Genomic DNA, 56764 nt, shown 5'->3' with positions numbered 1-56764 from the left:
ACTTCTTGGGGAAACGCCTAGAAGAAGGTCAAGAGCTCAAAGTGTTTGTCGAACATAACAATAACTTCCGTTTACCACAAAACCCAGAAACACCGGTGATCATGGTTGGTCCAGGCACAGGAATCGCTCCGTTTAGAGCTTTCATGCAACAGCGTGCAGAAGATGATGCCGAAGGTAAAAACTGGTTGTTCTTTGGAAATCCAAGTTTTACTCAAGACTTCCTATATCAAACGGAATGGCAACGTTTTGTTAAAGATGGCGTGGTAGACAAAGTAAGTTTGGCATTCTCCCGTGACCAAGAGCAAAAGATTTATGTACAGCACCGCATTTTAGAAAATGGTGCTGAATTATTTGATTGGCTAGAACAAGGCGCGCATTTTTACGTATGTGGTGACGCGACCCACATGGCTAAAGATGTTCATGATGCACTTTTGACTGTTGTTCAAGAACATGGTGGTAAAAGTGAAGAAGATGCTGAGGCGTATTTAACCGAAATGCGTCGTAGTAAGCGTTATCAGAAGGATGTGTACTAATGGTTTCCGATAAAAAGTTTATAGTTGAAGGTAAATTGGCAGAAAACGAGCGTATTAAAGGCGATAGTAACTTTTTGCGCGGGACGATTGCCCAAGACCTTAAAGACGATTTGACCGGTGGCTTTACCGCTGACAATTTTCAGTTAATTCGATTCCACGGTATGTATCAGCAAGATGACCGTGATATTCGTGCTGAACGAGCGAAACAAAAACTAGAGCCATTACAAAATGTGATGTTGCGCGCACGTTTACCTGGAGGAATTATTTCTCCAAAACAATGGTTAGCAATCGACAAGTTTGCAGAAGAGCATAGCCTTTACGGCAGTATTCGTTTAACTACTCGTCAAACGTTTCAGTTCCATGGTGTATTAAAGCCACACATTAAAATGATGCACCAAATGCTTGATAAAGTGGGGATTGATTCAATCGCCACCGCTGGCGATGTAAATCGGAACGTGCTGTGCACGTCAAATCCAGTGGAGTCTGCAGTACATCAAGAGGCGTACGAATGGGCTAAGAAAATTAGTGAACATTTGCTGCCTAAAACGCGCGCTTATGCTGAAATTTGGTTGGATGGAGAAAAGGTCGAAACGACTGAAAATGAGCCCATTCTAGGAAATAACTATCTACCGCGTAAATTTAAAACGACAGTGGTTATTCCACCGCATAACGATATTGACGTGCATGCAAATGACCTTAACTTTGTGGCCATTGCTGAAAACGGCAAACTAGTTGGTTTTAACGTATTAGTGGGCGGCGGCTTAGCCATGACCCATGGTGATCACTCTACTTATCCTCGTAAGGCTGATGACTTCGGTTATATCCCATTGGATAAAACCTTGGATGTCGCAGCTGCTGTTGTTGGTACTCAGCGGGACTGGGGGAATCGTGTAAACCGTAAAAACGCGAAAACCAAATACACTCTTGAACGTGTTGGGGTTGAGAACTTTAAAGCTGAAGTTGAAGCTAGAGCGGGCATTGAGTTTGCGCAAAGCCGTCCGTATGAGTTTACTTCTCGTGGAGATCGTTTCGGTTGGGTTGAAGGCGTTGATGGCAAATACCATTTAACCGTTTTCATTGAAAACGGCCGTATTCTAGATTACCCAGGGAAAACCTTAAAAACAGGCTGTGCTGAAATTGCTAAAATTCACACTGGTGATTTTCGTTTAACCGCGAATCAAAATCTGGTTATTGCTGGCGTGCCTGCTGAGCAAAAACAGGAAATTGAATCTTTAGCCAGAACTCATGGCTTGATTTCAGATGACGTGAGTAATCAACGATTAGATTCCATGGCTTGTGTTTCATTGCCGACTTGTCCTTTGGCAATGGCGGAAGCAGAACGCTATTTACCTGATGCGGTAACGGATATCGAAGGTTTGCTGGCTAAACATAATGTCGCTGACCGCAGCATAATATTCCGTGTTACTGGTTGTCCTAATGGATGTGGTCGAGCCATGCTTGCAGAAGTTGGTTTGGTTGGAAAAGGCCCTGGTAAATACAATTTCCACCTCGGTGGCGATCGTCAGGGTACGCGTATCCCCAAAATGTACAAAGAAAATATTAGCGAGCAAGAGATTTTAGCTCACCTCGACGAACTTATAGGTCGTTGGGCTAAAGAAGGTAACCAAGACGAAGGTTTTGGTGACTTTTTGATTCGCGCTAAAGTCATCGCTCCGGTTGTTAATTCAGCCAAGGATTTTTATGCCTAACGCAGTATTCCAAAATTCAGCCGAAAATGCTCATGCAGCAGATTGGATTAACAGTCTAGACACTGAGCAATTCGCTGAGCTTAATGCAGATCTTGAAAAACAAACACCTCAACAACGGGTGGTTTGGGCGCTCAAGCATCTGCCAGGTGAGCACATCGTTTCGTCTAGTTTTGGTGCTCAATCAGCGGTAATGTTACATTTATTATCTCAAGAATATGCCGATATTCCTGTTGTCTTAACTGATACCGGTTATCTTTTTCCTGAAACCTACAAATTCATTGATGAGTTAACGGAGCGATTAAAGCTTAACTTGAAAGTGTATCGGGCTCCAGAGTCCGCTGCATGGCAAGAAGCTCGTCACGGGTTATTATGGGAACAAGGTATCGAAGGTATTGAGAAATACAACAAGATGAACAAGGTTCTACCTATGCAGCAGGCTTTGAAAGAGCTGAAGGTTGGAACTTGGTTTGCTGGTTTAAGACGTTCTCAGTCAGACTCTCGTGAAAACTTAAATGTGCTGCAAAGATTAAACGGACAAACCAAAGTTTATCCAATTATTGATCAGTCAAACAAAGCACTGCATCAGTACTTAAAAGCACATGATCTGCCTTACCATCCACTTTGGGAGAAAGGTTTTGTGTCTATTGGTGACTGGCATACTTCGAAAGCTTTGGAAGCTGGTATGAGTGAGCAAGATACGCGTTTCTTTGGATTGAAGCGCGAATGTGGGTTGCATGAGTTTGGTGACGGCATTTAGCGGGGATAAATCCCCGCCTACAATGTAGCATGGGCTTTAGCCCATGATTAATTTAAGAAACAGCCGGCACTTTATCCAATTTTGTCTTGGGTTTTGGTATCAAAATCACTGGCATCATGACGCTCATGCAACTGTGATTCTGGTTCTCCCCAAGTTTTATTTACCATGCGACCACGCTGTACTGCTGGACGCTCAGCAATCTGATCTGCCCAGCGGATAACATTTTTGTATGTATGGGCTTCAATAAATTCAGCTGCATCGTAAGCTAACCCTTTGACTAAAGCGCCATACCAAGGCCAAGTTGCAATATCCGCAATCGTATATTCATCACCACACATGTACTCGTTGTCAGCCAGTAGCTTGTCGAGCACATCAAGTTGACGTTTTATTTCCATGGTGTAGCGATCTATAGGGTATTCAAGTTTTTCAGGTGCATACGCGTAAAAATGACCAAAACCGCCGCCTAACAAAGGCGCACTAGCCATTTGCCAGAATAACCATGATAGACATTCTGTGCGTTGAGTGGGGTCTTGAGGTATGAATTCGTTAAACTTTTCAGCCAAATACAACAGTATTGAACCTGATTCAAACACGCGAGTAGGTGGTGATGTGCTGTGATCAACAAGGGCTGGAATTTTAGAGTTTGGATTAGCGGCCACAAAACCACTGCTAAACTGATCGCCTTCTAAAATATCGACCAAAAACGCGTCGTATTCCGCTCCTTTGTGCCCTTTTTCTAACAGTTCTTCTAGCAATACAGTCACTTTAACGCCGTTTGGTGTCGCTAAAGAATAAAGTTGCAAGGGATGTTTGCCCACTGCTAACTCTTTGTCGTGAGTTGCACCGGATATTGGCCTGTTAATATTTGCAAATTTCCCACCGCTTTCTTTATTCCAAGTCCATATTTTAGGTGGGGTATAAGAGTCACTCATTTTAGCTCCTGATAAAATTAGATAAGCGTATAGGATCGCATAGAATATTTAGATTGGGGTCAATTGAAAAACTTAAAGTAATGAACTTCAATTTAATTCAAACTCACCTGAAAGTAATACTAACAGGTCATCAATATAGTGTTTATTGGCAGTGCTATTTATCAAGCGCGCTAGTTCAGAGCCAATTGAGGTAAATTTATAATATTGTAGGCTTAATCCTCTTTTTTTCGGGGCTAAATGAAAGCTTTCGCTGGCACAGCGATATTGAAATCTACTCTGTATTTCAAGCTCACTAGTCTCTATTTCACTATTATAAATTAACCCTAGATCCATTAACGATAATAGGTCAGGGTAGGCTAAACCATATGCGGCTAAATTTATTTGTTCGTTTTTAATCAGTCTAAACACTGACAAAATATTAGGTTTTCGATGATAACCGTAGATGATTTTTAAACCGTGTTCACCTTTTCGTCTACTTGCCATTCCTACCGCTAACTTGAGGATTTTGGCATCTCTATGGGTTAAGTTTTTTAAAGTATGTAAGGTTTTAAGTGAAAAAGAGCCGGGAACGCTTATCTCTACTGTGAAAATTTTAGCCCATAATTCTTGCATTGCTGGTGAATTGATATTTTCTGCCATTTCGCTAAAACTGAAGAACCAATCGGGATCCAGTTCATCTTGAACTGCTTGCTCTTGGCTGAAATCTGTCGCTAAAGTAAGTATACGTTCTAAATTTTTTAATTTTCGTTGTGCTTTTACAAACTGATGGCGACTCACCTTTTTATGCAGGTCTTGTTCAATAGCGCTCTTTTGCCCTATTGCAATGCCCGCCCTACTAAACCATTGCAGCATTTTGGTTTTCACCTGTTTAGCGTGCTCGGTGCTGGCTTTTTGTGTCGATGACACCTGCCCTTGCGCAGTGCTTTTGGCAACGGAATCTTTCCCCTGTAAGAGGTTGGGAGGTGGGATATTGGAATCTATTTTCATATAAGTGAAATTGACCTAGATAATAGGAGAATGATTATACCCGAAATCCACAACAATTGACGAATTCGACTGACATTATGAAATTGTGACAAAAACAAGCGGTTTTGCTGAATTTTGCTACAATTATTATTCCTCTTTGCTGCATATTGAGATATGTTTAAGCTGTAAACAATAGTATTCACCAATTATGGTGTTCGTATAGTGGAAGGATGAATGTCTCCAACGGATTATGAAAATGATGAATTGATTTTCTTGGAAGAAGACGAATCACAGGAACAAGAGACTAATTTCGGTCGCTGGAATGTGTTAGTAGTTGACGATGACGAAGAAATTCATTCAGTAACCAGATTAGCTTTGTCTGATTTACAGCTCAATGACAAAAAGCTACATTTTCATCATGCTTACTCAGGAGAGCAAGCACTCACTATCATTGAAAAGTTAGGCAGTAAACTAGCCATTATTCTTCTCGATGTCGTAATGGAAACCGATGATGCTGGGTTAGTGGTCGCGCGCAAAATGCGCGAAGAACTTAAATTAATGGAACCCAGAATAATCCTGCGAACAGGTCAGCCTGGTTATGCACCAGAAGAAAGTGTCATTAAAGAATACGATATTAATGATTACAAAACAAAAACCGAACTTACTCGCAGTAAACTGGTTACTACAATAATCGCCTCTCTTCGTTCGTATCAGCAAATACTCACCATAAATCAAAGTCGCCAAGGCTTGGAAAAAATTATTCACTCCTCAGCTAACCTATTAGAAGAGCACTCAGTGAAGGGGTACTGCGAAGGCATAGTAACCCAAATTAGCTCATTAATTGGTCTAGATGCTGGCGGTGTTGTCTGCGCGCGGGCTGGTGCTATTTTAGATAAAGAAGATAACAGCGTGTATGTGTTAGGGGCCGCTGGTGAATTTGCCAAGTACATCAATGAAAGTTTAGATAACCTGCACGATAAAAAAATCGTTGATTCAGTAAGTCGCTGTTTAAGCAAAAAACAACACTTATATGAAGACAATTACTCGGTCTTGTATTTAAACAGTTCCGGTTACGATGCCGCGGTTTTTCTCAATGCAAAAAAGCAGATCAATTCACTAGACCGAAAACTGCTAGAGGTGTTTTTACACAGTATTTCCATCGGCTATGAAAATGTAAATCTGTTCCACCAATTGCGCACAGCAGCATTTAAAGACTGGTTGACCAAACTGCCCAATCGTAATGAATTCATCAATATGCTTGATGAAACTGCAGTAATGACAAGTACCGGTTACAACGTAGTCGCGTTGCTTGATATTAAGCATTTTTCCGATGTAAATGATGGATTAGGACAAGATGCAGGGAATAACCTGCTAAAAGCTGTATCTAAGCGAGTTCAGGACAGTTTAGGGGCAAATGTCAGAATGGGCCGTATCGGTGCTGATGTTTTTGGTTTGATTGGTTCTGAAGAAGTGGTGAATCCTGAACGAGTTAACGCATTGTTTGCGTTCCCGTTCAAGGCTGGAGATCACACCTTACCTATTAATATAACCATGGGCTTTTGTAAGTTAGTAGATGATGAATGCTCTGGTATTAATTTATTAAAACAAACTAATATTGCCCTAAATCGAGCGAAAAAAGATCTCAACACCAATTTTGGTTATTACGAACCGGAAATGGAAGAAAAGACGACTTGGCGATTAGGTTTGATTCGCCAGCTACGAACTGATTTTTCTGCACGCAAGTTAGAAGTTTGGTATCAACCGCAAGTAGATTTAGTCACTGAACGTGTTGTTGGTATGGAAGCGTTGTTGCGCTGGCCAACTGAAAATGAGGGCTTTATTTCCCCTGCGGTATTTGTTCCGTTGGCAGAGTATTCGGGTCTGATTATTGAAATTGGTGCTTGGGTTTTAGAGGAGTCATGCTGTCATCTCAAAGAGCTTATAAACAAAGGTTACACCGATTTGCGCATGGCTGTGAACATTTCCATGCCGCAATTCAGAGACCCAGACTTCATTCAAACGGTTAAAACGTCAGTAAACGACAATTCAATAGTGCCGGCGCAATTGGAATTGGAAATTACTGAAAGTGTTGTGATGGACGAACCGCAAATTGTTGTAGAGTCACTCAAGGAACTTAAAGAGTTTGGAGTGAAAATCGCCATTGATGATTTTGGTACTGGATTTTCATCAATGAGTTACTTGCAGCAACTGCCATTAGATCGCTTGAAGGTAGACAGGTCATTTATTAACGAGATAAAGCCCAATAAATCTGCATTCATTGCCGAAACTATTGTAACTTTGGGTAATCGTCTTGGTTTACAGACAATTGCTGAGGGTGTAGAAAAACGAGAGCAAGCTAGCTATATGTTAAAGTTAGGCTGTGATGAAGCGCAAGGTTATTTATATGCAAAGCCGATGGCATTTGATGAACTTGTCAAATTTTTAGATAGCTATCAATAATATATCAAACTCTTTTTGCTAAGTTATCCAAAAGGAAATTGCTCATTCGCTCTAGGTATTATCCTGAATGATTGTTTTAACTTCAGGTAAAACAGATTCTTCAAACCAAGAGTTCTTTTTTAACCAAATATTATTCCGTGGTGAAGGGTGGGGTAACACTATGTATTCTGGCAAATAGTCTTGCCAGTTCCTTACTCTGTTAGTGACACCTAACTTGTCGTTTAAGTAGTAATTTTGTGCATATTGACCAATCAAAAGGGTTATTTTGGGTGTAAATGAAGATAGCAATCTTTGATGCCAAATCTCTGCACACTTTTTTATGGGGGGAAGATCTCCAGAAGATGACTTTCCAGGATAACAAAACCCCATGGGTAAAATAGCGACGATATTTTCGTCGTAGAAAGTTGCTTTATTCATACCTAACCATGTCCTTAATCTATCTCCCGAAGCATCGTTCCATGCTAAGCTAGAATTATGGGCGGCGAGACCAGGTGCTTGACCAATTATACAAATTTGGCTATTCGCACTTCCTTGAATGATTGGGTTAGGTTGCAACGGCAGAATATTCACACATTCTCGGCAGTTTCTTGCTAAATAAAAGTCATTTTTTTTCAATAAATTACACTCTGTCATAATACTGTCATAAAACTATGGTCCGTATTTCTTGGTACCATCCATAGTCTGTGTTATATTCTTTTCATCGGAAAACCGATAAATTAATAGGAGTAACACAATGCGTAAATTATTTTCTCTTCTTGCCGTCTTATCTTTAGGAACGGTTGCGCATGCTCAAGCCGATCAGTTAAAAACCTTTGATTGTGTAGACAAGCAATCGTTTGAAGTGAATAGTCAATGCATGGCAAATAAGATTAGCCAAAATATGACTTATCGAAACGTGCAAATGGACATTGCTGAAAAAGCAAATATTCAAAGTGATGCAATTATGGCCACTATAAAATATTATCCAAAAGACGCGTTAATCGAAGTTGTCGCTCACAGAGATGCGTTAGCGGACCAATCGCTAACAGCAGCAGTGCAACGCTAAGTTATTAAGCTTTTAAAAAAACCTGACAATCGTCAGGTTTTTTTTGTTTCGTATTTTAGCTTTCGACATTCGCGGGGCTAAAGCACCCGCCTACATATAGCAATCAAACCCAACATCAAATCTAAATGTAGCATGGGCATTAGCCCATGAAATCTACCTAAACCGCAGGTCGTGCCATAAACATCACTAGCAAAAAACTTTGTTCAGTTTAGGGTTTATTAAAGCCAACGCTAAGCCATTTGATAAAGTTCGTAGAACTTTTGCTTCTGCTGCAACATACTTAATTTCAGTTCTTTGTATTTGTTTGCCAATTCAAAATTGTCGTAACTCTTTTTGATCCGCGCTTGATTAAATTCCAACAACTTTTTCTTAGTCGCATAATAATCACTCATTTTGGCAACTAGCACATCGTACTCATGTTGTAGTTTAACCATAATTTCTTCAGCGTCTGGTAAATTAGAGATTTTCTTCTGCGTACGTTTCATCATCATTTCAAAACGGGCTTTTTCAATTCTTTCTTCAGGGCAACGACGAAGGTTTTTCGCCAGTTTTAGCGCACAAAGTCCACGAATCAACCACTTAGTTGGATCAAATTGCCACCAATGGATGCCGTTTCGGTAATCGTACTCAAAAATATGATGATAATTGTGATAGCCCTCACCAAAGGTGAAAAAGGCTAAGATACCATTGTCTCGAGCAGTGTTTTTATCTGTGTAAGGCTGTTTACCCCAAATGTGCGCAAGGGAGTTGATAAAGAAAGTCACGTGGTGAACAACAACTAATCTAAAAACGCCAGCTAGCAGCAGCATGCCTAATACGTCGCCATTTAAAAATCCTAATGCGATTGGAATTCCAAAGTTAGTCGCTAACACTATGGGTAAATAGTATTTATGTTGCCACATGACAATAGCGTCTTTTTGCAAATCTCTACAGTTTTTATAATCATCAAAGCGGTGTGACTCATAATCTCTGAGCATCCAGCCTATGTGAGAAAATAGAAATCCACGTTTAGCGGAATAGGGGTCTTTGCCATTTTGGTCCACAAATTTGTGGTGAACTCTATGATCCGAACTCCAGTGTAAAATACTATTTTGCAGTGCCATAGCACCGCCAACCGCTAATATGAATCGAACAACAGAATTGGTTTCATAAGCTTTATGGGACCATAATCTATGGTAGCCGGCCGTTATTGACATGCCTGAAAAGTAGATCAAGAAAACACATGTAATCACTTCAAACATGTCGAAACCATTGAAATAGGCTTCTAATGGTACGCCAATAACAGCGATTACACCGGTAATAAGAAAGACCAAAATGTTGGTCAGTAGCAGAGGAGGTTTATTCATTTAATATACTTTTGAGCTTACAACTGTACGCTAATTTATCCTGAGCTAGGTATTTTATCAAGTAAATAAATTGAAAAGACTGTTAACCTGAGGTGTAATTCAAGCTGATAACTTTATCATTAGTGTAAAACACCTGAGGGCAGTAAGTGATTCAAACTCGACAGCAACAAAAGTTAAAAACCCGTCGTGCAATCATAGATGCAGCTTTTGGTCTGTTAGATGAACAACATAGTTTTTCAAGTATGAGTCTCAGGGAAGTGGCAAGGGCCGCTGGTATCGCGCCTACGTCCTTTTATCGTCACTTCAAAGATATCGATGAGTTAGGGTTAACGCTAGTGGATGAAGCTGGGTTAACTTTGCGTCAATTAATGCGTCAAGCTAGAGTAAGAATAGCGTCAGGAGGCGGAGTTATTAGTACTTCAATAGATACGTTTATGGAATTTATCTCGGCTAACAGCAATATTTTTAGATTGTTATTAAGAGAACACACTGGGACCTCAAACGCCTTCAGAGCTGCTGTGTTCAGAGAGATTCAGCACTTTACCGAAGAACTGACCGACTATACTGTGGCAACAACTGGTTTAAATAGAAAACTAGCGAATTTACAAGCTGAAGCAATGGTTAAACTGGTGTTTAGCACTGGTGCTGAGGCGCTGGATTTAGATCCTATTCAAAGAGAACAATTGGCGATTCGATTAAAAATTCAGTTAAGGTTCATTACAAATGGCTCGTTAGAGTTCGCTAAAAGCAATGAACCTATTTAAATCTTGTTAGTTTTTTCGCACTAAATATACACCGGCTTCAACGTGGTGGGTATAGGGGAACTGGTCAAATAGAGCAAAACGATGGACTTCATGAGTTTTGCTTAATAGGTCCAAATTATTTTGCAAGGTTTCTGGGTTACATGAAATATACACGATATTGTTATATTTACTGATCATTGAAACTGTTTCATCATCTAAACCTGCTCTTGGCGGATCGACTAACACTGTGCGGCAATCGTATTGGGCTAAATCCACCCCTTCTAGTCGATTGAATTTTCTTATCCCTGCTTGGGCTTGTACAAACTCTTCGCTAGACATACGAAGAATTGTCACATTGTCAGCCTGATTGGCGCTGATATTATATTGTGCTGCAGCAACTGAGGTTTTTGAAATTTCGGTGGCTAAAACCCGTTTGAAGTTTTGCGCCAAGGGAATGCTAAAGTTGCCTAAGCCGCAGTATAATTCGAGTAAATCACCTCCGCTATTTGCGGTAACATCAAGTGCCCATTCAAGCATTTTTTGATTAACCAACGCATTTGGTTGAGTAAAGCTATTTTCAACCTGCTTAAATTCATAGGTTCTTTGTCCTATAGGTAAACGCTCGATGACAAAATCTTTATCCACTATGACTTTTTGTTTACGGGCTCGACCCACTATATCTATTGGATAGTGCTGTCTTAGCTGTTTTAAAATTTTACTTATCTGTGCATGCCAGCTTTCATCTAATGGCTTGTGGTAAAGCAGGGAAACGACAATTTCACCACTTAAAGTACTTAAATAGTCGATTTGAAATAGTTTGCGTCGCGCTATTTCATTGTCTTTTAATAGCACCACCAAATCGGCCATTACTTGATTGATCAGTTTACTCGCGGGAGGAAATTGATCGACGCGGTATTTCTCTTTGCTTTGTTGGTCGAACATGATGTGAAACAGCTCATCACCTTCATGCCAAACACGAAACTCCGCACGCATTCGGTAATTCAGAGTTTGCGAAGCGAACACTTCTAATTTGGGCATTTTAAATTGGCTAAACTGAGCGCTTAAAGCTGTCACTTTTTCATCGAGTTGAGCTTGGTAAAATTGGGGATCTATTTCTGTTGGACGCATCAAAAACTCGATTAGGTTGGCATTGAAAGAAGATTCGCGAATTTTAAAGATTTCCTGCGCGCTTGCAAATGCAATTTGGTTTTTGTTTTATCGTACATAGGGTAAAGCACTAATTTGACTGATTATTTCCCATATTAGCGGAGTTATTTAATTTAATTTCTCAATAAAGTGAATTTATAGCCGATACTATTACATGAGGATAGTGAGGTATTGCACATGAATTTCGGTGAAATTAAAGCGTTTATGGGAGATAAAACTCAGGTTAATCCCAATGACGCTGTGAAAAATCAATTGCGCGAAGCGGGTTTAAGACAAGCTGAAGCGGGTATAAGTGCGCCTGCAGAATCTACGGTTAGCAAACTCAGCTCGCAAACCACAGTCGGGTTAAGAATTTACAATAACTCGCTCAATCAAACATTACAAATTGATGAGAAGCGTGCCAATCTTAAAAACCCAGAAGAAACTAACAAGAGTCTGTTTGACTTCGAGGAAGTGGCCAAGAATGTGCTCCAATTTGTTGGTGGAGTGATATCTGGCGCTGCTCGTAATGGGGCAGATGAAGAAACATTAGTTAGTTTATTCGAACAAGCACGTTCCGGTGTTTCTAAAGGTATTAAGCTGGCTGAAAAAGATTTATCTGGTTTTATGAACGAAGAAATTTCCGACGGAATAGGCCGAAGTGCCGATTTGATTGAACAGGGAATTCAGCGTTTACAAGATAAACTCTTCGGTAGTCAGAGTGATCCAGAAGATAGGGAATTGCAATCAGATACTTCGTTAATAACAGAGAGTCTTTCTGCCTCCAGCCAACAAAATGGCGAATTACAGATCCGCACTCGAGACGGTGATGAAGTGGTTATTCGTTTCGAAGATTTAAAACAATTCGAATTAAATCGACAGGTTTTATTGCAACAAGAAAAACAGATTAAGCAAGAACCAAACATTGAGCACAATGATGTATTGCCACGGGCTGGTATTGACAGTGCTGGAAATGAAACAGTAGAAACTGCCAACAACGAAGCTGAAGAAGTATCAGCTCAATCTAATACTCAATCTGAAACGTCTCAAGCCGCCACTAAACAAACAGAAGTGCAGCAGTCGGTGTTTATTGCACAGAATAATTACAGCTTTTCTGTATCTGGAGAGTTAGACGAAAGTGAGTTGCAGTCCATTGGCCAGTTAGTTTCTGATGCTAATGATTTGGCTACGACGTTTTTTGATGGTGATATCGAACGGGCCTTCGAACAGGCCTTAGAAATTGGTTTTGATGAACAGGAGCTAACCGGCTTCGCTTTACAGTTAACTCGACAAGAGCAAGTGGAAGTAGTTAAAACTTACGAGTCAGTCTCACATTACAGCGATGAGCAAGGTAGTCAAGAACAGTCATCAAAGCCGGTGGAGAGAGTAAGTGATTACTTACAAAAAATGTTGAATGTGTTTGAGCAATCACAGCAAAAGTTAGCCGATGGTGATCAGTACGAAACTTTGATTAATAGCATTATTAATGAAGTGCAGGATTTAGGTACAAATGATTTGGTGTCGGCAATCAATGATTTTCATGCATTCAATAAACAGTTATTGAATAATTTGCCCACTGCAAATCAATCATCTGAATCTGAACAATAGTTTAGAGACTAGTGCCACAGTTTATTAACAGGCTGTGGCACTAGTGCATAAACTGAAGTGCCTTTGGATTAATCAGCCCCACTGATGATCTGAATTTGCGCGATATCAGTGTCACCCTTTAAGACTTTCAAAATACCGTCTTGGGTAAGAGTACGCATACCGTCTCGCATTGCCTGGGCTTTCATTTCTGTTACCGATGCTTCTTTGTAGACAAGCGAGCGAAGATCTGGAGTCATGGTGAGAAGTTCATGTACACCGGTTCTTCCTTTATAACCAGTGTCACCGCAATCATCACAACCTTTTCCTCGGTGCAACCTCAATGGCTCTTGAAGATCCAGTTCTTGAAGATATTCTTCACCGTATTGACGGCGGATAAATGCCATGTCTGTTTCGGAAGCTTCATATTCTTCTTTGCAGTTAGAGCATAATGTACGAATCAAACGTTGCGCCATAATACCAACACAGGCATCAGAAAAGTTAACCGGATCTAATCCTAAATCTAATAATCGGGTTATTGTTTCTGGCGCTGAATTTGTGTGCAGAGTCGAAAGCACCAAGTGACCGGTTAAGGATGCTTCAATACCGGCATGAGCGGTTTCTTTATCCCGCATTTCACCAATCAGGATGATATCCGGATCGGCCCGCAAGAAAGCCCGCAATGCATTAGCAAAGGTAAAACCTATTTTGGGACTGACCTGAACTTGTTGTAAACCAGGTTGGGTTATTTCCACCGGATCTTCGGCAGTCCAAATTTTCTTATCTGGTGTGTTTAAATATCCCAATATTGCATGCAAAGTGGTAGTTTTACCTGAACCAGTTGGACCTACAACTAGCAATATTCCATGGGGCTTTTTGATCATTACCCGCAACATGCTCATATTTTTTGGTGAGATGTTCATTTTTTCAATAGGCAAGGCGCCACCTGAGGCCAATATCCGCATGACCACGCCTTCGCCGGCTACTGTGGGTATTGTCGCGACCCGAACTTCAACCAATTGGCCAGACATTTTAAATGCCAACTTGCCATCTTGAGGGACACGCTTTTCTGCGATGTTCAAGTTTGACATGATTTTTATACGGGCAATGACCGCACTATGGTGGGACGCTGGAACTTGTGTAATATCTCGACAAACACCGTCGATACGCATTCGTACCCGAGTTGGACCGTTCTTTTCTGGATCCACATGAATATCTGACGCATTTAGTCGTTTTGCGTCGTGCAGAACACGACTAACCAAACGTACCACTGCAGGAGCATCATCCGACATCTCCTCACTGGTATCATCTAATTCTTCACTACTGGTACCAATTTCGTCCAGTATTTCATCCATCTCGCCTGGCGTACCACCACCACCGCCTGCCCCTAAATATTGTAAAACTTGATTGGGCAAGCCTACGGAGATTTCATAACTGTCTATCCCTAATGCGCTTTCAATTTCCATCAAAAGTGCAGCATTGTTAGGTTCTGCCATTAAAACTATCGGGTTTTCAGAGGCGTCTGCTAACACCACAACGTAGTTTCGTTTTAAATAAGACAGGTTTAATTTATTGCCACTTTGTAATACGTGATATTTCTCAGGAAGATAACTAATATAAGGAACTTGATAGTGAACTGATAATGCATTACCCAATTCATCTTCAGGGATACGGGCTTCTGATACCATGCGTTGGATTAACTGGCGGATATCTTTACTGGATTCAGTAAATTGTTTGAGATCTTTTTCAGACATCAATTTGCGATGAACAAGATAATCAAACGGATTAGTGGTGCCACCTAACTCATAACGAAATTTATTGCCTAATATTTCTGACAACGAATTCGCTAAGCGCAGGTCGGCATCACCAAAGGAACCTACTTTTTTATTAATAATCTGCATTACGCCCATCAACACGCCGGCGTTCAAAATCGGCACACAAATGATATTTTCAGTTTTAAAGGAACTGTTTTTATCAAATTTGTCGGCAAACTTTAGGCGAGGATGTATTTCCGCGAGCTCTTGCGCATTATAAGGATCACTAATCAATAATGGTTTTTGACTCAGTGCAACATACCCAGCTATGGACTGGGGACTGATAGGAACTTTAATTTGAAGTGTCTCTTTACCCGTTTTAAAACGGGCAACCAAGTCTTGATGTTGACGCCTGCGTTGAAAAATACTCATACGCTGCGCTTCAAACAAATTCAGAATAATCGGTTCCAATTGCTGATAAGCATCCATCAATGAAGGATGTGCTTCTAACAATCTGTCTATTTTTTGAAGAGTCTCTTCAATCACAAGTTCTGTTGCCATCTACTACGGTCAGTGTCATTACTTATTCCCTAACTATAACTGAGTGTAATCATTAACAAAACCTAAGATTTAGATTGCTTCTTATCGGACTCGCTTGGTTTCACATTTTGGTTGAATAAAAAGCCCATAATGCTTAACAGCATTGCGCCATGCATAATAGGATTTGCGAGTATATCAGTTCCTTGTCCATACCAGTCACCGATTGCCTGTATGAAGGCGAATCCAATCGCTATATAAAATATCCAATTTATAAAGGTGATTAATTTAGGTGGCATATTATTAGCCTTCATTGCTATCTGTTTTTGAGGATTTTTCTGTTGTGTACTCATTGAACAAAAAACCGCAGATGATATAGAGCAAAGCGGTTTGTAAATTGGGATTAGTTGACATATCAATATCATTCACAATCCAACTATAAGTCGCACTCCAGAGATTAGTAGCTATCATAAAAAATAAAATAGCATTGGCGAATATTATAAATTTACGGTCCATAACACTTCCTTAAAAATTTTTGTTTTATAAAAAATAAAAGGGGAGGCATATCCCCTTCTATCATTGAGCTAAATCAGTGGAATAAGTTATATATGGAGATCCCAAGTTGGTAACCAGCTTTTCCTCCGAACACATACCCAACACCGTAGCCGATAGCGTAACCTGTGACTTCGTTGTCGGGCATTCCTCCTGAAACTTCTACTAATTCAATTTTATTTAATTCGATCATAAAAGCTCCTTTTAATTAATGAGTAGCATCATACCAACCGAAACCAAGCCCTCTGCCAAATGCCATGAGCCCCGGTAGGCTGTTAATATAGCCTACCGCTGACATGCCGGCGCCAAAAGCCACAACTAAAGGGGCTACACCACCATTCACTTCTTCTAATTGCATTACATTCAATTCTCGCATTTGCGAATTCCTTTTGATTAATTAAAATTCGTCGTATGGCTAAACATCGCCTACGAACTCTTTATTGCGCTAATGTGGTTGTTAATACTTTCCTACATCAATGCAATAACAAAAGGTTAGTGAAATGGTAACTAAAATACACCTGTCCCTTGGTACAGTTTTTTATCGCTATTATTTCTCTTAATTGTTGTACTTATAAAAAAACCTTCTAAACTCGACTTTTATTAGTAATAGGCGTTGCAATAAATCTTCATACATGTATAATTCGCGCCCACTCGCCCTGATGGGTAGTGATTTCAGCCCTATCAATAATTAACCATGTAAGTGGAGAGTTTGAGAAAAAGCTGAAATATTATGAACAAGACCCCAATTGTGGGTCATCGGTTTACATGCATCCTCCCACCTAATGAAAGGTTGGTGTGGATGGTTTTTTTTGTTCTTTCGATTGGAGCTTAATCGATGCCAAATCAAAGAATTCGTATTCGTTTGAAAGCGTTTGATCACAAGTTGATCGATCAGTCTACGGCTGAAATCGTTGAAACTGCGAAACGTACAGGTGCTCAGGTTAGCGGTCCTATTCCACTACCTACTCGCAAGGAACGCTATACAATATTGGTTTCACCTCACGTGAATAAAGACGCACGTGATCAGTATGAAATCCGTACACATAAGCGTTTGGTAGATATCATTGAACCAACTGATAAAACAGTTGATGCATTGATGAGATTGGACTTGGCTGCCGGTGTTGATGTTCAAATCAGCCTGGGCTAACAAGAGAGGGTTTTAACAATGGCGATTGGTCTTATCGGTCGTAAAGTAGGAATGACGCGTATCTTCACTGAAGATGGTGTTTCAATTCCTGTGACTGTTATAGAAGCGACCCCAAACCGTGTGACTCAGTTACGTACTGAAGAAACAGATGGGTATCGCGCGCTACAAGTAACCGCTGGTGATAAAAAAGCAAACCGCGTTAATAAAGCTTCAGCAGGTCATTTTGCTAAAGCTGGCGTGGAAGCGGGCCGTGGTTTATGGGAGTTTCGTTTAGACAGCAACGAAGGCGAAGGTATTGAAGTAGGCAGTGAAATTACTGTTGAAATCTTTGCTGAAGCTACAAAAGTTGATGTTGCAGGAACTTCTAAAGGTAAAGGTTTTGCCGGTGCTATCAAACGTTGGAACTTTAGTCACCAACGTATGACACATGGTAACTCTTTGTCTCACCGTGCTCCTGGTTCGATTGGCCAAAACCAATCTCCAGGTAAAGTTTTCAAAGGGAAGAAAATGGCTGGCCAATTAGGCAATAAAGCTGTGACTACTCAATCTTTGGAATTAGTACGTGTTGACGCAGAGAACAACCTTCTTCTAATCAAAGGTGCAGTACCTGGTGCTCCAGGCAGTGACGTTATCGTCAAGCCTGCAGTTAAAGCGTAACGTCTGGGAGTTAAGTGATGGAATTAGTATTGAAAGACGCGAATAGCGCTCTTGAAGTCTCCGAAGCAACCTTTGGACGTGATTTTAACGAAGCGCTAGTACACCAAGTAGTAGTGGCTTACGGTGCAGGTGCCCGTCAGGGTTCTAAAGCACAAAAAACACGCTCTGAAGTTAGAGGCGGTGGCAAGAAGCCTTGGCGTCAAAAAGGTACAGGTCGTGCCCGTGCTGGTACAATCCGCAGCCCAATTTGGGTTGGTGGTGGCCGTGCGTTTGCAGCCAAACCTCAAGATCACAGTCAAAAAGTAAATAAAAAGATGTACCGTGGAGCTATTCGTAGCATCCTTTCTGAATTGGTACGTCAAGATCGCTTGATTGTGGTAGAAAAATTTGGTGTTGATGCACCTAAAACAAAAGCATTGATTGCTAAGCTTGACGAACTTGAGCTTAACGACGTGTTAATCGTAACGTCAGAAGTAGAAGAGAACTTGTTCTTAGCTGCTCGTAACTTGTATAAAGTTGACGTTCGTGATGTTCAAGGCATTGACCCAGTAAGCTTAATTGCATTCGAAAAAGTGTTAATCACTGCCGATGCAGTTAAACAGCTAGAGGAGTCGTTAGCATGATCTCTGAAGAGCGTTTACTTAAGGTGCTTTTAGCACCGCATGTTTCTGAAAAATCAACCATGGCTGCTGAAGGCAACAACGCTGTTGTTTTCAAAGTCGTAAAAGACGCAAACAAAGCTGAAATCAAAGCTGCAGTTGAAAAACTGTTTGAAGTTGAAGTTAGCAGTGTTCGTACCTTAAACGTGAAGGGTAAAACCAAGCGTCACGGTCAGTCTTTTGGTAAGCGTAACGACTGGAAAAAAGCATACGTTGTGCTTAAAGAAGGTCAAGACATCGACTTCGTCGGTGGCGAAGCTTAAGAAGGGGATTTGATATGCCATTATTAAAAGCTAAGCCGACTTCTGCTGGTCGTCGTCACGTAGTTCAGGTTACAAACCCTGATCTACATAAAGGCGCACCTTACGCACCATTGCTTGAGAAAAACAGCAAGTCTGGTGGTCGTAACAACAATGGTCGCATTACTGTGCGTCACATTGGTGGTGGTCACAAACAGCATTATCGTTTAATTGACTTCAAACGTAACAAAGATGGCATTCCAGCCAAAATTGAACGTTTGGAATACGATCCTAACCGTTCAGCTAATATTGCACTTGTGCTTTATGCTGATGGTGAGCGTCGTTATATTCTTGCTCCGAAAGGTGCTCAAGCTGGACAACCTATACAGTCTGGCGCTGATGCTCCGATCAAAGCGGGTAACGCCATGCCAATGCGCAACATCCCAGTAGGTACAACTGTACACGCTATTGAGATGAAGCCTGGTAAAGGTGCTCAAATTGCTCGTTCTGCAGGACAATATGCACAAATATTAGCGCGTGCCGAAGGTTATGTAACACTTCGTCTACGTTCTGGTGAAGTACGCAGAGTTCTAGCTGATTGCCGCGCCACTATTGGTGAAGTTGGTAACGCTGAACACATGCTACGTTCACTGGGTAAAGCTGGTGCAACACGTTGGCGCGGTGTGCGTCCAACAGTTCGTGGTGTAGCCATGAACCCAGTAGATCACCCACATGGTGGTGGTGAAGGTCGTACCTCTGGTGGCCGTCATCCAGTTTCACCTTGGGGTGTACCAACTAAGGGTAAGAAAACCCGTAGTAACAAGCGTACCGATAAACTTATCGTACGTCGTCGTAACAAGTAACAGCGAGGATTCACCATGCCACGTTCTCTCAAGAAAGGTCCATTTATTGACCTGCACTTGCTGAAGAAGGTAGAGGCTGCAGTGGAAAAGGGCGAAAAGAAACCAATTAAGACTTGGTCTCGTCGCTCCATGATCATCCCAGATATGATTGGGTTGACCATTGCGGTCCATAACGGTCGCCAGCACGTACCTGTTTTCGTCTCTGACGAAATGGTTGGCCATAAGTTGGGCGAATTTGCTCCAACGCGTACTTACCGCGGCCATGTCGCGGATAAGAAAGCGAAGAGATAAGAGGAAAAATTATGGAAGCTTTAGCTAAACATCGTTTTGCCCGTTCTTCGGCTCAAAAAGCACGCTTGGTTGCAGATCAAATTCGCGGTTTACACGTTGAAAAGGCGCTTGAAGTTCTGACTTATAGTCCGAAGAAAAGTGCTGCTCTAGTCAAAAAAGTACTAGAGTCTGCGATTGCGAACGCTGAACACAATGAAGGCGCAGACATCGATGAGTTGACTGTCGCAAAAATCTTCGTTGATGAAGGCCCAACTATGAAGCGTATCAAGCCAAGAGCCAAAGGCCGAGCTGATCGTATCTTTAAACGCAGCAGTCATATCACTGTTGTAGTAGCGGACTAGGAGATTAGAAATGGGACAGAAGGTACATCCTACAGGTATACGCCTGGGTATCAGCAAACCATGGACGTCTACTTGGTACGCTAACACAGCGGAATATGCAGACAACCTGTTTAATGATCACCAGGTACGTAAATACCTGACTAAAGAATTGAAAAACGCGTCTCTTTCAAAAATCGTTATCGAGCGCCCAGCAAAAAGCATACGTGTGACTATTCACACAGCTCGCCCTGGTGTTGTAATCGGTAAGAAAGGCGAAGATGTAGAGAAGCTTCGCAAATTTGTATCTAAGCTAGCCGGTGTGCCAGCTCAGATCAATATTGCTGAAGTGCGTAAACCTGAACTAGATGGCCAGCTTGTTGCTGACAGTATTTCTAGCCAATTAGAACGTCGCGTAATGTTCCGTCGTGCTATGAAGCGTGCTGTACAGAATGCAATGCGTCTTGGCGCTAAAGGTATCAAGGTTGAAGTAAGCGGTCGTTTGGGCGGAGCAGAAATTGCACGTTCAGAATGGTATCGTGAAGGTCGTGTACCACTACACACTTTCCGTGCTGATATCGACTATGCAACTTCAGAAGCTTTGACTACTTACGGCATCATTGGCGTAAAAGTTTGGATCTTCAAAGGTGAAGTACTAGGCGGATTGCCTCTTACGCAAGAGCAACCTGCTCAAGCACCTAAGAAGAAAGGCCGTTCTGCTAAGCGTGAGGGCTAATAATTATGTTACAACCTAAACGTATGAAATTCCGCAAAATGCATAAAGGTCGCAACCGCGGCATGGCAGTTGCGGGCGGCAAAGTTAGCTTTGGTACTTACGGATTGAAATCAATTGGCCGTGGTCGTATGACCGCTCGTCAAATTGAAGCAGCCCGTCGTGCTATGACTCGTCACGTTAAACGTCAAGGTAAAATTTGGATTCGAGTTTTCCCTGACAAGCCAATTACTGAGAAGCCTCTAGAAGTGCGTCAAGGTAAAGGTAAAGGTAACGTTGAGTACTGGGTATGCCAAATTCAACCGGGCCGTGTGTTATATGAGATGGAAGGTGTTCCAGAATCATTGGCTCGCGAAGCGTTTGAATTGGCAGCGGCTAAATTGCCATTTAAAACAACCTTTGTAACTCGGACGGTGATGTAATGAAAGCTGAACTGAAAGCCAAAAACGTAGAAGAATTGAACGCAGAGTTGTTAAACCTTCTTCGCGAACAGTTTAACCTACGTATGCAGCACAGCACTGGACAGTTGGAAAAGACTGACCAGCTACGTAAAGTGCGTCGTAACATTGCGCGTGTTAAAACCATTCTGACTGAAAAGGCTGATAGCTAATGACTGAACAACAAATTCGTACAGTTCGCGGTCGTGTGGTAAGCAACAAGATGGATAAAACCATTACTGTTGTTGTTGAACGTTTCGTAAAACACCCTATTTATGGGAAGTTCCAAAAGCGTTCGACTAAACTTCACGCCCATGACGAAACTAACCAGTGTAACGAAGGTGACGTAGTAACTATTACTGAATGTCGTCCTTTGTCAAAGTCTAAAAACTGGACTTTGGTTGACGTAGTGACTAAAGCTACTGCTATTTAAGTAGAGCTTTACGTAAAATTAGAAAGCCGCTCATTGAGCGGCTTTTTTGTTTTCGGCTTATATTAAAAAATGACCATCAAACTGCCTATTATTAATATAAGTGTAAAATTGGACAAGACTATGGCTATACTGTGGAGGTCTTAAATTTAAAATAATTATATGATTAAAGCTGTTCAAATAATGATGATGCTGATTGTCGCCACATCGCCTTTGCCCGTCATGGCAGACACCTTTGTATCCCACTGCCGAGATTTTCCGCCGGAATTATATTTTGATGGTAAAAAGTGTATAGGTGTTATTCCTGAGCTAGTTGAAGACGTTCTCAACGAGTTAGGTCACGATATAGATTGGATTTATGCACCGTGGATACGATCAATGAAAGAGGCCAGACGCGGTAATGTTGATTTGTTAGTTCGACATTCTATGACCGAGCAGCGTCTGGCTGTTTTAAAGCCGATTAATTACGGGATTAGAAAAAGAACTCTGTCTTTTTTTAAATCCAATGAATTTAAAGGTGATATAACCTCCTACGAAGATTTACAACACGTCAAATTGGGCGCGATTCGTGGTGTTTTTTACTCAGCCGAATTTTCTAAACTTAACCAAGATAAGCTGATATTGGTCGGCAGGACTGAGCAATTAATCGGCATGTTAGAGATGGCAAGAATTGATGTTGTAGTAACTTCACCGTCACACAATATCGATTTATTTGAAGGCCGTTTCGAAAAGGTGTCCTTTGAAGATGCTTTTTTAAATTATTATTACATTAGTATTCCTAGAAATTCTAAAGCAATCCGCTTTTATGATGATATAGCCCGAGTTATGCTTAAGTACCGAAAGACAGGTCAAGTTAATCGGTATTTTCAGAAATATGGGGTATCTGTACCCGAACAAATTTTTTCTGAAAAAGAGGATAAACCATACTAAAATTTCATTCTGAACATCGCATAGTTTTACAATGTTCGTACACTATTATCACTATCTTCAGGAGTTGTCGGCTCACAACAAATATTTAATCTTGGTTTTGCTGTAGATTGTGTAAGGAATCAAATCGAAATACGAATATTATGGGTACTATCTATATCCATGGCTTCCCTTTTGGGCGAGATAGCAAGTTCGATAAAAGTTTGCTTCTGAGCTTTTAATCTATATAGTCCAACTAAATTTTGTGATTAAATTAAAGTTAGCGTTTTTGTCGTTCGAGGTTTTAGAAGTGCTAAAGTGTTTCAGTAAAATATTGCTTGTTGGCAGTTTAATCTTTTGGGGAACGCTTAATGCCAGCCCAAATTCAGTTCAAAAAAATGGCGCAAGCAAAATTCTATTTGCGATAAATGATCCAGGTTCACCACCGTATTTATATTTTGATGATGAAAATCGCCGATACCAAGGAATCATTGTAGACTTTTTCAACAGTTTTACAGAAGAAAACAGATTTGATGTACAGTTTTTAGATTCTAGTAGAGCCAGAAACGAATACTTGGTTTTAAATGGAAAAGCTGATCTTTTTCTATCAAGTCCAGTGTGGTTAGATAATCCTGACGAAGTCCTATATAGCGATGATTTGATACTTCACAAAACTTTTTTGTATTCTGTGAATCAATTTAGTCAGCCATTCTCATTGTCTACCTTACCTAAATCATTAATTTGTGCACGCAGGGGATATATATATCCATCCTTAACTCAGTTATTCAAGGATAAAAAACTTATAAGGGTAGATTCAAGTTCACAAATAGCTATCGCCAATATGCTAGTGAAAGGCCGTTGTGATTATGCTGTTATGAATGAGTACAATGCCAACGCTGTACTCAACCAGAAGCAATTTTGTGATACTACTTTTTATCAATCACCTAATTCTATTCATGAAGCTCCGATAGCCTTCGTGATAAATAAACAACGAAGCGATATTATTTCCAACTTGAATCAGCAATGGCGTATTTTTCAAAATTCCGGTCAGTTGAGTGATTCGATTCGCTTTCACGGTGGAGCTACTGAATTAGCATCTAAAACAAGCTGTTAGCATCTATGGGCAATTACTTTGTTAGACTAGACTACGCCATTGATTTTCTACCAAATAAAACTTGATACTCCAATAAGACAGAATAATATTGCAGCTGCTATGTGGACAGCCTTCACAGGCAGTCTTTGCATTAGTTTCTTACCTAAAAATATAACCGGCACATTGGCAATTAACATTCCTAAGGTTGTCCCTGCAGTAACCAGCCATATAGATTGATACTGCGCACCTAACAACACGGTTGCTACTTGTGTTTTATCACCAATTTCGGCAATAAAAAACAAAATAAAGGTCGCGATAAATGCCCCATATTTATCAAACTGATTTGTTGTTTCTTCGTCTTTATCGGGGATTAACAGCCACAGACCGACGGCGATAAAACTAGCCCCAATAATCCAATTTGCGATGTCAGAAGACAAAAAGTTGCCGATGTATAAGCCAAACCAGGCGGATATACCGTGATTGATCAAAGTGGCTATAATTATTCCAGCTACGAGCGCGCTTTTATTTCGAAATTTAATTGTTAGGAGTAATGCAAGTAGCTGGGTTTTATCGCCTATTTCGGCAAGGGAAACGGTTAAAGTTGAAGTGAAAAAAGCTTCCATAAATGATTCTCTGCGGGGTAAAAAAAGGTACAAAACCATCCGCCCGCTAGTCGAATAGTCTTGCACCTCAGGTCTTGCCGATATCCTAGTGGATACAAATCTACCACGTGCCGCTTTCGCACAATTATGTTGACAGATTTACTCAATGAATTGAGCAGGCTACTCCCCCGAAGCGATAATTGAATTTTAATTTGTTACACATAAATTGCAATGGCTTTTTTTATATTGTTTGAAATTCCTCATTGCTGTAGTTTGCACTTCTTTTTATGCTTAAAAAATATTCTAATTACTTGTTTTTAATCTTTATTTATTTTATCGTTTCAGCCTACTTTCAATAAATTACTCTACTGAATTCGCCTTTCAAGAATGGAAAAAAGAAAGGAAAAGAGCAAGGAAAAGAACTTTGTTAAAACAACGTGGTTTTACACTCATAGAACTCATCATTGTCATTGTGATATTAGGGATTTTAGCGGTTACCGCTTTGCCACGTTATATCAACTTGTCTGATGACGCGAATCTTGCCGTTATGAAAGGTGAGACGGCGGCGTTTAAGTCTTCTGTTGATTTGGTCCGCAATACTTACTTGGTAAGGAAAACGAGTCCGATAGTTGTGCACGGCTCAACTGTTGAAATTGATAGCACCTCCGAATGGCCTACTGGCACCGGTGTCGGAACGGCTCTGTGTATTAGTTTGTGGGATAGTTTGATGGAAGATGCAGCAACCATGAACGCAATTAGTAACAGCAGCCCCCAAGTCACTGGGTGGAGTGCGATTGGATTAAGCAATGTGTGTATTTATGGGAAAAAATACAACGACAGTACCTTTGCGTCTGGTGATCTTCCGCACTTTGCATATTTTATTAATGATGTAGCTGGTATAACTTTATTGGGTCAGACATATGCCGGCTCAGCAGGTGAAATTCAAAAAGTTAATATGTAGACCAGATACTCACTATGGTGCGCCTAAGCGCAATCAGTATTAAGACGATTTAGCCGACACTGCCGCAATAACGCCTTGCCTATAATTATCGGTTTTTCTATGATTATCTCGAATTCATGCCTTTCCAGTAACAAACAAGTTTAGCATTCACACATCCAAGCTTTAGGATATCTACACGCTTTTCATAAGGGCAATAATGTTCTCAAAAGCCACTTTGATTGTACTTTCTAAACCTAAATTAGTATTTATGTGTTGCTTATTTTGCACGAATAAACAACTATTTACGTATCTGTTTTTTTAAGCATATAGTGGGCAGTTACCATTTATGACGTTGCGCTCAATTAATATTCCACCTCTACTGGCAATAATGCTTATGTTCTGTAGTTTTTTAGTCAGAGCAGAAACTGCGTTTTTCTTTCAACATGCTGATAATCAAACTCCTTTTTCACAAATACACGCCACATTAGTAAATCGTATTGCTGATTCTGCAACCGTTGAAGAGCAGGTGAAAAACAATTTCTCTTTGGCATCGTTGTTATTGCAATTTGATCGGGTTGAGTTGCTAACCGAAGTGTTAGATGAGTTGGCTGAGCTGGGTGTAGGCCAATCCAATGATGTGAATTCACTCAAGTGGCAGATATTTAGGGGGTATAGTTACTTTTCATTAAGTCAATATGTTGCTGCAGATACCTCTTTTAACCAAGCGAAAGACATACTGGATATTTTAAACATCGCAAATAAACAGCAACCTGAGTTGATTTATCTTGCTGCCGTATTGACCATGTACAGCGGTATCAATGATGGGTATTTGCAACGTTACACTAAGGCTACTGAATCACTGTCTGAGGTGAACCATATTGCCAACGCTAATAATTGGTCGATACTTTCTGGGCTATCTCTGTACTACAGTGGCGATGTAAATTACGAGCTGAAAAATTACGAACAAGCTGAAGTTTTTTATCGATTATCTAAACAAATGTTTGCCGAACATGACACCATATTTAGGGCCATCTCATTAATGAGTGAAGGGCAAATGATCAATATTGTAGGCGACCGAAAACAGGCATTCTTTTTATTGGATAATGCAATTCAGGTATTTGTCAAAATGGAAGATATTTCTTCTTTGGCGTATGCCTACCTGCTTAAATCGTATTTTCACAGTAAAGATGGTAATGATACCGAAGCCTTGAGGTGGATTGGCGAATCTGTGACTTTACGGGAAGAATTGAACAACCCAGTCACTATCGCTAACTCTTACGTGCATTACAGTTCAATTTTAAACGCTAATGGGTTTCTTGACCGAGCTTTAAGTTACGCTGAAAAAGCTGCGTTAATGGCTGCCGAAACCGATGATTTAGCAGGCCAATGGGATGCATTTAATCAATATGCAAGAATACTAAACGAAAAAGGTGAATTTCAGAAGGCCTACGATTATATGTATAAGTCGGAACGTGCTCTTTTGGCCAAAGCTCGATTAGATATTACAAGTCAAACCGCAAGATTAAACAGTGAATTTAATTTGGCACAACAACAACTGGAAAATCAGTTTTTAGACGAAAAGAATGAATTGTTACAAACCCAGTTAGAACAGCAAACGCAATTGCAAAAAAGACAGCAATGGATAGTCCTTGGTTTAGTGGTTTTTACCGTTATTGTGATGTTATTTCTTGCGATAATATACCAGCTTTATCGCAAAAATAAACGCCTAGCCATATTGGATAATCTGACTGGATTACGCAATCGCAGGAGTATCTTGGAATCCGGGGAGCAGGCCTTTGCTATTAGTAAACGTTACAAACAGAACTTATGTGTACTGATGCTCGACGTGGATAATTTCAAATTAGTAAATGACAATTACGGACACGCTGAAGGAGATAAAGTGCTGAAGTTCGTTGCTTCAATTTGCAAAGAGGCATTACGGGCTTCCGACTATGTAGGGCGAATTGGTGGTGAAGAGTTTCTATTCGTTTTACCAAATAGCAGTGAAAAAGAAGGCAATCAATTAGCCAAACGTCTTTTCCAAAATATTCAAGAGCACATCTCACAAGCGGGTTTAAAAGTGGGCGAGGTTACTTTTAGTCTTGGTTTGGCGGCAAACTTTGAGCAGTGCAATGACTTTCTTGAGCTCGCCAGCTTAGCTGACGCAGCACTTTATGAAGCCAAAGCCAAAGGTAAGAATCAGGTGCAAACATACACAGATGAGATGCAGTTTAAACACAAAGTAGAACCTACGGGCTAATTTGACTGTTACTTGCTTGATGGAATAACTGATTCAAAATGCGGCCTGAGTTAACCAGATTGTCTGGCCTACTAGGCAGTCAGAATCCCAACATTTTGCATACGTCAGAAACAAAATACCGTCTTTGTCCACTTCAAAATAAATATTAAGTCGACAAGACGGTAAGTATGATAATGATGCACAGTTAGCCTACAAGTTTACAATCAAGTAGGTTGCCAACTACTATCTTAGAGTTGCTCTAAGCATCCATGCGGTCTTTTCATGTACACGCATTCTATCTGATACCAATGCTGCAGAAGATTCGTCATCTGCATCTTGAGCTACTTTAAGGGCCTCTCTACAAGTTTTAACCACTTGCTCATGACCCTGCAATAGAATTTTAACCATTTCTTCTGACGCGGGGACGCCATCGACTTCTTTAATTGCGCTCAGTTTTGCAAACTCTTTATAGGTCCCTGGTGCAACCATACCCAAAGTCCGGATCCGTTCTGCTATATCATCAACAGCAACCGCTAACTCAGTATAATGTTCTTCAAACATCAAATGTAACTCTCTGAATTGAGGACCCGTCACATTCCAGTGAAAATTATGGGTTTGGAGATACAAGGTATAGCTATCTGCCAGTAACTTTTTCAAACCTTCAGCGATTTGATTACGATCTGTTTCATTAATACCAATGTCAATTTTCATAATTTCTCCTTGTTATCTAAGAATCTGCTAATCAGTATAGTCGTTTAGAAAATTTTGTATAATTAGTTTTATCGATTGAGTATATCGCTTCACTATATCAATCTCTCAATATATAAACGTTTAATGTCAGAAAAAGTTCAACCGTCAAATTTATTATTATTAATCAATTGGTTGGATAACAAAGCTAGCTGTAGCTCAACTCGTTTAACTTCTCTGAGTACAGACAATCGATTTAATTCCATGAACAACCATAAGCGCATAGCTGCGAAGATGATAAAAGCCACAAGTGTTCCAAGCAGCCAGTGTAATTTAATTCCAATATTTTGTTCATTGAATAGATTAAACCCGAAATAAATTGCCAATCCTATGAATATAACTTGCAGGGAAATAATCGCGATGGCCGTAAATTTGAATGTCCCTTTAAAGCTTCGACCAATAAGTTGCAATGTATTTGCTTCTTGTTCAGATACCTTTTCAGCATTGCTTTGTTGTTGCATGGCCGCTAAAATTTTTTGATTAATATCACTCATTTTAATGTCCTTTATTGCTTAGTTTAAGTTTTTGTCGAATCCCATGCAGCCTCGATTTCAATGTACCTACCGGGAGTCCGACAATATGGCTAATCTCGGTTAGCGTAAACTCTTCAAAATAGTGTAAGTACACTAACTGGTATGCGTTGTTATCTAGATTAGAAAGATCAACTTCTGGTGTGTTGTCTAGCAACTCAACTTTCTCGATTTCAAGGTATTGACTTGCTTCAAGTGCACGGGCTTTGTGACGCTCTTTTTGTAAATGTTTGATGGAATCAGCGCACTTGTTTTGTAGTATTTTAAAAATCCATTTAGGAAAAGCCGCAGGATCTTTAATTTTTTTAATATTCCTGCACATATCAAGCAACGCGTTTTGGATTGCATCATTTGCTAAGTGTTCGTCTTCCAGAAGTCTTGACGCATAACCAATTAATTTGGGATACCAGACACGAAGCAACTGTTCGAGTGCTTTTTCATCGCCCATTTGAGCGTTTATGACTAACCACTCAGTTAAAACTGTTTCACTATTTCTTTTCATACTTTATAGGTCTGTCAATAAGCTCAAGCGGTTCAGTATTTCTTTAATCTTTCGTGATTCGCCCGCGATACTTTTGTGATAAATCATTCGTAATCTGACAATTGCTAGTAGTTATCCCTCATTGCTTGACGATTAGTAGTGAATTTATTAATGCCAATGTTTCTATCTCTAACATTAATAAGACAAACGAAAGGGATGTAAGCCACGGGAACGCTTTAATTATTGTTTCAAAAGCGTGTTTACTTAGAATATTGGAAGATCATAATTATGAAAACATTAAACAAAGGAATTATCACTACTGCTTTGGGGGCATGCCTAAGCCTCTCAGCCAATGCTACAACTATTCAGGTGCAGGTTAGCAGTTTATTTGACGATGGAGGTTTAGCTATGACGCCAGTCTGGTTAGGCTTTCATGACGGTATGTACGATGCTTTTGACGCAGGCTCTGTGGCGTCTTCGTCATTACAAAGTTTAGCGGAAAATGGCATGACTGCGGGGATTGAAGCGGATTTTGCAATGAGTAACCCAATGGGAGTTCAAAGTGTGTTAGCCGCTCCCACTGGTGCGGCGCCCGTTTTTGAGCCGGGTGAAACGGCAACTAGCGGATTGTTAGAAATAGAAGCGATGAGCAGTGGTTATTTCAGCTTCTTATCCATGCTTATTCCTACAAACGATGCGTTCATTGGCAATGACAACCCAATGGCATATTCACTATTCAATGACGATGGTAACTTTGTAGGATTGGACATCTTAGTGCTAGGTTCATCAGTCTACGATTCTGGTACTGAATTAAACCGAGGATTTGGTGCGCCTTTCTTGCAAGGAGCTGAGGCCGAAGCACGTCAAAACGAAAATGGGGTGGTCACCTTTCACAACGGACTTGAAGTCTTACCCGGAGGATTAGCAATCATCGGTGGAACTACTGCCACAGGTTATACTCTAGACCAAGCTGCTGCCGATTTTACAGCATCTGGTTTTGAAGTGGCACGCATCACCGTATCACAAGTTCCGGAGCCTGCAACGCTGGGCTTTTTTGCTATCGGATTATTGGGTTTGATGGCTCGGATTAAACGTAAATTAGCTGACTAATATTATCTGCTGCTGCGCACTTGGGTGGCAGCTTTTCGCATATCCTGAATCCAAAATTATTTTTCAACTTATAAGTTGGCGTTAGCGGTTTACGCGAGGCTCAGCACTGCTCTATCCTTTTTATTTGCTAAATCCCATCAACACCTTGTTACATCTTGAATTTGCAGGTCACCAGTGAGGCATCACAATAGTACCCACATGCAAATTTTATGGGGAAATTTGATGGATACCATTTCAGCAATAGTTGTTGAAGATAAAGCCGTTATAGATAGATGCTTGACGCCTCGTTTAACGGCATTCGAAAACATTAACGTATTAGCCCATTGTGATAATCAAAAGTGTGGCTATAGCTATATTCTTGATTACCAGCCTGATGTCGTGTTTGTTGATATCGAAATGCTTGGCGCAAGTGGTATTGAACTGCTAGATAAGCTCAATGGAGCAATAGTACCACTACCTAAAATTGTTTTTGTCGCAGCATCTAGCGAGTTTGCGATGCAAGCGTTTGAATACAAGGTGTTTGATTATTTATTAAAACCCATCTCCAATTGCCGTCTTAAGGCTTGTTTAGATAGGCTAGGAAATGCATTGTTAGAGAATCAAGCGTTGCTTGCGCAAACTAAACTTAATCAATTGTTGTGTAGTAAAACCGGTAAGTCGTTGGATGGTTTTATGCAATGCCTAGAACATTCGAAGCAAGCTACACTAACGGATTTGCAACAAACTATTTCAATTAAAAGCGGCACTCAATGGTTACGGATCAAGCTAGAAAACATTTTGTGGATTGAAGCCGCTGGTGACTATATGTGTATCCATACTCTTGATGAGACACATATAGTGCGTAAAACACTTCGCCAATTTGAAGCCGAATTGGATAAAAGGTGTTTTCCAAGGATCAATCGGTCAAGCATTATAAATTTGAACCAGATTACACATCTAACCCCTAATTCAAATGGCGAATATATGGCCAGATTAGTCTCTGGCGTTGAGCTCAAGGTAAGTCGTAAATACAAGCTTAAACTGAGCGCACTAAATTTAAATTGATTTAGCGACAAATTTATCGGAATTATAGCAACTGCTATTAACAGGAAGGGGAGGTGAATTAACCGCGTATTATGTCGTAAACGTCAAATAAGCTAACATTCCACTTTGCTAGCTGAATTGCGACTGTTTTAGGATGACAGAGGCTAATGAATTTGCGTAATATTGCTTTCGACACTGTCATTCTGGCCTAGTAGATTACAATAGTTCAATGGCTAGAGCTTGAAGTAAACTGAAATTGATAAGGTTTTTATGCCAAACCATCTGTCTATACGGTCGTACAGTACTAAGCCAACTAATCATAGCCACACATTCAATCAATTGGTTTTGCCTCTCAGAGGCGTTATCAACATTAAAGTAGGTAACTTTAACGGCAAGGTAGCGCCAGGTGAGTGTGTCGTTGTGAAAGCCAATGAATCTCATCTTTTTACGGCAAATACTGAAGCTAGGTTTGTAGTCGCTGATATGCAAGTTCTGCCAAAAAACCTGGAACTGTCAGAACAGGTTGTTTTTACAATTAATTCAAGTCTTATCAGTTATTTAGGATTTGTCGAGAATCAACTTGAATACCAGCTAAGCCCGTCTCTTGAGCAAGCGATGTACGAAACTTTCTTTCTTATATTGAGTGAACAAGCTTTACTACCAAAAGTGGATAGACGAATTGGCGCTACTATTGCCTACATAGAACAGAATATTGCCAACAAACTACAAATTAAACACTTGGCTAAAATTGCATGTTTGAGTGAAACACAACTTAAAAAATTGTTTAAGCAGCAGACTGGTACTACTGTAATGAAATATGTCACCACCTTAAGGATGGAAAAAGCTCAGGCATTACTGCGCCATACGGATTATCCTTTGCAACTAGTTGGTGAAAGGGTCGGATTTAGTGATCTTTCGAGCTTTAGCCGAAAGTTTTCAAGCTATTTTGGTCTTCCTCCAACAAAATTTAAACATTAAATTTAGTCTGCTTCGTCAAAGAAAGTGTCTTATTTGTCAAATTTTTTGAATTTTAAAGGCGTATAGTTTTACTACCATTAAATACACATTCTCACATTTTGTTATGTCTCAGCAATTCCACGTTTTTAAAAGTATTTTTGCAATAGTTATTGCTAGCTTTCTTTGGGGAACCACTGGGGTAGCAGCAAGCTATGCGCCAGATATTAACTCATTGGCGATAGGGGCTTTTTCGATGGGTATCGGCGGCGTGCTTTTGGTGTTTTCTGCCCGTTCCAAGTTACGCGCTGATTTTAGATTAATGCTCGCGTATCCCCATTTCGTGTTGTTCGGAGGCGCGTGTGTCGCGATCTACCCGTTAGCCTTTTATACCTCGATGCGATTTTCTGGTGTTGCTATTGGTACTGTCATTTCTATTGCTAGTGCACCTTTTTTTGCTGCATTGTATGAACGGGTTATTAGTAAAAAGAATATTTCTGTTCAGTGGATTGTGAGTTTTGTTATCGGCGTTATTGGAATTGTCCTGTTAGTGATTGGCAAAACTGACGGTTTAGTCACATCAACTCACCAAACCTTACAATATGTGGGGATTATTTTGGGTTTATTGGCAGGGCTAACCTATGCTGGCTATTCTTGGGCAGCTAAACATTTGATTGAAAAAGGTATTGATTCACAATCTTCGATGGCAGGGTTATTTGGCTTGGCTGCATTGTTGTTACTACCGTCTTTATGGTTTACCGGTGCTAATTTATTTTCTACCGTTACAAATACCTCGGTTGCTTTGTACATGGCCTTTTTTCCGATGTTTCTAGGGTATTTATTGTTTGGATTTGGCTTGAAACTTGTTGATGCTAGTCGCGCCACGTTAATAACGCTAATCGAGCCCTTGGTTGCTACTTTTTTAGCGGTTATCATTGTGGGAGAAGATTTTAAGTTGATTGGTTGGTTTGGTATGGGGCTGATTTCGCTGTGCCTAGCATTACAAACGGTGAAGTTTAAACTTCAGCCTCAGATGGACTCGGTGGTAATATCGAAAACTTAACATGCAGATGGTAATGTTTTCCCCATAGTGACTTCATGGTCACTATGGGAATATTTGTTCTGGTTTATTTTCCTTCATTCTCTACACTTGGTTGTTTGCGCATAGATTGGGCTATTTTTTCGCCACTTCTACCGACAACATAACCGCCTACACCTACGGTTAACAGCGTAAACAGTTCCTCTGGCAGTTCTAACATTGCCACTTTGTCGGTAAACAGATTGAGGTAAGGAAACAGAATGTAGTTATTCGCTACAATAAAAATAATCACCATCATTAAGACCGGCCGCCAATTTCTCTGTATCCAACTTTTGCCTTGAGCTTCGGCGACAATGACGGCTTGCTGAGCTTGAAGTACTTTAGTTTCATACTCTAAAACTTTGTGCTCCAACTCAATCATCTTAAGTTGTACACCAGCCCTAATTTCATCGAGTTGTTTTTTAAGTACTAAGCGTTCTTCATCTGAAGTGTGCACATTATCAATCAAATCTGCAGCTGGCTTAAAAATACCGCCAATAAATTCCATAATTCCAATAGCCATAATGACTCCTTTCTTTAGTTAGGGTGAAATTTACCGGTTATTTACTGCGACTGTTTGCCACTGTTTACAATGGCGATTGTCTTAACCTGTCCTAATATGTTTAACATTTTTTCAGATTAATTGCTGCATTTTTAAACAACTTTTGATTGTGTATAAAAATAAACGTGAATAGTTTTTACATAAGCGCTTTTGGTTTAGAGGGCTGCGCCCCCCGCATTGCGAAATGCGTTCCTAATAAAGATAGTAAACAATAACCAGCAAAATAGTAGAATCCTTGGCCTGCATTAGATAGTGTTTGTGTGCTGATATCTAACGACATTTTAAATCCGAATACCGCAAAATTATGAGAGTCAGTTGTTTCTGCGTGGTTAGTGGATAAAATAGCGAGGAAAACCGCTACAACAAACACATCAGCCATCGACCATTTCCCAATGCTTGAAACCACACTTAAAAAAGCCCGTTCTAGCCTTGTACCAGGTTGGAAATAAGCGACACAAACCATGCTCGTTTTTATCAGTGGTATCCCCACTGAAAACAGTAAAATTAGTGCCGCGACTAATATTCTTTGGTCGTGCCATAACTCATCGATGGTTGCCATTATCGATAGCTCTTTATCGACAATACTGGAGCTCAGAGTCGATCCCCCTAATGATGCAGCCATCTCCATATCTAACGAAAACATAGGTAATAATATTCCAGGGAAAAACAAACCTATTGCAAGAATATTTAGTGCAAAACCAATATGACGTTTCAAAGCATAATCCTGTGAGTGTATTCAATATGGGACAAATATACCCTAATCATTTTTGAAATCAGTTGTTGGTTTAAAAAAAATTAGATATTTATGAAAGTGATTGAATTCCGAGTCTGTTTTGACCGAAGTTGATTTAGCTGTGATGACTTTGCATCACCTAAGTTTGTTTTATATTGCTTGTAAAATTAATATCACTTGGGAGCTAGCAAGGCTGTGAATTCAGTTTGATATCTTTTGAGTTGTAATAAAAAATGAGTTTGGACCGCTATACTCTTATACTAGTTAGACTAAGACTGATTAAAGTATTGGTACTAAGGGTAATCCATTATGACTATTATACAAATAACTGAGCTATTTGGTTGGGCGTCAATAATTAATCTCGCCTATTTATTACTTGCTACATTAATTGTAACACTTATGCCTGATGCAATAGCTTCAATTCATAGTAAGGTATTCAAAGTTGAAAAAAGCACATTGCCACCTTTGTATATTAACTTTCTGAGTCTTTATAAAGTCATGACATTGGTTTTTATTGTTTCTCCGTATATTGCTTTAAAAATAATGGGGAGTTAAGCGCTAAATGAAGAAGTCCGTATTCATATTCTTAGTCTGTGGATCAATTTTTATCTTCAAAAGTGGGATAGCAAACGATGGACTTCAATTGGCAAGTCAGGAAGATTTATTGGTCGCCAAAGGTGAGCCCAATTCCCAACATGAGTTTGAAGATCAAGGAGACCTTTTTGTTCATTACTACTATCAAACTGAGAATGAGTCTTATTTGGTAGATGTTGAAACCGGTAAGGTTTGCAATGCCTATACAGGCAAAGAAGTTCGCAGTTGCTTTCCTTGTGCTGAGAATGAAGTTTCATTTAAATGCCCTTAACAAACCTATGAGATTGATATGTCGAAAACAACTAAGTATTTATTAATATCAGCGTTATTTTGCCTCGCCTTTGTCTGCTATTACGTTGGCAGTGTCATTGGCGCAATCGCATTCATTGCATTAGGCTTTTTGTTGGAGGTGGCTCTGTGGATTGGTATTTTAAAGACGTCTAAAAAACATATGTCTAACCGCTCTTGAGTCGATTTCCTGCGCTGATGTGAAGACAAAAAAATAGCACTTTAAAAGTGCTATTTTTAAGATTAAAACCTGTATTGAATCAGGCTTATTTCACTGGGAATCCGCGATCGCGCATCAGGGCTTCTACATTTGCATCTCTACCTCTAAACAAACGATAAGCTTCAGCAGGGTCCATTGCGTTTCGAATGGCGAATAAATGCTTAACTAGCTTTTCACTTAGTTCTTTGTCGTAGAATCCACCAGGTGCTTCAGCAAAGGCTTCAGCAGCATCTGAGGTTAAAACTTCAGCCCACATGTACCCGTAATAACTAGACGCATAACCTTCACTACTAAAGATGTGCCCAAATTGAGTACTACGGTGACGCATTACCATTTCTTCCGGCATGCCTAATTTCACAAGTTGTTCTTGTTCAAACTTCTGAGGATCAATCGCAGCAGGATCTGTTGTGTGATACAACAAGTCCATTATTGCAGATGCCATGTACTCAGTGGTTTTGAAACCTTCATTGAAAGTAGATGCTTTTTTGATTTTAGCTACTAACTCTTGTGGGATAGGTTCACCGGTTTTGTAATGCACTAGATAATTATTAATTACTTCATCAGTGATTAACCAACGCTCTAACAATTGAGATTGGAATTCAGTGTAATCACGCACACCTGAATGTGACGTTGGGTAGACTACCTTGGCCGATAAGAAGTGCAATGCATGGCCAAATTCATGGAAGTAAGTTTCCGCATCATCCCAAGAAATCAATGTTGGCTCGCCTTCAGGACCTTTCACGAAGTTTGAGTTATTCGAAGAAAGTACCGTTTTCTTACCATCAAAAGTGGTGTAACTGCGGTAAGTCGTTGCCCAAGCGCCAGAACGTTTACCAGTGCGAGCAAATGGGTCTAAATACCATAAACCTATATGTTCACCAGACGTAAGATCTGTCACTTCCCATACTTTAACATCTGGGTGAAAAACAGGTACTTTGCCTTCTTCGATAGGTGTAAATTTGAAGTTGAAGAGACGACCTGCAACATAAAACATTGCTTCGCGAAGTTTGTCTAACTGCAAATATTGTTTTACTTGGTCTGAGTCTAGGTCGTATTTTTGTTTACGTACTTTTTCAGCATAAAAACGATAATCCCATGGCTCTATGGTGATATTCGCATTCTCTGCATCCGCAACGGCTTGCATGTCTTTTACTTCTTCATCCACACGAGCAATAGCCGCAGGCCAAACTTTCTGCATCAAGTCCATGGCGTTTTCAGGATTTTTCGCCATGCGATCTTCTAGTCTCCACTGTGAATAGTTTTCGTAACCTAACAGTTGAACACGCTCATGACGCAATTTTAAAATTTGTTTGATCAATTCATTGTTGTCATATTCGTCACCGTTGTTGCCGCGGCTGTAATATGTTTCCCAAACTTTTTTACGTAGTTCACGTTCTTCAGAGTAGGTTAAGAACGGGTCCATTGATGAACGGGTGTTGGTAATCGCATATTTACCTTCATGGCCTCGCTGGGCTGCGGCTGATGCTGCACCAGTCACAAAGGACTCAGGTAAACCAGAAAGTTGATCAGCGTCGATGTAGAGCACATAGTTTTCTTCATCAGCCAACACATTATTTGCAAATTTGGTTTGTAAACTTGCTACTTCTTGGTTTATTTCTGCATAACGCTTTTTCGCTTCCCCTTCCAAGGTCGCGCCATTGCGTGCAAAACCGTTGTATGTCAACCAAGTCACACGTTGCTGTTCAGAATTGAGCTGTTTATATTCTTCGCCTTCATACACTGCTTTTACCCGTGCAAAAAGCTTTTCATTTTGGTTTATCTTTGAACTAAACGCGGAGATCTTAGGAACCATTTCCTTTTGAATCTCACGGAACTCAGGGCTATTCTTATTGGAACTCCAAATACCCCAGTAGGTGAATACGCGACCTAACTCTGCACCAGACTTTTCTAACGGAACAATAGTATTTTCGAATGTAGGCGCTTCAGGATTGTTAATAATCGCGTCTACTTCGGCTAAATTGATTTCCATTCCTTTTTCTAACGCTGGAACTAGTAGGGCTAAGTCCATTTTATCAAAAGCTGGAACACCGCCATAAGGGCCTGAATATTCAGCAAGTAATGGATTTGTTTCTTGTGCGACTTGTTCAGTCATGGATGTTTTATCTTCTGTTTTAGTGGGGGTTGTGCTTTGAGAGCACCCACCTAATGTTGCAATTAGCATTGCACTTGTTAGTGTCAGAGCAAATTTTTTCATTTAATTTTTACCAATTATTTGAGAGATAGTTCCGTCATTATTATTATTCATTGTATGCTCTGAAATGAGCATTGTGGATAATACTAATCTTTAGTGTCAAAACTACAAGCGCTAAGGCCAAATCTACTTTTACATATCGTCTACAAACCCTTACAAAGTAAATTTCACATATCTTTTTCTAGTTTTAAGCCGAAGTGCTGAGTTTGGTCTTTTTAACTAAGTGATTGAAAAGTATTGTTGCGTGTTTGAATCGTCTGTTGTTCACGTATTGTTTCGAATACCTAATGTCGGTTGATGTACGTTACAGCTGCTGTTTTTTGAGTACTATTTAATCAAGTTAAATAAACCCTTTGAGTTAGCCATCATGTTCAAGTATTTGTGTTTGTTTATGACCTTAGTTGGCAGTAGTTGCCAAGCAGGTGAGTTTTTTATTGCTAAAGGGGTGAATTGGCTAAACAACCTAGTACCAGAGACTACCAAAATTGAATTTAATAAATCTCGTATTAAATTTGATGGCTGTCGTCATCGGGAATATGAATTAACATTTAGTCAACCGGTTAACCAACGTTTGTCATTTGAAGGCGGTATGAGCTATGCGAACGGTAAGCTGCAGTGGGGCATCAATAGCCAAAAAATCAGTCTTAAGCGTTACTCTTTTTTACCACGCTATAGTGTCAATCGTAAAATTAGTCTAAGTGCGGGTGTCATCCTGCAATCTGCGCCTGAATTTAGTACTTCTCAGGGATTAGAGCTCGCCTTACCGAAAAGTAAAATTTATAAGATTAGCAGTCGTTTCAAAGGCATCCGAGATGACCATCAGGTGGATATCGCATTGAGTAGTCACCATTGGGATGCTAACGATGAATTTGGCACTTTGTTTGACAACGGATTAATCGATAATAAGCTAAATGTTAATTACGCCGCATTTTTCTAACGCTAAGTTCGCAGTGCTAAACCGCAGCCCCCTTTACGACTGTTTGACGTAAATGTTTAATGTCACAAAGTAACTGAATTTTACTGAAATCGTTTTTAGCTATCTGGGTTACACAGGTATTTTCAAATCCAGCGCGCTCTAAACTCAGCCGATCAATTTTTAAAATGTGTTCTAAAATATATCGTAAGACCAAGCCATGAGTCATGACCATCAAGCTGTCTTCTACCGCGTTCGCCTGCTCAATAATGTGTTGCCACGCTAGCTCAACACGTTGTCCAAATTGGTGCTGACTTTCGCCATTTTCGGGTTGATAATCGGCGGCTAAAAAATCAAAGTCAATTTGCTTCCAAGGGGTTCCTCTGAGCGCTCCCAAATTACGTTCCTGTAACAGTTCCGATAAAACTAATTCGCAGCCCAATAGTTGCTGAACCGGCTTTGCTGTCTGCTGGGTGCGAGTATGATCGCTACACAATATTCTAGAAATAGCGTGGTGTTGATAAGCATCGGCCAAATCTTTTGCTTGTTGCTGACCATGAGCGGATAACGGAGTCTCTGGCGTCTGTACAATCCTATTTCGGTTGCCGTCTGTCTCACCGTGGCGGACCAAATAAATAGACATCATTAAGCCCTTAATTTATGCAAATACAACGGTTTTATTTTTGTGAATAATCACGCGATCTTGCAAGTGGTAACGAACGCCATTGGCTAACGCGGCTTTTTCACAATTCTTGCCTTTACGAACCATATCTTCAGCCGAGTCACTGTGACTGATGCGTATCACTTCTTGCTCAATAATTGGCCCTTCATCTAAGTCTTTTGTCACATAATGACAAGTCGCGCCAATCAGTTTAACACCGCGGTCATAGGCTTGTTGATAAGGTTTAGCTCCGGCAAAGGACGGCAAAAAGCTATGGTGGATATTGATAGCTTTGCCTGCTAATTTTTGACATAAGTTGTCAGGCACAATTTGCATAAATCGCGCAAGTACTGTGAGATCTGCTTGATACTCTTCTAGTAAAGCTTCAACTTGGGCAAAGGCTACTGCTTTGTCTTGATTTTTGAAATCTACCCAATGGAAAGGTACTCGATACCAATCTGCAAATTGTTTCATTTGCGGGTGATTCGCAATGATGCAAGGTATTTCACAATCAAGCTCACCACTGTGCCAGCGATGCAGAATATCAATGAGGCAATGAGATTCATGGCTGGCAAGCAAAGCCACTTTTTGTTTTTGCAAGGAATCGGATACTTTCCACTTCATTGAAAATTGTTTAGCGATGGGTTCAAAGGCCTGTTTGAAACTCTCTAAAGTCAATTTCAGCGTGTCAGTCTTTATTTCATGACGCATAAAAAAGCGCCCTAATTTGGCGTCTGTATGGTGGCTTGCTTCTACAATAGTGGCTTGATGATCAGCTAAAAACTGACTCACAGCAGCGACTAATCCTACTTGATCGGGACAATCGATTACCAGCCTGAAGGTTTGTTGCATGAATAAATTACTCTTGTTAAATCGGACTTACTACTAATCCCCTTATTGTGCTGCCGGAATAGGCCTGAGGTAAAGCACTTATTGGAATTACATAAAAGTTTATCTTGGGCGAATGGGACGATGCAAAGGCCAAGTCTGTCGAATAGGGTATTGCACCCCGTTTTTGCCACTAACAGATTCAAATAAATGCAATTGATCTATCTTTAACTCGAAATCTGGTTCATATAGTGGCGCCGGAGGATTGTTTTTAGCGTTTCTAACTAGGGTGATATGAGGAATATACTCTCTAATGGGCAAGTTCAGTCCTGCTTGTTGTGCATATTCGGTCAACCGTTTTGTCGTTTGCAACATGTGCTCTGGAATTTGGGTACTACCGAGCCATAATATTTTCGGTTTTGACCAATAACCTAAGGTATCAATTTGCAGGTTAAAATTTTGAAATTGGCTTTCTTGTATGGCACAACAAAGGTGGTCTAATTGTTGTTCTCTAACTTTTCCTAGAAACACACTAGTGATGTGAAAATTTTTAGCAGGCACGCAGCGCTCAAATCTTGGTAAGGCTTTGTTGCGCCAATCATCTAATGCAATTTTTGATTTGGCATCTAAATCAAATCCTAAAAAGTAGCGCATTGAAACTCCAGCAAAGATAGAATGGGGTGATTATAGAGGATTTTTGGTTTGACTGCGTGTTACCTGTAGAAACTTGCTGGCCAGCATTAGAAAAATACATTGAAGATCAAGATGTGATTTTAGTGGCTCCACCTGGAGCGGGTAAATCCACATATTTGCCTTTGAAACTGCTACAACATCCTAAATTTGCTGATCAGAAAATCATTATGCTGCAACCGCGACAAATAGCAGTGACGTCGATCGCCAACTATTTGTCAGAGCAGCTAAATGAAACCGTTGGGCACACCATCGGTTATCGTATGCGAGGTGAAACTAAAGTAAGTGCTCACACTAGATTGGAGATTGTTACTGAAGGGTTGCTTACCCGTATGTTGCAAAACGATCCAGAGTTAGCCAATGTTGGACTGATTATATTTGATGAATTCCATGAGCGGAATATCCATTCTGATTTTGCCTTAGCGTTATGTTTGGAAGTAAAGCAAGCGCTCCGTGATGACTTACGGTTATTGGTAATGTCGGCGACTTTGGATGCAGCAGCGGTGGCTAATTTATTGCCTGATGCCAAACAATTGGAAAGTCATGGCCGCAGTTTTCCGGTCACTAGCCACTACCGACCACGAGATAAAAGTACTCTTTTAGAGCAACATGTTTTTAAGATTATCAAAGAAGCAGTGAATAGCCACGATGGCGATATTCTTGTCTTTCTGCCCGGTGCACGAAAAATATTGGCAACGCAACAATTGTGTGAGCAATACTTTGAACAAGATATTGAAACTTATACTTTGTTTGGACAACTGGATAAACAAAAGCAGCGTTTAGCAATACGACCGGCTAAACAAGGCATGCGCAAAATTGTGCTGGCAACCAATATTGCTGAAACTAGCTTAACCATCGACGGTATTAAAGTGGTAATTGACTCTGGTTTAGAGAATGTTGCAAGTTTTAATTGGCAGCGGCGCATCGAGCAGTTAAGCAGCAAACAAATTTCTAAAGCCTCAGCTACTCAGCGGGCAGGTCGGGCGGGGCGTTTAACTGCTGGAGATTGTTACCGATTGTGGTCTAAGGATACTCAACAACGTTTAATTGCACAGCGCCCCGCGCAAATTTTAGAAACAGATATTAGTGGCTTGTATTTAGATGCAAAAGTATGGGGCAGTGAATTATCTGAATTACCTTTGTTGGACACCCCTAGTCGTTCTCAACTCGACTATGCAAAATGGGTGTTATCGTTATTAGGTGCGATAGATTCCTCCGCTAAAATAACCCCCCATGGCAGAGCGTTGAACGGCTTTGGTTGCCATCCAAGATTGGCTGGGATGTTAGTAGACAGTCAAAAAGGGCAGCCCTTGCAAAAAGCGCTAGCGTGCTTATTGGTGGCAATGCTTGAATTTCGTCCCATTAGTGAACTGCGAAGAGAAACCCAGCTACGTCAGCATTTACGTTTTCTACTCACGCAGCCCTCGCATCCTATTTGGACGCAAGCAAAACGTTGGGCAAAGCGGCTTGGATGTTCTTGTGATAGCCGTTCGGTAAGCCTTGAAAAGGGGAATCTCAGTGAACTGTTAAGTGTGGCATATCCTGATCAGATAGGTCGCTTGCGAGACAATGGAACTTATCAGCTAGTAAATGGAACAGGAGCTAAATACTTCAACTCAAAAGATCAAGGCACTAGTGCGTTGAGTAAATGGATTATCGTGACCAAATTAACCATCAGTGATCAGGCTGATGCACTCATACAAATGGCCGAACCAATAGACGAACACTTGGTTTTTGAGCGATTTAAACATCATTTTAAACGACAAAGTGAATATAGTTGGTCCCATACATTGGCAAAAGTTGTCGCGCGAGAAAAACAAATATTCGGCGCTATTACGCTATGGGAAAAACAAATCGAAGCCTCAGATGGGCTGCAATGCGTGCAAATATTGATAGCGCAAATCAAACAACAAGGACTTTCATTTTTACCTTGGAAAGAGAAGGTTTGGACGTTTATTTATCGAGTAAGTTTGGCTCGTAAAGTGGAAGGTGAGCATTGGCCTGATTTCTCAGAGACTAGCTTGTTGGCTGAGCTCGAAGAATGGTTGGAACCTTTTCTCGATGGCATAGTTACAGGCAATAAGCTACAGCAGTTAGATTGGTTAACTATCTTAAAAAATCGATTAACTTGGGAGCAGCAACAACAACTAGATCATCACTATCCACTTAAAATGAAAGACGCAACAGGGCAAGACTGTAAACTAGTATATTCAGCCGATGAACAAGTTGAAATGCAAGTGAAAATGCAGCATATGTATGGTTACGATGGTTCACCCTGTGTTGCCAATGGCAAAGTACCAATAACCCTAACACTGCTATCACCAGCCGGTAGAGCATTGCAGAAAACCCAAGATCTTGCAGGGTTTTGGCAAGGTAGCTACAGCCAAATTCAAAAAGAAATGAAAGGCCGATACCCCAAACATTTTTGGCCCGACAATCCAGCGACAGCACAAGCAACAACGCGCGTTAAGAAATATATGTAGTGCTCAAGCCTAATATGTCGCAGTATAGTATTCCAGCGTTAGTTGTTTGAGCCAACCACGTTGCACTGATATACTGGCTTCTTGAAAATAACCCCAACAAAGATCCCCTTATTCAGCCATGTCATTAGCCCAAAAATTGAATCCCTTACCTTGGTTCCGCAAGTATTTCTGGAAGTTGTTTCTGGTTTGCGTCGTTGCTATGTGTGCCTACATGGTTTATTTAGATGCTATTATTGCCCATCAGTTTTCTGGTAATAAATGGCAAGTTCCCGCGCAAATTTATGCTCGTCCTTTGGTGCTAAGCTTAAAAGAAGAAATCACCAGTAAAGAAATTATAGAAGAGCTGACGCTATTGGGGTATCGACGGGTTGCTAAAGCGAGTCGCACTGGTGAATATCAGTACAACAATAATCATTTCGAAGTTTATCGTCGAGCGTTCCATTTTCCTGATGGCTTTCAAGCCGAGACAGCTTTATCTCTGACCGTTAAATCGGGGCGTGTGTCTAACATTGTTAACCTCAATAGTGGCAAACAAATTGATAGTTTCCGTTTAGAGCCATGGTTAGTTACACGATTGATCAGTGAGGGGAAAGAAGATCGTATGTTGGTGTCTTTGGGTCAGGTGCCTAAAGAACTAGTTGAAGCTTTAGTTCTGGTAGAAGACAAGGATTTTTATCAGCATCATGGAATAGCTCCGCTTTCAATTTTACGGGCTTTGATTGCTAATATCTCAGCGGGACGCGCGGTGCAAGGTGGCAGTACCTTGACCCAGCAATTGGTTAAGAACATGTATTTAACCAATGAAAAGTCGATAACCCGTAAAATCAAAGAAGCGTTTATGTCAATATTGATCGATGCCCGTTATAGCAAAGATCAAATAATGGAAGCTTATTTAAATGAGGTGTTTTTAGGACAAAACGGGAATACTGGGGTGCATGGATTTGGTTTGGCCAGTTACTTCTATTTCGATCGGCCGTTAAACGAACTAAATCTAGAAGAAATGACCACCCTAGTTGGTATGATCAAAGGGCCGTCTTATTACAATCCAAGGCGTCATCCTGAGCGTGTCATTGAGCGACGTAATCTGGTGTTGAGGCTGCTGTTTGAAGCTGGAAAGATTAACAAAACAACCTTTGAACAGTTGTTGGATAAGCCAATTCAAGTCGCCACTGGCGCAACTCTGGTTAGGGGGAAACATCCAGCCTTCATGGATAGAGTAGGGCGAGAATTACGTACTATTCTAGATAATCCAGATATTCGTGATTCTGGTGTGAAACTCTTTACGTCCCTTGACTCAAACGCTCAGCGCAAAGCCGAGACCGCCCTGTCTGGTGGATTAACCAGTATTGAGAAGCAACGTAAATTAGAGAATTTACAAGCCGCTATGGTAGTCACTGACATTGATAGTGGTGAAATTCGCGCTATGGTAGGAGATCGCAACACCGGTTTTAGTGGTTTTAATCGAGCATTGGATGCGAAACGCTCCATAGGCTCTTTAATCAAACCAGCAATTTATATCACTGCTTTAGAACATCCAGAAGAATATAATCTGGCCACACCTCTGTTCGATGATCCAATCAAATTACCCAGTGAAGGTGGGGAAACTTGGGAGCCGCAAAATGCAGATAAAAAGTTTCGTGGTCAAGTGCCATTGTATACAGCATTAACACAATCACTGAATGTTCCCACTGTAAGCTTAGGTATGGAACTAGGCTTAGAAAATATTACTCAAACACTCAAGCGTTTAGGGGTAACTGAACCTATTACCCAATATCCTGCATTGACCTTAGGTGCCCTAGATTTATCGCCTATTCAAGTCAATCAGGTATATCAGACGATTGCAAATAATGGCGTGCAAATCCCTCTTCATACAGTTAACGCAATCATGTCTGCAGATGACCAATTAATGTATTCATTTTCTTCTCAGGCCACTAGAATCATCGATGAAAAAGTAGCTTATTTGATGAATTACGCGCTGCATAAAGTCACCTTAGAGGGCACCGCGAAACAAATTAGACGGCGTTTTCCAACGATTAATATGGCCGGCAAGACCGGTACAACTGATGATTATCGAGATAGTTGGTTCAGTGGTTACGACAAAAATATATTAGTAACCAGTTGGATTGGCACTGATGATAACAAAAGTACCGGGTTAACTGGTGCCAGTGGTGCATTGCGATTATTTATGGATTTCCAGTTATTGCAAGAACCTAAGTCACTCGTTCGTCGCTTCCCTAAAGGTTTAGGGATCGCACATTTTAATCCGCAAACCGGTAGAGCGACGCAAGCGGGATGTCAAACAAGCATGAGTTTGCCAGCCATATTAGAAGTGCTGCCGAAACGAGCCGATAAATGTGATACCAAAAATCCGAAGATCCAAGAGCGCAAGAGCTTTTGGGAAAGGCTTTTTGGTAATTAACCAAAAAGTTAATTATTAATATTCAAAACTGACATTAACGTTTGTCTTTGGGGGGCATTGGTTTTTTCACATGTTTGTCTAAGAACGGCGCTAAATCGGTCGGTTTACTGCAATCTAAACTACCACCAGTAAAGGTGGATAAAACGGCAATGGTTTTATTTACTGTTGAGCTGCAATCCACTCGTACCGAGTTACTTTCTCTTAGTTTTTCATCGTCCGTTTTAAAGGGATCAAACTTAGGTAAATTCAAATCAGGCGACTCTCTTTGCTGACGATAGCGCTGCGCCTCCTGTTCAGCCATGCGTTGATTGGCTTGGGCTGAGTGATCTAACAAATGTTTTTGCGCTAAGTTTCGTGAGGTCTCAACCTGAGTGTCAGTGTTAGTTTTGTCTGGAAAATCAATCGAAGGCAAATCTTCCCGTCTTGAATCATTTTCAATAGGGGGGATTTGCGGTGTTACCTGTTCAACAATTTCGGGCGCTTCATTAGGTTCGATGGTATCTGCTGGTGGTAACGTTTCTGACACTTCTATTTCAGTTACTTCTACGTCTTCAATAACTTGGTCTGCTTGTTGTTTTTGTTGATTATCATCAGGTTTGGCCAGCGCTTCTGGTTCCGATAACGGTTCAACAGTTTCGATTTCGGCAGCTTCTTCCACAACTTTTGGCGCTGGCAAAAATACGAGTTTGGCGTTGATCGCAGAAACCTCTTGCTCGATTTTTGTTGGGATAATAATTCGTTGTTGAGACAAAATCCACCAACCAATCAGGCCATGAGCAAGCACGGAAATAAACAACACTTTTCGTAGAGAATTGTTTTTCGTTTTGGTTGGAAGGTGTTGTTGACGTTCAAAATCCAAGGTGAGCGCTATCCAGCATTAATATTTGTGAACTTGATTCGACAATAGACTTGCAGTACCTCCTTTAGTTCCCTAAAAGCAACACTTTCGAAATACATCCAGACAGCGCACCCAGAACGTGCAAAAATAGGTATTTGCACACAATTGGTGCGTAAGTTGACTGTTTAATCTGCTTTTTTTAATCTAAGTCTTTGATTTTTATGTGTAAACATTAGTGGCATAAGACTTGTTTTAAGAATGGAGCGTTTCAATAAAAACAAATTCAAAATACCGGGAGTAACACAATGAAACTAGTAACTGCGATAGTTAAGCCTTTCAAGCTTGATGATGTTCGCGAAGCCATTTCAGAGATTGGCATTGATGGTTTGACTGTCACTGAAGTGAAAGGCTTTGGACGTCAAAAAGGTCATACCGAATTGTACCGTGGTGCAGAATACCAAGTGGACTTTTTACCAAAAGTTAAACTGGAAATTGCGGTTCAAGACGATCATGTTGAACGTTTAGTTGAAGCTATTGTTAGCGCAGCGAAAACGGGCAAGATTGGAGACGGAAAAGTATTTGTGTATGACTTAGAGCATGCAGTACGTATCCGTACGGGTGAAACTGACGGCGAAGCCATTTAAGTAGCAGGGCAGGAGAAAATCATGGAAATTACATTTGAACTTGGGTATGCACTAGATACCTTTTACTTTTTGATATGTGGCGCCTTAGTCATGTGGATGGCAGCTGGCTTTACAATGCTAGAAGCCGGTTTAGTGCGTGCTAAAAACACCACTGAAATATTAACTAAAAACATTACTTTGTACGCAGTCGCTTGTATCATGTATATGGTATGTGGCTACTCAATTATGTACGGTGGAGACGACTTCACATTGTTCCTTAGCGGAATCGTAGGTGACGGCGCAACGGGTGAAGCAGAACCTGCTACCTATGCTCCTTCAGCAGACTTCTTCTTCCAAGTAGTATTTGTTGCAACTGCAATGTCAATCGTTTCAGGCGCGGTCGCTGAGCGTATGAAATTGTGGTCTTTCCTTGCATTTGCCGTAATCTTAACTGGTTTCATCTATCCAATGGAAGGTTCTTGGACTTGGGGTGGCGCTTCTGTATTCGGTATGTATACACTTGGTGACCTAGGTTTCTCTGACTTTGCTGGTTCAGGTATTGTACATATGGCCGGTGCTGCAGCTGCTTTAGCTGGTGTGTTGATACTAGGTGCTCGTAAAGGTAAATATACTGCCGATGGCAAAATTAATGCGATTCCAGGCGCTAACTTACCGTTAGCAACATTAGGTACATTTATCCTGTGGATGGGTTGGTTTGGTTTCAACGGTGGTTCTGTTCTTGCGACAGCTACTGTAGAAAGTGCTAATGCTGTTGCTGTAGTATTTATGAATACTAACGCTGCTGCTGCTGGTGGCCTAGTTGCTGCACTTATTCTAGCGCGTATCTTGTTTGGTAAAGCTGACCTTACTATGGCTTTAAACGGTGCGTTAGCTGGTTTGGTTGCTATTACTGCAGAGCCTTCTACTCCAACTCCACTGCAAGCTACTTTGTTCGGAGCTATCGGCGGTCTATTGGTAGTTGGAAGCATTGTTGCTCTAGATAAAATGAAAATTGATGATCCAGTAGGTGCTATCTCTGTTCACGGTGTGGTAGGTCTTTTAGGACTTCTACTAGTACCTATTACAAATGATGGTTCTTCTTTCTCTGGTCAAATCATCGGTGCTATCACAATCTTTGTATGGGTATTCGTAACTAGCTTGGTTGTATGGTTAATACTTAAAGCTATCATCGGTATTCGTGTAAGCGAAGAAGAAGAGTTCGAAGGTGTAGATATTGGCGAATGTGGTTTGGAAGCATACCCAGACTTCACTGGTGGACGTTCTTAATACCTACTCTTTAAGAAAAACACAGAGGGCGAATAAAAAAATAAGAATAATCAGAATAATAACAACATCGTCCTACTGTTGTTAAAAACAGACAAAACCCCGCTAATCAGCGGGGTTTTTTTTATGCTCAGCTCTGATTATTCTGAATCATCCTTTCGAAGTTAATTGTAACTATCTGAATATCTTGAACTTACACAGTTTTTAACACTCTGGGTATCCTTCCTGCTCTGAACTAAATCAATGTTAGTTGTCAGATGCCTATAGACATTTTGAAAACTGACGTGACTTTTTCAGGAGAAATTATGATTATAAAGCCCCTTCATGTGTCTTTACTCTGTTTCATTGCAATGCTATCCGCTTGTGGTTCTAATGATGATGCTTTGCCGATTTTTGCCGCTCCCGTTAAAACCACTCTACCGTCTTTTTCCTTAGCCGTGAGTGATGCACCAGCAGACGGTTTAGCAGATGTAATTTTGTGTTTTTCGACTATTACCCTCAAAGGCGAGGAAGAAGATCTTACTTTCAAAGTTGGTGAGCCAGAGTTTGCTCTTACGGCCAACGATTTATGTTTGGATGATACCAATAATGTGGTGCCTAATGCGGTTGGAATTGACCTTCTTGAGTACACTGGTAGTCTCTCAATACCGCTAGTAGAAGAGATTAATATACAAGCCGGTCAATACTCTCAAATAAGCCTTGGTATGACAGATGGTTCATACACGGTAGATAAACTAAAGCATACAAAAAATCCGATAACCATCGCATCCAATGAAATCACCTTTGACGGGTTTACTGTAACTGAAAACAACACAGCAGATTTTACGGTTGAATTCGATTTACGAAACGCCTTGACCAACCCCGTGGGACAAGATGAATATTTTTTACAATCAACTGGAATAAGGTTGGTAGATAATCAGCAAGCTGGGCAAATCAAGGGGCAAGTTTCAGAAACGCTTTTGATTAATCAATTATGTGAGCCGTTAGCTGATATCAATGGCTCTCCTGCGGTTGTGTATTTGTATGAAGGCATGAACTTAGAATCTAGTAAATTGGCAGATAATGGTGGTTTAGAACAGGTTCTTCCTTTTGCCAGTACAAGTGTCTATTTTGATGCTTCACAAACTACTTACCCCTTTGATATTGGTTTTGTTCCCTATGGAAGTTACACGCTGGCACTCAGTTGCGATCTTACTGATGATCCAGAGTTAGATGACGAAGTAGGCTTTGTACAAATTCAAGAAGTCAGCATAGATGATGCTAAAACTGAGGGAGTAGTCAATTTTGAGGACGTTAATGAATAGGCTTTAAAGCATAGAAAAGTGCTTTTACACCACTTGCGTTTATATTTTCTTTAAACCAATGGTCGCAAAGCGTATCCTTTAAATCATCAAATAGTATAAAGGGTGGTTTAATGAGATTTCTTGCGTGTATCTTTGGTTCATTGATTGTATTCAGTCAATACAGTTCAGCCTATGATCGTATCACTGGTGAACCCTTCGCTTCACGTTCTGAGGTTATAGCGACCAATGGTATGGTTGCCACTAGCCAACCATTAGCCACGCAAGTTGGCTTAGACATCTTAAAGCAAGGTGGTAACGCTATTGATGCCGCTATTGCTGCGAACGCCATGCTGGGCTTAGTAGAACCAACCGGCAATGGAATTGGTGGTGATTTGTTTGCTATCGTCTGGGATGCAAAAACGCAGCAGCTTTATGGATTAAATGCCTCAGGCCGTTCGCCTAAATCGTTAACGTTAGAATACTTTAAAGAGCAAGGTATGGAAAAGATTCCATCCCATGGTCCTTTGCCGGTTTCCGTTCCTGGCGCTGTTGATGGATGGTTTGAACTACACGGTAAATTTGGTTCATTGCCGATGACTAGTATCTTATCTCCAACCATAGAGTATGCTAAAAAAGGCTTTCCAGTAAGCGAACTTATTGCTTGGTACATGCAACGTAGCGCGCCAATTTTAAGTAAGTATGAGGGATTTTCCGATACTTATATGCCCAATGGTTCAACACCTAAAAAAGGTGAAATATTCGTAAATCAGAATTTAGCCGCCACATTGGAAAAAATAGCTACAGGTGGTCGCGATGCTTTTTATAAAGGTGATATCGCTCGAACTATTGCCGCCTATATGAAAGCGCAAGGTGGATTCCTTAGTTATGAGGATTTAGCTAGTCACACATCCACTTGGGTAGAACCCGTCTCGAGTAATTATCGTGGATATGATGTTTGGGAATTGCCACCAAATTCGCAAGGCATTGCGGCTTTGCAAATTTTAAATATGCTTGAACAGTTTGATATCGAAGGAATGGGCTTTGGTTCGGCTGAATACATTCATACATTTGTAGAAGCTAAAAAACTGGCGTTTGAAGATCGCGCAAAATATTACGCCGATCCGGCATTTAATCAGATTCCAACTGATTGGCTGATATCCAAACAATATGCCCAACAACGGGTGAAGCTACTGAATCAACAAAAGGCAGCCAATCGTTATGATGCCGGCCTCAATGAAGGCGATACTATCTACCTAACCACCGCAGATAAAGACGGTAATATGGTATCGCTTATCCAATCCAATTATCGCGGGATGGGCTCAGGTATGACACCCACAGGCTTGGGATTTATCTTGCAAGATCGCGGTGAACTGTTTTCTCTGCAAGAAGGACATTTTAACGTTTATGAACCAGCGAAACGACCATTCCACACTATCATTCCTGCTTTTGTGACAAAAAATGGCAAACCTTGGTTGAGTTTTGGAGTAATGGGTGGTGGTACACAACCACAAATGCATGCCCAGATAATAGTCAATTTAATTGATTTTGGAATGAACCTGCAAGAAGCTGGAGATGCACCAAGAATACTGCACAGTGGTTCAAGCCAACCGACAGGTACTTTGATGGAAGATGGGGGCTATGTGAGCCTCGAAAGCGGTTTTTCAGCCAAGACTCGACGAGAATTAGTGCAAAAGGGACATATATTACGAGATGTATCTGGCAGCTTTGGTGGTTATCAAGCTATTCTTAGAGACAGCAAAACTGGTGTATACTTTGGCGCCTCTGAAAGCCGGAAAGATGGCCAAGCTGCCGGCTATTAACTGAACTTACAATGCTCTTCTATTAATAAAAAAGAACAAGAAAAATATGACACAACCCCAAAAAGGCATTTGCGCAGAACCCAATTTACATGCGCAATATTTGATGTTTAATGTTATCGATGATGATGCGCAAGTGATACGCGCAAAACTGGCTCATATCCTCAATGTATATGAACACTATGATGAGGAGCATTATGAGGCCATGGTGTCGGGTATCATAGCGGTTGGCACTAGTTATTGGACTGATTTATATCCGGGCCTAATTCCAATGGAACTCGCGCCTTTTCCAGATATGGAGTGTGATGATCGCAATGCGCCAGCAACACCATGTGATTTATTTATTCAAATCCGTGCTGACCGAGCGGACGTTTGTTTTGCCATAGGTAGTGAGGTGTGTGAGTTGCTCAAAGGACATGTGGAGTTATTCGAGGAAGTTAAAGGATTCCGCTATTTAGATGGGCGGGACTTGATTGGTTTTGTAGATGGCACAGAAAACCCCAAGGGCATGCACAAACGAACTGTAGCCGTAGTTGGCGATAAAGATCCCGATTTTGCTGGCGGTAGTTATATTCATATTCAACGTTACCGAACCCATATGGATCGTTGGCAAAGACTACCGGTTAAAAACCAAGAAGATATAATTGGTCGCACCAAAGAGGACAACGTCGAATATGCTCGCGAAGATAAACCCGCATTTTCACATGTCAAACGCTCGGGAATTAAGGATGCTGACGGAAATAGCCTTGAGATATTGCGGCAAAGCATGCCTTACGGTGATATGACAGTGAAAGGACTATTTTTTGTATCATTGGCTAACAGTCCTAAACCATTTACGCAGATGTTAAGCAGTATGGTGTTTGGCGATGAAAACGGCATATATGATAGGTTATTGGATTTTACTGTAGCAGAAACCGGTGCTGCGTTTTTTGCCCCTTCACTTAACTTTATTAAAGCTAATAAAGACAAGTAAAACAGACCGCAAGGTGTCAGGTGTCGTGCCGATAGCCGACACCTCCATTGGTCTTTTTAAAGCAATTATATTTTTAACGTTATTCCAAATTGGTGGTTAATCGATTCGCGAATGGCTTTTTAGAAAATCCTATTCGTAATGCGCCATAAGCCAACATGATAAAGGCTATGCCAATAGCAACCATAGCAGCAAACACCTGTTGCTCACCGCTAAACACATTAGCCGTGACTAATACTACTGAAATCACAACGACAAATACTGAGATGATATATTTAGCATGGGACTTGATAATTTCAGACTTACTTTTGTATATCGCCACAATGGAAAGTAAAGCAATTAATGGAATGATGACCACTTGTTGCAGCGCAAACATTGCGAGTAAATAAGCGGCTAATCCAATCAGTTTTAAACGGTTTGCTGTGTTCATTATAACAACCTTTGCCATTGTATTTTGATTAGAATGTCATTAACCCCTAATGCAAACAATAAGACATAGGTCGTAGAGTTTAAGGGATTGTGGGCGGGTGCTTTAGCCTCTTGGATGTTTGCAGTTTTCCATGGCCTAAAGGCCATGCTACGGCCTCTTGGCTGTTTGGGTTTTTCCATGGCCTAAGGGCCTTGCTACGACCTCGTGGATGATTGGAGTTTTCCATGGCCTAAAGGCCATGCTACGGCCTCATGGATGTTTGGTTTTTCCATGGCCTAAAGGCCATGCTGCGGCCTCGTGACAATATCTACTAGTCGATTAAATGGGCATTGTCGGGCTGACGCAATGCACCATGAATAGAAATCAATGCCCAAATGACTTCTAAGGTGAGTACAGGGTAGTTTTTATCTATCCACAATTGCGGTGTTAGTGCTAAGGCCGCATAAACATTTAAATACAAATAGGTTTTTTGCGTCATTTTCTGTGCGCAAAATAGCAAATAAGCGGCGCCAAAAACTAATGCCGATGTCCAACCTAAGATACGAATCGACAAATCAAGTTGATAAAATAAACCTAACAGGGCAGCTATCCACATAAAGGCTACGGCAACCGCCATCATTCGAAATGTGATTGGTGTGTTCTTTAGGGTGATATTCAGCAGCAATAACAAGCTAATGACAGCCCAAAATCCATTTATTACGACAGCTTGCCATGATGAAACCAATAGTGAGTTTATTATCAGGCTAGTGGCCGCGACCAAATTACCCGCGTAATAGACTCTTGGCGACCAGTTTGTTACTAAGGATAAGTATGCATGGTTGAGTAAATATAAAACCGTACCTATCCATCCTAAGCCTATTGTAATCATGGCTCTAACTGAATATGCATGTTTTTAACTCGCAATTCTTTGCCTACATGGGGGCCATTTAAAATCACAACCTTACTGGTTTCCATCATGTTCTTATAAATGCGGTCTGAATGTGATGGTTTTAGAATTTTTGAACTCCATTGAAGAACGATAACTTTGGTTCCTATTGGAATGGTGTAATAATCAATATCACCGTTTTGATTGGTAAACTCTCCAAGTATTGCCGGAAACCCTTCTGATGTTACTAATGTCGCTAAATCGACCTGTTGCTTAAGGTTTTGAGTTGGTTGCAACTGTGCATCTTCGCCATTGAGTCGCATCGTAATGGCTTGATCAAACTTTTCAATTAATGCCTTACCTTCGGCTGTTTTACTAGCAATAATATGTAGACTAGATTCATCTTTCACTTCATCAACTGGAATAATCAACTGTTTTTGCTCTGAAAATCGGGTATCCAGTAAGTTGTTCATTACGCCTTCGGTCATCGGTAATATTTGTACTTCATTGTTTAATAAAGCGATGAGTGCATCTTCTTCGGTTTCATACTGTTTGCCATCTGTGACAATACTATCTATTTTTTCGCCATAACTATAACCAGCCACTTTGGCTATTTTGAGGGATTCATAGTTGTTATTTGCTAACTCAGAAGACACAAAGTGACGATTAAAATAGAGTCGACTCGTGAGGTAGAATATAGGTTTTGAGTAGTAGTGTTTTTCTGCCCGTTGCTGTGTATAAAAATACGGATAACCAAGTTGTGCTTTTTGTTTTTCCAATAACAATGCGGCGTCTCTATAGGGCACGTAACGCCACTTAACATTGGCTTGTGCGTAAGCGGCAATTGTATCTAACACTTTTGCAGCTCGACCCATAGGTTCACTTTCTGGATTAATGTATGGAGCCCATACATCTGTCAAAACTTCTATTGATACGTCTTGTGCGTATAACCGTTGTGTTTGCATCGTTGAGCATAAAACCAATGCGACTAAAATAAGGAGTTTTTTGCCCATGATTACAGTTTCCTTTTGGCAACAGACATATAAATAAAGGCAAGGGCAATCATCAAACCAATTCCTATTCCAAACATGGTATCTGCATCTAAACTAGCTATTAATGTGAGTATCCAAGAAGAGCTTTCGTCGTTGTAATCTAGAGCCGGACGGGACATCACCTCTCTACTGTGCTGAGACAAAAATATTAATAATTCGAAAATGGTGAACAGACTGATGGCGAATAAAATCCTATCGGTTTTTATACTATTAAGTTTGCTTTGTTTGGAATTTGCTTCTTCAATTTTGTTTGAGCAAATCTCTTTCATATCATCGCCGTTCTTTATCAACAAATCGAATTCCCAAGATTCAAAAATTTCGTCTAAGTATTTCCGTTTTTGTCGAGTTAAGTATTTTTTGTGTTCATTTATCGAAACTTGGTGAAGTTTTGATTGAATTCGACTGTCTTCAAGTTGATTCTGTGCACCCAATAAATTGCCATCAATATATGCATGGGCGATAGCTTCATGTAAGCGCAGGTTACATTTTTCTTGCGCTGTGTAGCAGTATTGAGCAAGTATCATGGTGTCTATGCGTGGATCACTTTTCGCTCGCTTATCAACAATCACGTAGTTTAACCAAGTCATGGATTCAGTTTTTACTTGGTCAAAACCATTAGCGCTTGTGACACTGTCGAAGTTGATTAGATTGCAAATTTTTTCTGCGTCTTGTGGACATTCCGTTTCAGCTAGCCACTGATGTATTAATTGACGTATATCCGTGTTTTCTAGTTGTGATCTATGGATATTCAGTGAACGAGCGGTCCAATATAGACGGGTCGAGCGAGACCTAGGTTTAATAAGCAGTGGATTGTTAATACTGTTATATATATCTTTAATAACTGCCTCAAGGGCTGGCAATGATTGTTGTATAGCGAATTCGGCTTGTTGCTGAACTTGTGATTCCATTTGTTTAATATCAGCTTGAATAGGCAAGACCAGTTGGCATTCCACTACCGCCAATTCATTTGGAAATATATGAAACTTGACCTCAACATTTTCCCATTGTGTTTTCCACAGGAAAAATGACATTGAAGATACATCACTATCAAGGTTTACATACTCGGGGCCATCATTGAGCCAAGTTACACTCTCGATATCTTTTCTTTGACTCAAAGACGTCATGAGCTTTTTGAAATTGTTAGATTTGCGGTTAAATCCCCTAATTAAAGAGAAAGGCACATCTATTGGAGAAATGGCGGTGAAACAAATTTGATTATCGGATGGATCTTGTTGGGGGGAATTCGAAACCACGACTGGCTCTCCTTGCTACTACTGAGCGCAATATAGCAAACCTACTGATGAATGAGAATCATTGAACGCCATACATTGATTTGGTGGGGATTTTTTGTGCAAAAGCCAAACCTGTAGGCGGGTGCTACGGCCCCGCGGTTGTTTGGGGTTTTCCATGGCCTAAAGGCCATGCTACGGCCTCGTGGATGTTCGGTTTTTCCATGGCC

Annotated in this window: 61 protein-coding genes (1 of these 61 running past the window's edge); 36 read left to right on the top strand and 25 right to left on the bottom strand. The window is 40.6% G+C overall.

All coding sequences use genetic code 11. The features are described from left to right. The 3 genes in view from KO530_RS13160 to KO530_RS13150 are tightly spaced (each overlapping or abutting the next) and all read left to right on the top strand, a layout consistent with a single transcriptional unit that may run on beyond the window. Positions 1-533, top strand: partial view of an assimilatory sulfite reductase (NADPH) flavoprotein subunit gene (locus tag KO530_RS13160; protein ID WP_216048905.1) — the 3' portion only. 1291 nt of this gene lie to the left of the window's left edge; only the last 533 of its 1824 coding nucleotides appear in the window; its start codon lies off the left edge, out of view; the stop codon is at positions 531-533. Beyond that, positions 533-2242 (top strand): assimilatory sulfite reductase (NADPH) hemoprotein subunit, encoded by a 1710-nt coding sequence (gene cysI / locus KO530_RS13155; RefSeq protein WP_216048904.1) that lies wholly within the window; start codon positions 533-535, stop codon positions 2240-2242. Before KO530_RS13160 ends, cysI begins: the two co-directional genes overlap by 1 nt. Next, positions 2235-2999 carry a phosphoadenylyl-sulfate reductase gene (locus KO530_RS13150; protein ID WP_216048903.1) on the top strand — a complete coding sequence of 255 codons (765 nt, stop codon included), beginning with the start codon at positions 2235-2237 and terminating at the stop codon, positions 2997-2999. Before cysI ends, KO530_RS13150 begins: the two co-directional genes overlap by 8 nt. 71 nt (positions 3000-3070) lie before the next feature. Here KO530_RS13150 and yghU read toward each other — a convergent pair whose 3' ends face one another. Continuing rightward, positions 3071-3931 (bottom strand): glutathione-dependent disulfide-bond oxidoreductase, encoded by an 861-nt coding sequence (gene yghU, locus KO530_RS13145; RefSeq protein WP_216048902.1) that lies wholly within the window; start codon positions 3929-3931, stop codon positions 3071-3073. An 87-nt stretch (positions 3932-4018) separates the two neighbouring features. Further along, entirely contained in the window at positions 4019-4918 is a 900-nt protein-coding gene (locus KO530_RS13140; RefSeq protein ID WP_216048901.1) for a TIGR03899 family protein, read from the bottom strand. 213 nt (positions 4919-5131) lie between these two features. Between KO530_RS13140 and KO530_RS13135 the strand changes: the two genes are divergently transcribed. Continuing rightward, a complete protein-coding gene (locus KO530_RS13135) occupies positions 5132-7357 on the top strand; it encodes a bifunctional diguanylate cyclase/phosphodiesterase (protein ID WP_216048900.1) in 2226 nt (741 codons plus the stop codon). Positions 7358-7408: 51 nt separating this feature from the next. On the opposite strand, the gene KO530_RS13130 is transcribed toward KO530_RS13135, so the two are convergent. Continuing rightward, positions 7409-7990 carry a uracil-DNA glycosylase family protein gene (locus tag KO530_RS13130; RefSeq protein ID WP_216048899.1) on the bottom strand — a complete coding sequence of 194 codons (582 nt, stop codon included), beginning with the start codon at positions 7988-7990 and terminating at the stop codon, positions 7409-7411. A gap of 100 nt (positions 7991-8090) precedes the next feature. Here KO530_RS13130 and KO530_RS13125 point away from each other — a divergent pair, with 100 nt between their 5' ends. After that, a complete protein-coding gene (locus tag KO530_RS13125; protein ID WP_216048898.1) occupies positions 8091-8402 on the top strand; it encodes a pyridine nucleotide transhydrogenase in 312 nt (103 codons plus the stop codon). Between the two features lie 230 nt (positions 8403-8632). On the opposite strand, the gene KO530_RS13120 is transcribed toward KO530_RS13125, so the two are convergent. Then, on the bottom strand, positions 8633-9748 hold the full coding sequence (locus KO530_RS13120) for an acyl-CoA desaturase (protein ID WP_216048897.1): 1116 nt from the start codon (positions 9746-9748) through the stop codon (positions 8633-8635). A gap of 146 nt (positions 9749-9894) precedes the next feature. On the opposite strand from KO530_RS13120, the gene fabR reads away from it, so the two are divergent. Next, on the top strand, positions 9895-10512 hold the full coding sequence (gene fabR, locus KO530_RS13115) for an HTH-type transcriptional repressor FabR (protein ID WP_216048896.1): 618 nt from the start codon (positions 9895-9897) through the stop codon (positions 10510-10512). Positions 10513-10518: 6 nt separating this feature from the next. Here fabR and trmA read toward each other — a convergent pair whose 3' ends face one another. Next, positions 10519-11619 (bottom strand): tRNA (uridine(54)-C5)-methyltransferase TrmA, encoded by a 1101-nt coding sequence (gene trmA / locus KO530_RS13110; protein WP_216048895.1) that lies wholly within the window; start codon positions 11617-11619, stop codon positions 10519-10521. A gap of 216 nt (positions 11620-11835) precedes the next feature. On the opposite strand from trmA, the gene KO530_RS13105 reads away from it, so the two are divergent. Next, positions 11836-13245: a DUF5610 domain-containing protein gene (locus KO530_RS13105; RefSeq protein WP_216048894.1), complete on the top strand. Its 1410-nt coding sequence runs from the start codon at positions 11836-11838 to the stop codon at positions 13243-13245. Positions 13246-13313: 68 nt separating this feature from the next. Here KO530_RS13105 and KO530_RS13100 read toward each other — a convergent pair whose 3' ends face one another. The 5 genes from KO530_RS13100 to KO530_RS13080 all read right to left on the bottom strand — a co-directional run bounded on the left by KO530_RS13100 (position 13314) and on the right by KO530_RS13080 (position 16440). Next, on the bottom strand, positions 13314-15464 hold the full coding sequence (locus KO530_RS13100) for an ATPase, T2SS/T4P/T4SS family (protein WP_436792304.1): 2151 nt from the start codon (positions 15462-15464) through the stop codon (positions 13314-13316). Positions 15465-15598: 134 nt separating this feature from the next. Next, positions 15599-15811, bottom strand: a complete 213-nt coding sequence (locus KO530_RS13095) for a hypothetical protein (RefSeq protein WP_216048892.1) — start codon at positions 15809-15811, stop codon at positions 15599-15601. Positions 15812-15815: 4 nt separating this feature from the next. Continuing rightward, positions 15816-16028 carry a hypothetical protein gene (locus tag KO530_RS13090; protein ID WP_216048891.1) on the bottom strand — a complete coding sequence of 71 codons (213 nt, stop codon included), beginning with the start codon at positions 16026-16028 and terminating at the stop codon, positions 15816-15818. A gap of 73 nt (positions 16029-16101) precedes the next feature. Continuing rightward, on the bottom strand, positions 16102-16257 hold the full coding sequence (locus tag KO530_RS13085) for a hypothetical protein (protein WP_216048890.1): 156 nt from the start codon (positions 16255-16257) through the stop codon (positions 16102-16104). 15 nt (positions 16258-16272) lie between these two features. Next, positions 16273-16440, bottom strand: a complete 168-nt coding sequence (locus KO530_RS13080) for a class IIb bacteriocin, lactobin A/cerein 7B family (protein WP_216048889.1) — start codon at positions 16438-16440, stop codon at positions 16273-16275. Positions 16441-16899: 459 nt separating this feature from the next. Here KO530_RS13080 and rpsJ point away from each other — a divergent pair, with 459 nt between their 5' ends. The 13 genes from rpsJ to KO530_RS13015 all read left to right on the top strand — a co-directional run bounded on the left by rpsJ (position 16900) and on the right by KO530_RS13015 (position 23857). Further along, complete coding sequence (gene rpsJ / locus KO530_RS13075; RefSeq protein ID WP_006002183.1) at positions 16900-17211, top strand: 30S ribosomal protein S10; 312 nt, start codon at positions 16900-16902, stop codon at positions 17209-17211. 18 nt (positions 17212-17229) lie between these two features. Continuing rightward, the gene (gene rplC, locus KO530_RS13070; protein WP_216048888.1) at positions 17230-17868 is read left to right on the top strand and encodes a 50S ribosomal protein L3; all 639 of its coding nucleotides are present in this window, start codon (positions 17230-17232) and stop codon (positions 17866-17868) included. Positions 17869-17885: 17 nt separating this feature from the next. Then, on the top strand, positions 17886-18491 hold the full coding sequence (gene rplD / locus KO530_RS13065) for a 50S ribosomal protein L4 (RefSeq protein ID WP_216048887.1): 606 nt from the start codon (positions 17886-17888) through the stop codon (positions 18489-18491). After that, positions 18488-18790, top strand: coding sequence for a 50S ribosomal protein L23 (rplW, locus tag KO530_RS13060; RefSeq protein WP_216048886.1), 303 nt, complete (start codon positions 18488-18490; stop codon positions 18788-18790). Before rplD ends, rplW begins: the two co-directional genes overlap by 4 nt. Before the next feature lie 14 nt (positions 18791-18804). Further along, positions 18805-19629, top strand: a complete 825-nt coding sequence (rplB, locus tag KO530_RS13055; protein ID WP_216048885.1) for a 50S ribosomal protein L2 — start codon at positions 18805-18807, stop codon at positions 19627-19629. A 15-nt stretch (positions 19630-19644) separates the two neighbouring features. Continuing rightward, positions 19645-19920 carry a 30S ribosomal protein S19 gene (rpsS, locus tag KO530_RS13050; protein ID WP_014107406.1) on the top strand — a complete coding sequence of 92 codons (276 nt, stop codon included), beginning with the start codon at positions 19645-19647 and terminating at the stop codon, positions 19918-19920. 11 nt (positions 19921-19931) lie between these two features. Beyond that, the gene (rplV, locus tag KO530_RS13045; protein WP_008845781.1) at positions 19932-20261 is read left to right on the top strand and encodes a 50S ribosomal protein L22; all 330 of its coding nucleotides are present in this window, start codon (positions 19932-19934) and stop codon (positions 20259-20261) included. Between the two features lie 10 nt (positions 20262-20271). Beyond that, complete coding sequence (gene rpsC, locus KO530_RS13040; protein ID WP_216048884.1) at positions 20272-20973, top strand: 30S ribosomal protein S3; 702 nt, start codon at positions 20272-20274, stop codon at positions 20971-20973. A 5-nt stretch (positions 20974-20978) separates the two neighbouring features. Next, positions 20979-21392, top strand: coding sequence for a 50S ribosomal protein L16 (rplP, locus tag KO530_RS13035; protein ID WP_216048883.1), 414 nt, complete (start codon positions 20979-20981; stop codon positions 21390-21392). Next, on the top strand, positions 21392-21580 hold the full coding sequence (gene rpmC, locus KO530_RS13030; protein WP_216048882.1) for a 50S ribosomal protein L29: 189 nt from the start codon (positions 21392-21394) through the stop codon (positions 21578-21580). Before rplP ends, rpmC begins: the two co-directional genes overlap by 1 nt. Next, positions 21580-21840, top strand: coding sequence for a 30S ribosomal protein S17 (gene rpsQ / locus KO530_RS13025; RefSeq protein WP_216048881.1), 261 nt, complete (start codon positions 21580-21582; stop codon positions 21838-21840). The genes rpmC and rpsQ overlap by 1 nt, the downstream gene beginning before the upstream one ends. Positions 21841-21999: 159 nt before the next feature. Continuing rightward, the gene (locus KO530_RS13020) at positions 22000-22767 is read left to right on the top strand and encodes a substrate-binding periplasmic protein (protein WP_216048880.1); all 768 of its coding nucleotides are present in this window, start codon (positions 22000-22002) and stop codon (positions 22765-22767) included. Positions 22768-23053: 286 nt separating this feature from the next. Further along, the gene (locus tag KO530_RS13015; RefSeq protein WP_216048879.1) at positions 23054-23857 is read left to right on the top strand and encodes a substrate-binding periplasmic protein; all 804 of its coding nucleotides are present in this window, start codon (positions 23054-23056) and stop codon (positions 23855-23857) included. A 47-nt stretch (positions 23858-23904) separates the two neighbouring features. On the opposite strand, the gene KO530_RS13010 is transcribed toward KO530_RS13015, so the two are convergent. After that, a complete protein-coding gene (locus KO530_RS13010) occupies positions 23905-24459 on the bottom strand; it encodes a TMEM165/GDT1 family protein (RefSeq protein ID WP_216048878.1) in 555 nt (184 codons plus the stop codon). A 403-nt stretch (positions 24460-24862) separates the two neighbouring features. Here KO530_RS13010 and KO530_RS22135 point away from each other — a divergent pair, with 403 nt between their 5' ends. Continuing rightward, entirely contained in the window at positions 24863-25399 is a 537-nt protein-coding gene (locus tag KO530_RS22135) for a prepilin-type N-terminal cleavage/methylation domain-containing protein (protein ID WP_216048877.1), read from the top strand. 325 nt (positions 25400-25724) lie between these two features. Further along, positions 25725-27638, top strand: a complete 1914-nt coding sequence (locus KO530_RS13000) for a GGDEF domain-containing protein (protein WP_216048876.1) — start codon at positions 25725-25727, stop codon at positions 27636-27638. Positions 27639-27860: 222 nt separating this feature from the next. Here the strand turns inward: KO530_RS13000 and KO530_RS12995 are convergent, their stop codons facing one another. From KO530_RS12995 to KO530_RS12985, 3 genes are all read right to left on the bottom strand, one after another. Then, positions 27861-28331, bottom strand: a complete 471-nt coding sequence (locus KO530_RS12995; protein ID WP_303471664.1) for a Dps family protein — start codon at positions 28329-28331, stop codon at positions 27861-27863. Between the two features lie 134 nt (positions 28332-28465). After that, positions 28466-28858, bottom strand: coding sequence for a DUF6768 family protein (locus tag KO530_RS12990; RefSeq protein WP_216048874.1), 393 nt, complete (start codon positions 28856-28858; stop codon positions 28466-28468). Between the two features lies 1 nt (position 28859). Further along, entirely contained in the window at positions 28860-29396 is a 537-nt protein-coding gene (locus KO530_RS12985; protein WP_216048873.1) for an RNA polymerase sigma factor, read from the bottom strand. A gap of 267 nt (positions 29397-29663) precedes the next feature. Between KO530_RS12985 and KO530_RS12980 the strand changes: the two genes are divergently transcribed. From KO530_RS12980 to KO530_RS12965, 4 genes are all read left to right on the top strand, one after another. Then, on the top strand, positions 29664-30485 hold the full coding sequence (locus KO530_RS12980; protein WP_216048872.1) for a spondin domain-containing protein: 822 nt from the start codon (positions 29664-29666) through the stop codon (positions 30483-30485). A 222-nt stretch (positions 30486-30707) separates the two neighbouring features. Beyond that, positions 30708-31529: a LytR/AlgR family response regulator transcription factor gene (locus KO530_RS12975; RefSeq protein WP_216048871.1), complete on the top strand. Its 822-nt coding sequence runs from the start codon at positions 30708-30710 to the stop codon at positions 31527-31529. Between the two features lie 399 nt (positions 31530-31928). After that, positions 31929-32486 carry a helix-turn-helix domain-containing protein gene (locus tag KO530_RS21975; protein WP_303471017.1) on the top strand — a complete coding sequence of 186 codons (558 nt, stop codon included), beginning with the start codon at positions 31929-31931 and terminating at the stop codon, positions 32484-32486. Positions 32487-32589: 103 nt separating this feature from the next. Further along, positions 32590-33525: a DMT family transporter gene (locus tag KO530_RS12965; protein ID WP_216048869.1), complete on the top strand. Its 936-nt coding sequence runs from the start codon at positions 32590-32592 to the stop codon at positions 33523-33525. A gap of 64 nt (positions 33526-33589) precedes the next feature. On the opposite strand, the gene KO530_RS12960 is transcribed toward KO530_RS12965, so the two are convergent. Both KO530_RS12960 and KO530_RS12955 read right to left on the bottom strand, forming a co-directional pair. Beyond that, positions 33590-34063, bottom strand: a complete 474-nt coding sequence (locus KO530_RS12960) for a 3TM-type holin (RefSeq protein WP_216048868.1) — start codon at positions 34061-34063, stop codon at positions 33590-33592. 175 nt (positions 34064-34238) lie between these two features. Beyond that, positions 34239-34817, bottom strand: coding sequence for a paraquat-inducible protein A (locus KO530_RS12955; RefSeq protein WP_216048867.1), 579 nt, complete (start codon positions 34815-34817; stop codon positions 34239-34241). Between the two features lie 327 nt (positions 34818-35144). Between KO530_RS12955 and KO530_RS12950 the strand changes: the two genes are divergently transcribed. Together KO530_RS12950 and KO530_RS12945 are read left to right on the top strand one after the other, a co-directional pair. Next, positions 35145-35390 (top strand): DUF6868 family protein, encoded by a 246-nt coding sequence (locus KO530_RS12950; RefSeq protein WP_216048866.1) that lies wholly within the window; start codon positions 35145-35147, stop codon positions 35388-35390. A gap of 7 nt (positions 35391-35397) precedes the next feature. Then, positions 35398-35700 (top strand): hypothetical protein, encoded by a 303-nt coding sequence (locus tag KO530_RS12945; protein WP_216048865.1) that lies wholly within the window; start codon positions 35398-35400, stop codon positions 35698-35700. A 283-nt stretch (positions 35701-35983) separates the two neighbouring features. Here KO530_RS12945 and KO530_RS12940 read toward each other — a convergent pair whose 3' ends face one another. Beyond that, positions 35984-38152, bottom strand: coding sequence for a M3 family metallopeptidase (locus KO530_RS12940; RefSeq protein WP_216048864.1), 2169 nt, complete (start codon positions 38150-38152; stop codon positions 35984-35986). Positions 38153-38516: 364 nt separating this feature from the next. Between KO530_RS12940 and KO530_RS12935 the strand changes: the two genes are divergently transcribed. After that, the gene (locus tag KO530_RS12935; RefSeq protein WP_216048863.1) at positions 38517-39086 is read left to right on the top strand and encodes a hypothetical protein; all 570 of its coding nucleotides are present in this window, start codon (positions 38517-38519) and stop codon (positions 39084-39086) included. A 16-nt stretch (positions 39087-39102) separates the two neighbouring features. On the opposite strand, the gene KO530_RS12930 is transcribed toward KO530_RS12935, so the two are convergent. The 3 genes from KO530_RS12930 to thpR form a co-directional block, all read right to left on the bottom strand. Beyond that, positions 39103-39705, bottom strand: a complete 603-nt coding sequence (locus KO530_RS12930) for a histidine phosphatase family protein (RefSeq protein ID WP_216048862.1) — start codon at positions 39703-39705, stop codon at positions 39103-39105. Between the two features lie 15 nt (positions 39706-39720). Next, complete coding sequence (gene purU / locus KO530_RS12925) at positions 39721-40575, bottom strand: formyltetrahydrofolate deformylase (RefSeq protein ID WP_216048861.1); 855 nt, start codon at positions 40573-40575, stop codon at positions 39721-39723. A gap of 99 nt (positions 40576-40674) precedes the next feature. After that, positions 40675-41205 (bottom strand): RNA 2',3'-cyclic phosphodiesterase, encoded by a 531-nt coding sequence (gene thpR / locus KO530_RS12920; RefSeq protein ID WP_216048860.1) that lies wholly within the window; start codon positions 41203-41205, stop codon positions 40675-40677. Positions 41206-41231: 26 nt separating this feature from the next. Between thpR and hrpB the strand changes: the two genes are divergently transcribed. Together hrpB and mrcB are read left to right on the top strand one after the other, a co-directional pair. After that, on the top strand, positions 41232-43724 hold the full coding sequence (gene hrpB, locus KO530_RS12915) for an ATP-dependent helicase HrpB (RefSeq protein ID WP_216048859.1): 2493 nt from the start codon (positions 41232-41234) through the stop codon (positions 43722-43724). A 118-nt stretch (positions 43725-43842) separates the two neighbouring features. Further along, the gene (gene mrcB / locus KO530_RS12910) at positions 43843-46143 is read left to right on the top strand and encodes a penicillin-binding protein 1B (protein ID WP_216048858.1); all 2301 of its coding nucleotides are present in this window, start codon (positions 43843-43845) and stop codon (positions 46141-46143) included. Between the two features lie 34 nt (positions 46144-46177). On the opposite strand, the gene KO530_RS12905 is transcribed toward mrcB, so the two are convergent. Beyond that, on the bottom strand, positions 46178-47002 hold the full coding sequence (locus KO530_RS12905; RefSeq protein WP_216048857.1) for a hypothetical protein: 825 nt from the start codon (positions 47000-47002) through the stop codon (positions 46178-46180). A 284-nt stretch (positions 47003-47286) separates the two neighbouring features. Here KO530_RS12905 and glnK point away from each other — a divergent pair, with 284 nt between their 5' ends. From glnK to KO530_RS12880, 5 genes are all read left to right on the top strand, one after another. Next, positions 47287-47625, top strand: coding sequence for a P-II family nitrogen regulator (gene glnK / locus KO530_RS12900; RefSeq protein ID WP_216048856.1), 339 nt, complete (start codon positions 47287-47289; stop codon positions 47623-47625). A gap of 21 nt (positions 47626-47646) precedes the next feature. After that, complete coding sequence (locus KO530_RS12895) at positions 47647-48891, top strand: ammonium transporter (protein ID WP_216048855.1); 1245 nt, start codon at positions 47647-47649, stop codon at positions 48889-48891. 302 nt (positions 48892-49193) lie between these two features. After that, positions 49194-50192, top strand: coding sequence for a DUF4382 domain-containing protein (locus KO530_RS12890; protein ID WP_216048854.1), 999 nt, complete (start codon positions 49194-49196; stop codon positions 50190-50192). A 110-nt stretch (positions 50193-50302) separates the two neighbouring features. Beyond that, on the top strand, positions 50303-51991 hold the full coding sequence (gene ggt, locus KO530_RS12885; protein ID WP_216048853.1) for a gamma-glutamyltransferase: 1689 nt from the start codon (positions 50303-50305) through the stop codon (positions 51989-51991). A 46-nt stretch (positions 51992-52037) separates the two neighbouring features. Beyond that, positions 52038-52961: a Dyp-type peroxidase gene (locus KO530_RS12880; protein WP_216048852.1), complete on the top strand. Its 924-nt coding sequence runs from the start codon at positions 52038-52040 to the stop codon at positions 52959-52961. Between the two features lie 79 nt (positions 52962-53040). Here the strand turns inward: KO530_RS12880 and KO530_RS12875 are convergent, their stop codons facing one another. From KO530_RS12875 to KO530_RS12860, 4 genes are all read right to left on the bottom strand, one after another. Beyond that, complete coding sequence (locus KO530_RS12875; protein ID WP_216048851.1) at positions 53041-53388, bottom strand: hypothetical protein; 348 nt, start codon at positions 53386-53388, stop codon at positions 53041-53043. A gap of 310 nt (positions 53389-53698) precedes the next feature. Beyond that, complete coding sequence (locus KO530_RS12870) at positions 53699-54256, bottom strand: CBU_0592 family membrane protein (protein WP_216048850.1); 558 nt, start codon at positions 54254-54256, stop codon at positions 53699-53701. Next, entirely contained in the window at positions 54253-55266 is a 1014-nt protein-coding gene (locus KO530_RS12865) for a substrate-binding periplasmic protein (protein ID WP_216048849.1), read from the bottom strand. The genes KO530_RS12870 and KO530_RS12865 overlap by 4 nt, the downstream gene beginning before the upstream one ends. Positions 55267-55268: 2 nt before the next feature. Beyond that, positions 55269-56558, bottom strand: a complete 1290-nt coding sequence (locus KO530_RS12860) for a hypothetical protein (RefSeq protein ID WP_216048848.1) — start codon at positions 56556-56558, stop codon at positions 55269-55271. Positions 56559-56764: the final 206 nt, after the last annotated feature.

Origin of the sequence: Aliiglaciecola lipolytica, assembly GCF_018860635.1 — a bacterium.
Classification (GTDB): domain Bacteria; phylum Pseudomonadota; class Gammaproteobacteria; order Enterobacterales; family Alteromonadaceae; genus Aliiglaciecola; species Aliiglaciecola lipolytica_A.
The sequence above is the reverse complement of the archived record's forward strand: the minus strand, read 5'-3'. Positions and strand labels throughout refer to the sequence as shown.

What these genes read in the sequence shown, in the direction of transcription:
- cysI (WP_216048904.1), top strand. Translation starts at nt 533, where the DNA reads ATGGTTTCCGATAAAAAGTTTATAGTTGAAGGTAAATTGGCAGAAAAC.
- KO530_RS13150 (WP_216048903.1), top strand. Translation starts at nt 2,235, where the DNA reads ATGCCTAACGCAGTATTCCAAAATTCAGCCGAAAATGCTCATGCAGCA.
- yghU (WP_216048902.1), bottom strand. Translation starts at nt 3,931, where the DNA reads ATGAGTGACTCTTATACCCCACCTAAAATATGGACTTGGAATAAAGAA.
- KO530_RS13140 (WP_216048901.1), bottom strand. Translation starts at nt 4,918, where the DNA reads ATGAAAATAGATTCCAATATCCCACCTCCCAACCTCTTACAGGGGAAA.
- KO530_RS13135 (WP_216048900.1), top strand. Translation starts at nt 5,132, where the DNA reads ATGTCTCCAACGGATTATGAAAATGATGAATTGATTTTCTTGGAAGAA.
- KO530_RS13130 (WP_216048899.1), bottom strand. Translation starts at nt 7,990, where the DNA reads ATGACAGAGTGTAATTTATTGAAAAAAAATGACTTTTATTTAGCAAGA.
- KO530_RS13125 (WP_216048898.1), top strand. Translation starts at nt 8,091, where the DNA reads ATGCGTAAATTATTTTCTCTTCTTGCCGTCTTATCTTTAGGAACGGTT.
- KO530_RS13120 (WP_216048897.1), bottom strand. Translation starts at nt 9,748, where the DNA reads ATGAATAAACCTCCTCTGCTACTGACCAACATTTTGGTCTTTCTTATT.
- trmA (WP_216048895.1), bottom strand. Translation starts at nt 11,619, where the DNA reads ATGCGTCCAACAGAAATAGATCCCCAATTTTACCAAGCTCAACTCGAT.
- KO530_RS13105 (WP_216048894.1), top strand. Translation starts at nt 11,836, where the DNA reads ATGAATTTCGGTGAAATTAAAGCGTTTATGGGAGATAAAACTCAGGTT.
- KO530_RS13100 (WP_436792304.1), bottom strand. Translation starts at nt 15,464, where the DNA reads ATGGATGCTTATCAGCAATTGGAACCGATTATTCTGAATTTGTTTGAA.
- KO530_RS13095 (WP_216048892.1), bottom strand. Translation starts at nt 15,811, where the DNA reads ATGCCACCTAAATTAATCACCTTTATAAATTGGATATTTTATATAGCG.
- KO530_RS13090 (WP_216048891.1), bottom strand. Translation starts at nt 16,028, where the DNA reads ATGGACCGTAAATTTATAATATTCGCCAATGCTATTTTATTTTTTATG.
- KO530_RS13085 (WP_216048890.1), bottom strand. Translation starts at nt 16,257, where the DNA reads ATGATCGAATTAAATAAAATTGAATTAGTAGAAGTTTCAGGAGGAATG.
- KO530_RS13080 (WP_216048889.1), bottom strand. Translation starts at nt 16,440, where the DNA reads ATGCGAGAATTGAATGTAATGCAATTAGAAGAAGTGAATGGTGGTGTA.
- rpsJ (WP_006002183.1), top strand. Translation starts at nt 16,900, where the DNA reads ATGCCAAATCAAAGAATTCGTATTCGTTTGAAAGCGTTTGATCACAAG.
- rplC (WP_216048888.1), top strand. Translation starts at nt 17,230, where the DNA reads ATGGCGATTGGTCTTATCGGTCGTAAAGTAGGAATGACGCGTATCTTC.
- rplD (WP_216048887.1), top strand. Translation starts at nt 17,886, where the DNA reads ATGGAATTAGTATTGAAAGACGCGAATAGCGCTCTTGAAGTCTCCGAA.
- rplW (WP_216048886.1), top strand. Translation starts at nt 18,488, where the DNA reads ATGATCTCTGAAGAGCGTTTACTTAAGGTGCTTTTAGCACCGCATGTT.
- rplB (WP_216048885.1), top strand. Translation starts at nt 18,805, where the DNA reads ATGCCATTATTAAAAGCTAAGCCGACTTCTGCTGGTCGTCGTCACGTA.
- rpsS (WP_014107406.1), top strand. Translation starts at nt 19,645, where the DNA reads ATGCCACGTTCTCTCAAGAAAGGTCCATTTATTGACCTGCACTTGCTG.
- rplV (WP_008845781.1), top strand. Translation starts at nt 19,932, where the DNA reads ATGGAAGCTTTAGCTAAACATCGTTTTGCCCGTTCTTCGGCTCAAAAA.
- rpsC (WP_216048884.1), top strand. Translation starts at nt 20,272, where the DNA reads ATGGGACAGAAGGTACATCCTACAGGTATACGCCTGGGTATCAGCAAA.
- rplP (WP_216048883.1), top strand. Translation starts at nt 20,979, where the DNA reads ATGTTACAACCTAAACGTATGAAATTCCGCAAAATGCATAAAGGTCGC.
- rpmC (WP_216048882.1), top strand. Translation starts at nt 21,392, where the DNA reads ATGAAAGCTGAACTGAAAGCCAAAAACGTAGAAGAATTGAACGCAGAG.
- rpsQ (WP_216048881.1), top strand. Translation starts at nt 21,580, where the DNA reads ATGACTGAACAACAAATTCGTACAGTTCGCGGTCGTGTGGTAAGCAAC.
- KO530_RS13020 (WP_216048880.1), top strand. Translation starts at nt 22,000, where the DNA reads ATGATTAAAGCTGTTCAAATAATGATGATGCTGATTGTCGCCACATCG.
- KO530_RS13010 (WP_216048878.1), bottom strand. Translation starts at nt 24,459, where the DNA reads ATGGAAGCTTTTTTCACTTCAACTTTAACCGTTTCCCTTGCCGAAATA.
- KO530_RS13000 (WP_216048876.1), top strand. Translation starts at nt 25,725, where the DNA reads ATGACGTTGCGCTCAATTAATATTCCACCTCTACTGGCAATAATGCTT.
- KO530_RS12990 (WP_216048874.1), bottom strand. Translation starts at nt 28,858, where the DNA reads ATGAGTGATATTAATCAAAAAATTTTAGCGGCCATGCAACAACAAAGC.
- KO530_RS12985 (WP_216048873.1), bottom strand. Translation starts at nt 29,396, where the DNA reads ATGAAAAGAAATAGTGAAACAGTTTTAACTGAGTGGTTAGTCATAAAC.
- KO530_RS12980 (WP_216048872.1), top strand. Translation starts at nt 29,664, where the DNA reads ATGAAAACATTAAACAAAGGAATTATCACTACTGCTTTGGGGGCATGC.
- KO530_RS12975 (WP_216048871.1), top strand. Translation starts at nt 30,708, where the DNA reads ATGGATACCATTTCAGCAATAGTTGTTGAAGATAAAGCCGTTATAGAT.
- KO530_RS12965 (WP_216048869.1), top strand. Translation starts at nt 32,590, where the DNA reads ATGTCTCAGCAATTCCACGTTTTTAAAAGTATTTTTGCAATAGTTATT.
- KO530_RS12960 (WP_216048868.1), bottom strand. Translation starts at nt 34,063, where the DNA reads ATGGCTATTGGAATTATGGAATTTATTGGCGGTATTTTTAAGCCAGCT.
- KO530_RS12950 (WP_216048866.1), top strand. Translation starts at nt 35,145, where the DNA reads ATGACTATTATACAAATAACTGAGCTATTTGGTTGGGCGTCAATAATT.
- KO530_RS12945 (WP_216048865.1), top strand. Translation starts at nt 35,398, where the DNA reads ATGAAGAAGTCCGTATTCATATTCTTAGTCTGTGGATCAATTTTTATC.
- KO530_RS12940 (WP_216048864.1), bottom strand. Translation starts at nt 38,152, where the DNA reads ATGAAAAAATTTGCTCTGACACTAACAAGTGCAATGCTAATTGCAACA.
- KO530_RS12935 (WP_216048863.1), top strand. Translation starts at nt 38,517, where the DNA reads ATGTTCAAGTATTTGTGTTTGTTTATGACCTTAGTTGGCAGTAGTTGC.
- KO530_RS12930 (WP_216048862.1), bottom strand. Translation starts at nt 39,705, where the DNA reads ATGTCTATTTATTTGGTCCGCCACGGTGAGACAGACGGCAACCGAAAT.
- purU (WP_216048861.1), bottom strand. Translation starts at nt 40,575, where the DNA reads ATGCAACAAACCTTCAGGCTGGTAATCGATTGTCCCGATCAAGTAGGA.
- thpR (WP_216048860.1), bottom strand. Translation starts at nt 41,205, where the DNA reads ATGCGCTACTTTTTAGGATTTGATTTAGATGCCAAATCAAAAATTGCA.
- mrcB (WP_216048858.1), top strand. Translation starts at nt 43,843, where the DNA reads ATGTCATTAGCCCAAAAATTGAATCCCTTACCTTGGTTCCGCAAGTAT.
- glnK (WP_216048856.1), top strand. Translation starts at nt 47,287, where the DNA reads ATGAAACTAGTAACTGCGATAGTTAAGCCTTTCAAGCTTGATGATGTT.
- KO530_RS12895 (WP_216048855.1), top strand. Translation starts at nt 47,647, where the DNA reads ATGGAAATTACATTTGAACTTGGGTATGCACTAGATACCTTTTACTTT.
- KO530_RS12890 (WP_216048854.1), top strand. Translation starts at nt 49,194, where the DNA reads ATGATTATAAAGCCCCTTCATGTGTCTTTACTCTGTTTCATTGCAATG.
- ggt (WP_216048853.1), top strand. Translation starts at nt 50,303, where the DNA reads ATGAGATTTCTTGCGTGTATCTTTGGTTCATTGATTGTATTCAGTCAA.
- KO530_RS12880 (WP_216048852.1), top strand. Translation starts at nt 52,038, where the DNA reads ATGACACAACCCCAAAAAGGCATTTGCGCAGAACCCAATTTACATGCG.
- KO530_RS12875 (WP_216048851.1), bottom strand. Translation starts at nt 53,388, where the DNA reads ATGAACACAGCAAACCGTTTAAAACTGATTGGATTAGCCGCTTATTTA.
- KO530_RS12870 (WP_216048850.1), bottom strand. Translation starts at nt 54,256, where the DNA reads ATGATTACAATAGGCTTAGGATGGATAGGTACGGTTTTATATTTACTC.
- KO530_RS12865 (WP_216048849.1), bottom strand. Translation starts at nt 55,266, where the DNA reads ATGGGCAAAAAACTCCTTATTTTAGTCGCATTGGTTTTATGCTCAACG.